The 53,948-nt window shown below is 44.9% G+C and carries 40 protein-coding genes, 1 tRNA gene and 1 other RNA gene; 19 read left to right on the top strand and 23 right to left on the bottom strand.

Features of this window, described 5'->3' with window-relative positions:
- Nucleotides 1–302: 302 nt before the first annotated feature.
- The gene (locus RT084_RS10280) at nucleotides 303–1,691 is read left to right on the top strand and encodes a deoxyguanosinetriphosphate triphosphohydrolase (RefSeq protein WP_312385725.1); all 1,389 of its coding nucleotides are present in this window, start codon (nucleotides 303–305) and stop codon (nucleotides 1,689–1,691) included.
- Nucleotides 1,692–1,799: 108 nt separating this feature from the next.
- Nucleotides 1,800–2,423 (top strand): TetR family transcriptional regulator, encoded by a 624-nt coding sequence (locus RT084_RS10275; protein WP_159770785.1) that lies wholly within the window; start codon nucleotides 1,800–1,802, stop codon nucleotides 2,421–2,423.
- A 109-nt stretch (nucleotides 2,424–2,532) separates the two neighbouring features.
- Here RT084_RS10275 and RT084_RS10270 read toward each other — a convergent pair whose 3' ends face one another.
- Nucleotides 2,533–7,299, bottom strand: a complete 4,767-nt coding sequence (locus RT084_RS10270) for a translocation/assembly module TamB domain-containing protein (protein WP_312385726.1) — start codon at nucleotides 7,297–7,299, stop codon at nucleotides 2,533–2,535.
- A gap of 160 nt (nucleotides 7,300–7,459) precedes the next feature.
- Entirely contained in the window at nucleotides 7,460–10,774 is a 3,315-nt protein-coding gene (locus RT084_RS10265) for an autotransporter assembly complex protein TamA (protein ID WP_313099801.1), read from the bottom strand.
- Between the two features lie 129 nt (nucleotides 10,775–10,903).
- Between RT084_RS10265 and RT084_RS10260 the strand changes: the two genes are divergently transcribed.
- Nucleotides 10,904–12,226 (top strand): MFS transporter, encoded by a 1,323-nt coding sequence (locus RT084_RS10260; protein ID WP_312385729.1) that lies wholly within the window; start codon nucleotides 10,904–10,906, stop codon nucleotides 12,224–12,226.
- 262 nt (nucleotides 12,227–12,488) lie between these two features.
- On the top strand, nucleotides 12,489–13,301 hold the full coding sequence (locus tag RT084_RS10255) for a M23 family metallopeptidase (RefSeq protein ID WP_076774145.1): 813 nt from the start codon (nucleotides 12,489–12,491) through the stop codon (nucleotides 13,299–13,301).
- Nucleotides 13,302–13,424: 123 nt separating this feature from the next.
- On the opposite strand, the gene pdxA is transcribed toward RT084_RS10255, so the two are convergent.
- Nucleotides 13,425–14,477, bottom strand: a complete 1,053-nt coding sequence (pdxA, locus tag RT084_RS10250) for a 4-hydroxythreonine-4-phosphate dehydrogenase PdxA (protein ID WP_312385731.1) — start codon at nucleotides 14,475–14,477, stop codon at nucleotides 13,425–13,427.
- Nucleotides 14,478–14,787: 310 nt separating this feature from the next.
- Here pdxA and RT084_RS10245 point away from each other — a divergent pair, with 310 nt between their 5' ends.
- A complete protein-coding gene (locus RT084_RS10245) occupies nucleotides 14,788–15,189 on the top strand; it encodes a hypothetical protein (RefSeq protein ID WP_060995430.1) in 402 nt (133 codons plus the stop codon).
- A 78-nt stretch (nucleotides 15,190–15,267) separates the two neighbouring features.
- On the opposite strand, the gene RT084_RS10240 is transcribed toward RT084_RS10245, so the two are convergent.
- Nucleotides 15,268–15,343 (bottom strand) — tRNA-Arg (locus RT084_RS10240).
- A 148-nt stretch (nucleotides 15,344–15,491) separates the two neighbouring features.
- On the opposite strand from RT084_RS10240, the gene dnaE reads away from it, so the two are divergent.
- The 4 genes from dnaE (at nucleotide 15,492) to cysE (ending at nucleotide 21,476) form a co-directional block, all read left to right on the top strand.
- Nucleotides 15,492–19,052: a DNA polymerase III subunit alpha gene (gene dnaE / locus RT084_RS10235; RefSeq protein WP_312385734.1), complete on the top strand. Its 3,561-nt coding sequence runs from the start codon at nucleotides 15,492–15,494 to the stop codon at nucleotides 19,050–19,052.
- Between the two features lie 172 nt (nucleotides 19,053–19,224).
- Nucleotides 19,225–19,569 carry an Hpt domain-containing protein gene (locus RT084_RS10230; protein WP_312523423.1) on the top strand — a complete coding sequence of 115 codons (345 nt, stop codon included), beginning with the start codon at nucleotides 19,225–19,227 and terminating at the stop codon, nucleotides 19,567–19,569.
- 24 nt (nucleotides 19,570–19,593) lie between these two features.
- On the top strand, nucleotides 19,594–20,430 hold the full coding sequence (locus tag RT084_RS10225) for an RNA methyltransferase (protein ID WP_312385737.1): 837 nt from the start codon (nucleotides 19,594–19,596) through the stop codon (nucleotides 20,428–20,430).
- Nucleotides 20,431–20,549: 119 nt separating this feature from the next.
- The gene (gene cysE / locus RT084_RS10220) at nucleotides 20,550–21,476 is read left to right on the top strand and encodes a serine O-acetyltransferase (protein WP_409418435.1); all 927 of its coding nucleotides are present in this window, start codon (nucleotides 20,550–20,552) and stop codon (nucleotides 21,474–21,476) included.
- 60 nt (nucleotides 21,477–21,536) lie between these two features.
- Here the strand turns inward: cysE and RT084_RS10215 are convergent, their stop codons facing one another.
- Both RT084_RS10215 and gpmI read right to left on the bottom strand, forming a co-directional pair.
- Nucleotides 21,537–23,054, bottom strand: a complete 1,518-nt coding sequence (locus tag RT084_RS10215; protein ID WP_312385739.1) for a S41 family peptidase — start codon at nucleotides 23,052–23,054, stop codon at nucleotides 21,537–21,539.
- Between the two features lie 23 nt (nucleotides 23,055–23,077).
- Entirely contained in the window at nucleotides 23,078–24,700 is a 1,623-nt protein-coding gene (gpmI, locus tag RT084_RS10210; RefSeq protein WP_312385740.1) for a 2,3-bisphosphoglycerate-independent phosphoglycerate mutase, read from the bottom strand.
- A gap of 303 nt (nucleotides 24,701–25,003) precedes the next feature.
- Here gpmI and ssrS point away from each other — a divergent pair.
- Nucleotides 25,004–25,202, top strand: a non-coding RNA gene (gene ssrS / locus RT084_RS10205) — 6S RNA.
- A gap of 60 nt (nucleotides 25,203–25,262) precedes the next feature.
- Here the strand turns inward: ssrS and RT084_RS10200 are convergent.
- The 8 genes from RT084_RS10200 to hemW form a co-directional block, all read right to left on the bottom strand.
- Nucleotides 25,263–26,561, bottom strand: coding sequence for an NCS2 family permease (locus RT084_RS10200; RefSeq protein WP_060995436.1), 1,299 nt, complete (start codon nucleotides 26,559–26,561; stop codon nucleotides 25,263–25,265).
- Between the two features lie 205 nt (nucleotides 26,562–26,766).
- Nucleotides 26,767–27,990 (bottom strand): type II secretion system minor pseudopilin GspK, encoded by a 1,224-nt coding sequence (gene gspK, locus RT084_RS10195; RefSeq protein WP_313099790.1) that lies wholly within the window; start codon nucleotides 27,988–27,990, stop codon nucleotides 26,767–26,769.
- Between the two features lie 26 nt (nucleotides 27,991–28,016).
- Nucleotides 28,017–28,829 carry a type II secretion system minor pseudopilin GspJ gene (gspJ, locus tag RT084_RS10190; protein WP_312385746.1) on the bottom strand — a complete coding sequence of 271 codons (813 nt, stop codon included), beginning with the start codon at nucleotides 28,827–28,829 and terminating at the stop codon, nucleotides 28,017–28,019.
- The gene (gene gspI, locus RT084_RS10185) at nucleotides 28,826–29,248 is read right to left on the bottom strand and encodes a type II secretion system minor pseudopilin GspI (protein WP_312385747.1); all 423 of its coding nucleotides are present in this window, start codon (nucleotides 29,246–29,248) and stop codon (nucleotides 28,826–28,828) included. The genes gspJ and gspI overlap by 4 nt, the downstream gene beginning before the upstream one ends.
- Nucleotides 29,245–29,907, bottom strand: coding sequence for a prepilin-type N-terminal cleavage/methylation domain-containing protein (locus tag RT084_RS10180; RefSeq protein WP_312385749.1), 663 nt, complete (start codon nucleotides 29,905–29,907; stop codon nucleotides 29,245–29,247). The genes gspI and RT084_RS10180 overlap by 4 nt, the downstream gene beginning before the upstream one ends.
- A 97-nt stretch (nucleotides 29,908–30,004) precedes the next feature.
- Nucleotides 30,005–30,706 (bottom strand): TetR/AcrR family transcriptional regulator, encoded by a 702-nt coding sequence (locus RT084_RS10175; RefSeq protein ID WP_224054094.1) that lies wholly within the window; start codon nucleotides 30,704–30,706, stop codon nucleotides 30,005–30,007.
- A 363-nt stretch (nucleotides 30,707–31,069) separates the two neighbouring features.
- A complete protein-coding gene (locus RT084_RS10170) occupies nucleotides 31,070–31,855 on the bottom strand; it encodes a TatD family hydrolase (protein WP_313099785.1) in 786 nt (261 codons plus the stop codon).
- A 78-nt stretch (nucleotides 31,856–31,933) separates the two neighbouring features.
- Entirely contained in the window at nucleotides 31,934–33,082 is a 1,149-nt protein-coding gene (gene hemW / locus RT084_RS10165) for a radical SAM family heme chaperone HemW (protein ID WP_312385753.1), read from the bottom strand.
- A 198-nt stretch (nucleotides 33,083–33,280) separates the two neighbouring features.
- On the opposite strand from hemW, the gene RT084_RS10160 reads away from it, so the two are divergent.
- Nucleotides 33,281–34,366, top strand: coding sequence for a hypothetical protein (locus RT084_RS10160; protein ID WP_313099781.1), 1,086 nt, complete (start codon nucleotides 33,281–33,283; stop codon nucleotides 34,364–34,366).
- A 209-nt stretch (nucleotides 34,367–34,575) separates the two neighbouring features.
- Complete coding sequence (locus tag RT084_RS10155) at nucleotides 34,576–35,946, top strand: MATE family efflux transporter (RefSeq protein WP_313099778.1); 1,371 nt, start codon at nucleotides 34,576–34,578, stop codon at nucleotides 35,944–35,946.
- A 252-nt stretch (nucleotides 35,947–36,198) separates the two neighbouring features.
- Here RT084_RS10155 and cysK read toward each other — a convergent pair whose 3' ends face one another.
- Together cysK and RT084_RS10145 are read right to left on the bottom strand one after the other, a co-directional pair.
- A complete protein-coding gene (cysK, locus tag RT084_RS10150) occupies nucleotides 36,199–37,215 on the bottom strand; it encodes a cysteine synthase A (protein WP_313099776.1) in 1,017 nt (338 codons plus the stop codon).
- A 212-nt stretch (nucleotides 37,216–37,427) separates the two neighbouring features.
- Entirely contained in the window at nucleotides 37,428–38,327 is a 900-nt protein-coding gene (locus tag RT084_RS10145) for a LysR family transcriptional regulator (RefSeq protein WP_313078174.1), read from the bottom strand.
- A 174-nt stretch (nucleotides 38,328–38,501) separates the two neighbouring features.
- Between RT084_RS10145 and RT084_RS10140 the strand changes: the two genes are divergently transcribed.
- The 7 genes from RT084_RS10140 to purB all read left to right on the top strand — a co-directional run bounded on the left by RT084_RS10140 (nucleotide 38,502) and on the right by purB (nucleotide 44,540).
- Nucleotides 38,502–38,963, top strand: a complete 462-nt coding sequence (locus tag RT084_RS10140; protein ID WP_312383999.1) for a CidA/LrgA family protein — start codon at nucleotides 38,502–38,504, stop codon at nucleotides 38,961–38,963.
- 28 nt (nucleotides 38,964–38,991) lie between these two features.
- Nucleotides 38,992–39,681, top strand: a complete 690-nt coding sequence (locus tag RT084_RS10135; protein ID WP_312384001.1) for an LrgB family protein — start codon at nucleotides 38,992–38,994, stop codon at nucleotides 39,679–39,681.
- 147 nt (nucleotides 39,682–39,828) lie between these two features.
- Nucleotides 39,829–40,650, top strand: coding sequence for a 2,3,4,5-tetrahydropyridine-2,6-dicarboxylate N-succinyltransferase (gene dapD / locus RT084_RS10130; protein WP_065252815.1), 822 nt, complete (start codon nucleotides 39,829–39,831; stop codon nucleotides 40,648–40,650).
- Nucleotides 40,651–40,768: 118 nt separating this feature from the next.
- The gene (locus tag RT084_RS10125) at nucleotides 40,769–41,164 is read left to right on the top strand and encodes a carboxymuconolactone decarboxylase family protein (protein WP_313099772.1); all 396 of its coding nucleotides are present in this window, start codon (nucleotides 40,769–40,771) and stop codon (nucleotides 41,162–41,164) included.
- A 72-nt stretch (nucleotides 41,165–41,236) separates the two neighbouring features.
- The gene (gene queE, locus RT084_RS10120; protein ID WP_313099770.1) at nucleotides 41,237–41,959 is read left to right on the top strand and encodes a 7-carboxy-7-deazaguanine synthase QueE; all 723 of its coding nucleotides are present in this window, start codon (nucleotides 41,237–41,239) and stop codon (nucleotides 41,957–41,959) included.
- A 59-nt stretch (nucleotides 41,960–42,018) separates the two neighbouring features.
- The gene (locus RT084_RS10115; protein ID WP_312384008.1) at nucleotides 42,019–43,077 is read left to right on the top strand and encodes a multidrug resistance efflux transporter family protein; all 1,059 of its coding nucleotides are present in this window, start codon (nucleotides 42,019–42,021) and stop codon (nucleotides 43,075–43,077) included.
- An 80-nt stretch (nucleotides 43,078–43,157) separates the two neighbouring features.
- Nucleotides 43,158–44,540, top strand: coding sequence for an adenylosuccinate lyase (gene purB / locus RT084_RS10110; protein WP_312384010.1), 1,383 nt, complete (start codon nucleotides 43,158–43,160; stop codon nucleotides 44,538–44,540).
- A 133-nt stretch (nucleotides 44,541–44,673) separates the two neighbouring features.
- Here the strand turns inward: purB and nfsA are convergent, their stop codons facing one another.
- The 7 genes from nfsA to RT084_RS10075 all read right to left on the bottom strand — a co-directional run.
- A complete protein-coding gene (gene nfsA, locus RT084_RS10105; RefSeq protein WP_312384012.1) occupies nucleotides 44,674–45,450 on the bottom strand; it encodes an oxygen-insensitive NADPH nitroreductase in 777 nt (258 codons plus the stop codon).
- A 70-nt stretch (nucleotides 45,451–45,520) separates the two neighbouring features.
- Nucleotides 45,521–46,384, bottom strand: coding sequence for an HpcH/HpaI aldolase/citrate lyase family protein (locus tag RT084_RS10100; RefSeq protein ID WP_312384014.1), 864 nt, complete (start codon nucleotides 46,382–46,384; stop codon nucleotides 45,521–45,523).
- 108 nt (nucleotides 46,385–46,492) lie between these two features.
- The gene (locus RT084_RS10095) at nucleotides 46,493–47,848 is read right to left on the bottom strand and encodes a solute carrier family 23 protein (protein WP_312115044.1); all 1,356 of its coding nucleotides are present in this window, start codon (nucleotides 47,846–47,848) and stop codon (nucleotides 46,493–46,495) included.
- 39 nt (nucleotides 47,849–47,887) lie between these two features.
- Entirely contained in the window at nucleotides 47,888–48,658 is a 771-nt protein-coding gene (locus RT084_RS10090) for a nitroreductase family protein (protein WP_312384016.1), read from the bottom strand.
- Nucleotides 48,659–48,679: 21 nt separating this feature from the next.
- Complete coding sequence (locus RT084_RS10085) at nucleotides 48,680–49,957, bottom strand: YbfB/YjiJ family MFS transporter (RefSeq protein WP_312384017.1); 1,278 nt, start codon at nucleotides 49,955–49,957, stop codon at nucleotides 48,680–48,682.
- Between the two features lie 55 nt (nucleotides 49,958–50,012).
- Nucleotides 50,013–52,712, bottom strand: coding sequence for an aminopeptidase N (pepN, locus tag RT084_RS10080; protein WP_409519598.1), 2,700 nt, complete (start codon nucleotides 52,710–52,712; stop codon nucleotides 50,013–50,015).
- A gap of 74 nt (nucleotides 52,713–52,786) precedes the next feature.
- Nucleotides 52,787–53,948, bottom strand: a 1,162-nt coding sequence (locus RT084_RS10075) for a hypothetical protein (RefSeq protein WP_313099761.1), incomplete at its 5' end; no start/stop codon positions are given.

Here is a 53,948-nt window from a genome sequence, read left to right as displayed (position 1 = left end):
AAGTCGCTCACTGCTCGTCATTGGGCAGTGCTTTAATTATTGGGTTTGGTATTACATTTATCTTATATTGATTACATTCTACAATGTATTTGTTACTAAATTATAACAATAATAAAAAATTACACAATTGTTTTATCAGAAAAATTCCTATTTGGTCATTTTTTGCGATAAATGGTATAGTGTCATCAAACTTTTGAAAAAATATTCATCCAAACTGGTTAATAATCAATTATCTAGCTAGAATCAATTAGCTAGTTAGTTAATCCCATTCACCCCATTTTTCTGTAAGACTGAAAATAATAATGAAAAAAAATACACACAAGCAATGGCAAGCGCTGTTATCTGCCAAACCTATCTATCATAGCAATCAGTTTACCCAATCCAAGATGTCAAGGACGGCATTTCATAAGGACTATGACAGGCTGGTTTTTTCGCAATCTTTTCGCCAATTGAATCAAAAAACCCAAGTGCATCCGTTAACCCATGAGATGGGTATTCATACCCGCTTAACCCATTCGCTTGAAGTATCTTGTATTGGGCGCTCACTAGGGATGATGAGCGCGGAGAAACTCGGTAATGACTTGCCAAGCGGCTTTACGATTTCGGACATGGGAGTCATTGTGCAGGCAGCTTGTTTGGCACATGACATCGGTAATCCCCCGTTTGGGCATGCGGGTGAACAGGCGATTCGAGATTGGTTTTTTCAGCCTGCCCAGCGCCAGTATCTAAGGCGGCTTACCCCACGCCAGCGAATAGATTTATTAGCGTATGAAGGCAATGCGCAAGGCTTTCGACTGCTGACCCGTAACGAGCATCATCCTGATGCAGGTGGCATGCGCTTGACAGCGGCAACGCTGGGCGCTTTTATGAAATACCCTTATCTTTCCACCCCTATCAACCCAGTCAGTGACAGTGACGCACTGCCCTCGCCCTTAACGCTCAAGAAATTTGGCTGCTTTGAAAGTGAAGCGCCGTTTTTGCATGATTTGGCAGAGCAGCTGCAATTACCCAAAACCCAAAGGGGTTATGCGCGGCATCCATTGGCTTATTTGCTAGAAGCCGCCGATGATATCTGTTATGCGCTGATTGATTTGGAAGATGGGATTTTACTGGGTATGTTAGAGTATCATGAAGTTGAGCCACTACTGCTCAAACTCGTCGGTAAACGGCTTGGCGTACCGCCTGAAGTCATGACCAATGCGCCTATCAGCCAAAAATTAGCCGCGCTACGGGGTCGAGCAATGCGGCGATTGGTAGACAAAGTCACTGATGCCTTTGTTGCCAACCAAGCTGCTTTATTGGCAGGTGAGCTGACGGGCAGCTTATTTGACTACTGCCCGAATAATGTACGCAGTAGTATCAGTGAAGCCAAAAGCCTAGCCCATACCCGTATTTTTCAACATCCAAGCAAAGTACGCGTTGAAATCATGTCAAACCGCTGTTTACATACGCTACTTGATGCGTTTATGCCGCTCGCGTTGACGGGTAATTCAGCAGACAGTATTGCTCAGTTTGAGCAATTACGACTGCTTAATCTATTAAATGCCCATTTAAGCAATGTTAGTCGGCAATTAGGGGATGATGTTTATCAAAATATATTGTGTATTTTAGACATGCTGACTGGCATGAATGATCATGAAGCCTATCGGCTCGCGCAAGCATTAAAGGGCAATTGGTCGGTGAATATTTAAACCTCATCGCTGAGCTTCAATCATCAATCGTCAATCGTCAACGATTGTATATTTGGCGTTTTCGGCTTAGAATATTTTTCCTTATTTAACCCGCTGATTGGATACCTAATGACTAGCCGTGACTTGCAAAAACGCCAAACCCGTCAAGCCTTTTTTCAATCGGTGCTTCAGTTATCGAGGTCAGGGCATGCGTTTTCGTCGATTTCACTTCGCCAGATTAGCCGCGAAGTGGGCGTGGTGCCAACGGCTTTTTATCGCCATTTTCAGGATATCGATGAGCTTGGCACCTGCTTAGTCAATGAAGAACTCGGTCACACGCTGCAAAGTCTGCGCGATCATTTGCAGCTGGGTCGCACCCGAACGCATGAAGGGCAAATTGCCTCAAGCGTGCGTTTCTTTTTAGAAAGTGTGGAGCACGCGTCATTGCACTGGCACTTTATTGTCTCTGAGCGCTATGGTGGCAACCAAGCTGTGCAAAATGCACTTGATGAGCAAATCAGCTTGTTTGCGCAAATCATGACCGATGATTTGGCGATGCAACCTGCCTTTGGACATTTAAATCAAGAAGTACGCTTGTTGATTGCAGATATGGGCGTGAATATGTATTTTTCTTGGGTGTATCAATGGCTCAAATTTGACCCCACCGAGGTACAAGGTAAACAAGATTATCTCAATCGCTGTATCAAACAGGCGCAAGTGCTGTTTTATGGTGTGCGTAATTGGTGTCCTTAACCAAAACTTAAGCTAAAAAACAGTAAAACCAACAAACCGTGAAACCAACAAACAGTGAAACCAAAAAAGGCTGAGCATTAACTCAGCCTTTTTACTGTTTATCAACCCATTAATAGCGCCAGTTATAAATCAAATCGACAGAGTTATTGATGGCAGATTTAGACTCAATATACAAGCGTCTTGTTAATTGATAACGCATACTGAGCTCAGGCTGCGAGGTGAACACGCCTACCCCATAACGTATAAACAAGTCTGGGGTGATATACCCCGTTAGACTGACCAAGGTGTCATTGCCCGAGCCATTGGCATCTAACGTTAAACGCTGCAACCCAAACGCCCGACCAATTTGGTTGGTAAATTGGCGCGTCCCGCTTAAGCCATAACTTAACCCTGCTGCGGCAATGGTATTGTCGACGCGGTTTCTAAAGTCTTGTTCGTTGGTATTTTGACCTGAATTGTTATTTAGACTACCTGTCACCCACGCATTCATCGCCTGCTGTTCACTGAGTCCGCCATTATTAAACACGGTAATATTTGGCGCACTGGTGCTGCCTTTGACTTTGACACCCACTTGTACGCCTTGCACGTCTTTTACTGCCTCTACGTTTAGCAGTGGTTTCATCACTTCACCATTGAACCGAACTTGCGCAAAGTTTAGAGTCAAGCTTTGCCCAAATACTTCGACTTTTGAGCGGCGTGATACTTGTACCACCCCTTCTGCTTTCATGGTGCCTTGACCGCGCTGGGTAATATGCAGCGCACCCGCCAATGGTAACCGCGCCCCAAAACCTTGGAAGCTTACGCGATCGCCGAGATCCACACCCACATCCGCGTTGATGCTCCAGGGTTGAGTGACTTTTAGCACATCATCAATCTGACCCATCAAGCGTCTATCAATCACGTTAACATCTGGGGATTTGCTCACCACATTGCCTGTGGCCTCAGGGGGGCGAATGGTGGCGCGAGGCACATCAATCACGCCGACGATATTCACGTAGCGCTGGCTAGGTTTGACAATCACATCAAAAATTGGATTAATAATGGCAGAAATCGCAGGCGGCTGGCTCACTTGCAAGTCTTTGCCTTGCAGCTTCAGCTTGGCTTGCAACTCACGTGTCCAATCAACTGTACCGGTAATGGTGCCTTGACCATCGCCTGCACTGGCAAAAGACCCATCAATAGAGGCTTGATTGCCTGCCACGTGCGATAACACATTAATCTTATCAAAGCGCATCGGCACGCCTGTGATGCTAAGACCGGCATCTTGTAACTCAATATCGCCCACAAATTTGGGCTGCATTAATGAACCACTGATTTTACCTGCCACCAGACCGTTACCTGTCAAGCGTTCAAACGATGGGAAGAAAGGTTTAAATACCGCCAAGTCAATATCTTGGAAAACAACGGTGCCTGAAATCGGTTTTGACTGTATATAGGGATTGACGGTGGCGTCCAAATAACCATTGCCCGCGCCATTGGCGGTTTTGATATCTGCACGAAGTTTCAGCCCTTCTGCGGTTGAACGGGCGATGACACTGATACGCTCATAGGCAATGGTCGTTGGATTTTCTTCAGGGGTTTGTGCGGCGGTACCAAATACCCCGTTATCGGTAAAGAAGCTGGCATTGATACTGGGTCGTTGGTTCTTCTGCCAATGAACGAGTGCGGTGCCGTTGAGTTTACCTGACCAAGCGATATCACGCGGCATCACCACAGAGAAAATTTGGCTATCAATTTGTTGCACGCTGACATCGACATTGCCTTGCCCATTACTGACCACAAGGTTGTTTTTTAGACATAGACTGCCGTTTTGCCCAACCATTTGCCAGCAGTGTGCCGCCATTTGTACATTCAGGTTTTGCCAGCCAAATAGCATTTGTGCGGGTTGTAGCTGTTGCAACTTGGCATATTTGGTACCAATTTGCCCATTACCGAGCATACCCGACCACTGTTTTTTGGCAAGATCGATACGACCTTTGAGCGTCGCTTGTACTTGTCCTTTGGTGCTATCTGCTTTGACATCCAAGGTGTGATTGTCTTGAGTACCGTTAAAATACAGTTGCAAAGAGCGCAGCGGTTGATTGGCAATATTGATACCCGTTGCAGTCAATTGCAACTGACTGGGTGATTTGGCAAGATTGACCAATTTGCCGGTGACTTTGGCATCGAGTACCACAAAGTTTGGCAGTGAAATGTTACGCCCGACTAAATCCACATAGATGTTAGGCAGGGCTTGGTTGTTACCTTGGGTTAAGACAATACCGCCTTTAACGATACCTTTTAGCTGCGGCATTAGCTGATTGAGTGTGCTGATATCGACACTGGTCACTAGTTGATTTTGGTTGCCATTGGCGGTGATGCGATTGCTGCCCCATTGTACCAGCAGATTATTGGCTTGCAGACTTTCAACAAGACGGCGGATTTGTCCGTATTTTTGATTATTGGCGCTATTTTCAATGACTTGGCGCAGCGTGCTGAGGTCTTTTGGCAAATTCAGTTTTGCGGTCAATTGACCCGTTGCCATCAAAGGTTGATTTTTTAGTCTGCCTTTGAGATTCATATTGGCGATATGAATATACTGAGCGCCTGCCCGCCAATAGCCATCGGTATTGATGGTGCCGGTGATTTGGCTTGGCAGACTTGGCACAAAATAGCTGGCATCAAAATTTTTCATGTCAGCACTGATATGCCAGCCGATACCATTGGTCATATCAAAGCTACCGTTGGCGTTGATGTAGCCTTCTTTACCTTGATGACTAAATTGATTAATTTTGAGCTGTTGTGGCGTGCCTGCAATATCAAATTTAAATGAGCCTGCGGGTACGTTTGGCGCGTTGAGGCTACCATCAAATTTGGCGGCGATATAAGATAACTTATTGCCCAGTAGATCGGCACGTACTTTGCCTGCGCCTTTTAACGCTAAGTGTTTTTTGCTATTGTTGGCGCCCACTAAATCCCCTGTCATGTCAATTTGGTTGATAGTGACATCATGACGGGTCACAACTGCTCGATTGGCTTGGCGGAGCTGTTGCAGGGTACCGCTGGCAACCACATTGCCTGTCAAGTCTTGCAGCGGGATGCTATTTAAAATGCTGTGGGCATTTAAATGATTGGTTTTGGCATTGATTTGCCAAGCTAACGGCTGATTGCCACTGGCAAGTTTAATTTTACCATTGCCTGCCAAATTACCTGCCACGCCTTGATACAGCAATTGAGTGATGTCAACCAGCTGACCTGTTTTATTGACATCGACTTGGTAATTACCGCTTGGGGCTTGATTGAGCTTTAGTATATTGGCATTGACTTGCGCTTGTACACTGCTGGGTCGCTTGCCGTCTGCCGGCTGAAAAATCACCTGCGCTTTGCCATTGGGACTGTTAAGCTCGCCAATGCTCGGTAAATTGTGACGTATCAGCCGTTGCCAATTGGCATCGATAGTATAAGGTTTATGGTTGCCTTTGGCTTGTCGGATATCGGCATTGATAATTTCACCGTCATCTTGGCGCAGATTTGCCCGTACTTGCATCGGCAATTTATCGGTTGCCACATCATAGACGATGCCTAATTTGCCTGTTAAGGTCTCTGGCGCATAGGGGGCGATGTCTTTTGGCAACAACTGACGAATCTTAAAGCCATTCCCCGTATTCATGAGGGCAATACGGGTGCGGTCATGCCAATCAATCGTGCCTTGACTCGTCAATGTCCCTTGCGCGACTTTAGCCGTGAGATATTCGATACTGAGTTTTTGATTGGCAATCACGCCGCGACCTTGATAATGGCCATCGGGGATATCTTTGGCAGTCAAATCAGCATTGATACGCAGCTGGATATTATTGGTCACCCCGCTCGCAGTCGCTAAGCCATTTTTTAGATGGATGTTTTGACTGGTGGCATAGGGCAATAACACATCTTTCCATTCAAGTTTGGCATTAAATGGCGCGTTTTTATCCATCGGCTGCGCCGTTAAATGCCCAGTAACATCCGATTTATTGTATTTACTCTTTATATCCGCGGTCAAAAATTTCAAACTGCCTGTGGCATGGGTATCGAGCGCATCGACATACACTTTTGACAATGAATTGACGATGACCAGTCCTGTCACATCCAGCGGATAATCATGCTGCAGGTCAATTTTGCCTTTGATTTTATCAACGCTTAATAAATTGTTATACGCCAATTTGCCTTCGCCAACCGTGATTTGGGTATCATACCAAGTAAAATTTTGGACATGCGCTTGTTTAAAATCGATGGGGTCGCGGGTCACTTGCTGATAGCGCACTAAATTTGCTTTTACGTCATCTAAGGTTAAGTTAACAGGCAGTGCGATGCGTGGGTAATCAAAGGGTTTATTGGAAGGGGGTTTTTTGTAGGTGATGACCATGCGATTGATGTTGGCTTCACGCAGATGCACTTGTTTATTGATAAGGGCGCGCCAGCCAATTTTGACATAGGCTTTATCAACGGTGACTTCGACATAATTTTTTGGCGGTTTATCAGGAATTTTAAGATCGTAAACCCAAATGCCATCGCGAAGATTGCCTTTACCATATTTTAGGCTGATACCTGTTTCTTGAACGATGGCATTGATAAGTAACCGTGTACCCCATGGGGTGCCGACGGCATAATAAGCCCCTAACAATATTACAATCAAAATAACGACTAACACCATCACAATTTTGGTGACAAAACCCTGCCGATACCAGTGTCGAAGCCAACCCGCCTCTTCTTTTGCAGGGTCTAAATCTTCACCGTCTGGACTTTTAGTTTCTAGATTTTCAGTGTCTATTTTACCGTCTAGGTCATTATCTACCAATGATTTATCGTCAGGCTTGGTGCCATCTTCGGGCAATGAGTCGTTGTTATTATCGTCTTTCATTAATATCGCAAATCAATCGTTGGCTAACTACAAAAACACAGGTTCTATGCGCTGTATATGGGCGGTATATTGGATAAACCTTCCATACTAGCAAAGTTTTATCCAAAAATCTTAACTAAAAACCTTGCATAAAATAATGCCGTGATTTTTAGCCAAATTATTATAACGGTGAGCCGATAAAGAAGTGTAAACGGACATCGTTGTTATCCCCTGTCAGACCTTTTGCCACATCGAGCCGTACCAAGCCTATCGGTGATTGCCAGCGGATACCTGTACCGATACTGACCGCCGTTGCGTTATCATATTCGCCAGTTGTATCATACGCATTACCAAAGTCAGTAAACACAGCGCCACGAAAGCTCGGTCTAAACTCATAGTTATACTCTGCCGACCCTACCGCTAAGGCATCACCGCCGACTAAGAAATTTTCGCCGCCATAGGTCGGTGCTAAACTATCGGTGTTGTAGCCGCGGATACTAGAATCACCGCCTGCAAAAAAGCGTGAACGATAAGGCACATCATAAAAATCACCGCTATATAGATAACCCAAATCCAGTCGCCCAATCACTTGTTGTTTGTTATCTTTGCCAAAAGTATACATCCCAGTACCACCCGCACGTAGAATGGCCATATTGGTGTCACTCAGTGCCCCTTTAGCACCGACTTCAAGCGAATAACGTTGGCTATAACCCCACATTGGCGTCAGCATATTGTCTGCTACCGTTTTATTAATTGCATAACCCGCTAACAAGGCTTGTTGGGTATAATCCGATGCGTAGTTGTTAAAAGGATAAGGCAAGCTATCGGTGCTATATTTTTCAGGATCGACTGTGAGTTTATCGCCGCGGTAGCGCAGCGAATAGGTGCGATTCCAACCACTATCATGATAAATATTGCGGGCAATACTGGCATAGACCGTGTCCGCCTCAAAGGTGTTGACTAGGTCATCAACTTCTTTGTGTTGATAGCCGACTGTGCCTGTTAGTTTATCGTTGAGGGGATGCTTATAGGGTAAACTGGCAGTAAATTCCACCGCTTGATCGACTTTGGATAATGCTACTGATGCCCCAGTCTGCAGACCACTTCGGTTAACCAAGTTGTTTTGGTATTTACCGATCAAGCGCACGCCTACGTCCGTTTCATAACCCAAACCCACCTGTGCCTCATGCGGCTTGGTGGCATTGAGTACCACATAGGTTGGGATTTGCTTTGTTTCATACACTTGTTGTGGCGTGAGCTTTGGTATGACTTGGTCTTCTCGTGGTTTGATGGGTAAGTCTTTGTCTTTATCCAGTTTTTTTGCCGTTTTACTGACCGCATTGGCAATGACCACCAGCGGATTTTTACTTTTATTTTCAGCCTCGGGTGATAATTCCATATCTTCGGGTGCGGCCAATAAATTTTTGGCTTTTCGGCTGATGGCATTGAGACGTTGTTCGGTCGAGTCATCGACTTCAAATTGAATCGGCGCGATGTCATTGGGGTCTTGCACCTGATTGACGGTTTTTTGCGTCGTGCTATCGACAGTACCTGCGGATTGAAGTTCGGATGACTGACTTTGAGCTGAGTTGCTTTGAGTTGAATTGCTTTGAGATGCGAGACTTTGATCGGTTGAATTGGCGGGTGAAATACCGGCGGCTGTATCAGAAGTGTCCGCGGTATTGTCCGCTGTGGTATTGCTGCTGTTGGCATTGCTGAGCGTCGCCGAGCCCGATTGTTCAAATGCGATATCGCTTGCTGCTTCGTCTGATGGCATGACGACATCCACATCCACCCCATTAAAATAACGGGTGGCAGTCAAATTGTTGGTAAATTCGCTGACAAAGGGTTGATAGTAGGCATCGCCTTTTTGGTACGTCATTAAGGCTTTGATCAGCTTTGGCTTTAAAGGCAGTTTATCTGGGTCATCGGTCAAATTGCCTTGCTTATCAATGCTATATATCTTCACATCATCAAAGTGATAGCGAGTCTTTGTGTCATAAATTAGGTCAACATCCGCGGTATTGTCCGGCAAAATAATATCCACCGAGCTATTGAGCCATTTGGCATCGAAGTAACCATTGGTTTGCGCGACGCCTTCAATCGTGGCCTTTGCGGCTTTATAGATACCATGACTGAACACATCCCCTTCTTTGGGCGGGATTTCTTTTTCTATCACGGGATACACCGGCAGCGCGTTATCGCCTTCCCCACCTTCACCACGGATATCAATGATGCGATTTTGCACGATGACGGGCTTGCCAACCTCTAAGCTGACTTGGATATTGTCTTTGCCTAAATGCCTAAAGGCGATTTTAGTGTCATAAAAACCCACCGCCTCTGCCGCATCTTTGGCAATTTGGCGTAATTTGTTCACACTGGCATTAAAATCCGACACCGATTCGACGGTCACTTTTTCCAACGCCGCTTTGATATTACGCGCAGGCTCGAGTTTGGCATCTGCATTGGCAAAGCTGATATCAATATAGTTGAGCCCTTCGCCGCGACCTATTAGTTTGTTTTTCAAACGCGCCACGATGCCTTGCGGCTCTGCTGTCACGGTTGAGTTGGCTTGTGGGGTGGTCAATGCCGTTGTTTGCTGTTGATAGGCGGGCAAGTAATCATTGGGATTGATGGTGTCGGTGGATTTGATATTGCCGGCATCATTGGCGACGCCTTGATTAGTCAGATTCTGATTCGCAATATTTTGGTTAGCGGTATTTTGATTAGATAAATTGGTTTGCTCGCTCACCTTTTGATTAATCGCGTCGAAATTCTGTTTTTCGGTGGTTAGCTGCTCAGTGACTTGCGCTTGGGCATGCGATTGGGATTGAGTATTCACACTTGCAGGCTTGCTATTGTTGATTTGATTGGCAACCGATTGCGGTGTGGCTTGATCTAATGCTTTACTGTAGCCGACACTAGGTTGGTTTTGTTTCAACGTCGCCACAGGTTGGTTAAAATTATTAAAGTCTGCCAAAGTCTGATTATCGAGTTGTTGACCAATTTTATCTTCAACGCGCTGCTGATTGAGTTGATACAGATAAGGCTGAGCGGTATTGGCATCGGTAGTGATGCTATCTTGCGCAGTTGCCGCAGGCGTGGCATTTTGCGTTGCCGTGGTACCCTTGCTGTCATTGGCGGTGGTCTGCGCTGCGCTGCTAGTGGTTAGCGTGCTATTCGTCGCTGAGCTATTAGCTAAAGTATTAACTGTGCTGTGAGCTGAAGTATTAGCTAAACTATTAACAGTAGCTGACATTATTGGCGTTTGTGCCCCCCAAGCAGGCACTACACCCACACTAACCAAGGTAATTGCCAAACGTATGGGGGTCAAGCGAAACAGCGAATGATTTGATACGCTAGAATGGGCGGGGCTCTGGCAAGGATTTGACGGACAAGGATTGGACGATAGTGGAGAGCTGGCATAAAAAAAACTAAACGGGTTATCGGCCAATGCGGTTGACTGACCAGAGGGTAGCAAATTTATTGGTTTCATGATAAAAATCAAATCCTTGAGCGAGCACTAGGCGATTTTAGCATAAACATTTTACTAACCAAACATTTTCGCAACCCTTTGTAAAATATTTGTTAAGATAGTCATCATCAGACATTTCTAGGATTGCTCATGAGTACCCAATTTGCGCTTTTTAAATACAAACGGTTTAGTGCCATGTTTGCCACCCAGTTTTTAGGGGCGTTCAATGACAATGTATTTAAGCAAGGTTTGATTTTAGTACTGACCTTTATGGCAGCGGCAAAATTGGGGATGCGTGTCAGTTTGCTCAACAATCTGGCGGCGATGCTGTTTGTATTGCCGTTTTTTTTGTTTTCCGCCTTGGCGGGTCAAATCGCTGATAAATATGAAAAATCTTGGCTGACAAGGCTGATTAAAATCCTTGAAATCGTGATTATGGTAGTTGCCGCATTTGGGTTTGTGTTTGAGATTTATCCGCTCTTATTTGTTGCGTTATTTTTGATGGGTACCCATTCGACGTTTTTTGGTCCTATCAAATATGCTTATCTACCCCAAGCCATGACCACCGATGAGTTGGTGGGTGCAAATGGGCTGTTTCAAATGGGCACGTCACTGGCTATTTTGACAGGGATGATGCTGGCTGGCGTATTGATGAAATTAGAAAGTCCGCTATTTTGGATATCTGGGGTGACGGTTTTTGTGGCGGTTATGGGCTACTTGGCTTCTCGGTTTATTCCCGTCATGACTGCGCCACAGCCTGATTTGACCATCGACTGGAATATCTTTCGTACTAGCTGGCAAACCATTGCCAATTTATATCGTTTGCCGATTATGTGGTTTACCATTTTGGGTAATAGTTGGTTTTGGTTTTATGGTGCCACGTTTTTGACCCAAGTACCTGAATTTAGCAAGTCTATTTTGCTAGGCGATGAAAGCGTCGTGATATTTTTATTGACGCTGTTTTCTGTCGGTACGGCGCTCGGCTCACTGTTATGTAAAACGTTGACTAAAAACCAAGTGAGTTTAAAGCTGTTGCCCTTTGGGATTGCAGGATTGACGATTTTTGCGATTGACTTGTATTTCACGCTTTCAGCGATGCATTTGCCGACACTCGCCAACAACGCGCACTATAGTATCGGTATGATTTTTGCCACGCAGGGTGCTATTCGTGTGTTTGTCGATTTGTTTTTATTGGGTTTCTCAGGCGGTATTTATATTGTACCTTTATACGCTTATATGCAAGCTTATTCACCGGAAACAAGCCGTGCTCGCATTATCGGTGCCAACAATATTTTAAATGCGGTATTTATGGTGGGTTCGGCGATTTTTTCGATTGTTTGTTTGACGCTAGTTAACGTGAGCCTGCCGATGCTATTTGCGATTGTCGGTGTGATAAATTTGATCATGGGCATTTGGCTATTTTTAAAACTAAAAAAATATAGCCCTGCCAAGCCCTTTATGATTCATGAATAACACTCTATCGCCCTATTTAATCGCCCCGTTAAATAGTCAGTATAAATAGCTAGCAATGCTAGGCAATGGATGAATGGCAAGCAATGGATAAATAAGGGGTTTTGCGCTATTTTTTCATTTGAGTCCAAAATGTTGCTATTTGTTATCGTTTGGCAAAGAAACGTTGTTGTTAACTCCAGTTACTTTGTAAGTGGTTAAAAGTTAGTTACTATACCCTGACTTGTTGTAATTTTTTTTGTATCACTTGCTAGGAATGACTGTTATGTTTGCCACTTATAAAACACTCTGCACGCCCAAACTGGTAAAACTCAGTGCGATAGCCTGTACGGCGGTGTTGATGACCGCTTGTGCTTCACAGAAGATCGCGACCGTGGATAAGCGCCCTGTGTATGTACGGGGTGTCCCCAACTATTATATAGTTAGAAACGGCGATACTTTAAGCAAAATCGCCACCACTTATGGACTAGATTATCGTCGGGTTGGCGCGCTCAATGGGCTCGATAGCAACTATACCATTTATCCAGGGCAACGCTTGATTTTAACCTCAGCAAGTAGTCCCACTTCTTATCGCCCAACGACCATTCGCCCTGTGACGGTCAATCAATCATCCCGCCCGTCTAACCCGACTTATTACCCACCTAGACAAGCCAATAACTTATCAACCCCGTTACCGATGCCAAACCAAGTCATCGTGCCAACCAGCAGCTTGTCACAAGGTTGGTTACGTCCTACGAATGGCAATCTATTGCGGCCGTTTAACCAGCAAACAGGTACGTTAGGTATGTGGTTTGGCGGACAAGCAGGGGCAAATGTTGTCGCCAGCCAGCCAGGTACGGTGCTGTATGTCGGTAGTGATTTGCCAGAATATGGCAAATTGATATTGATTCAGCACAACAGCGACTACATTAGTGCCTATGCGCATTTGGGAAATTTTGCTGTACAAGAGCGCCAAACGGTGCAAGCAGGTCAAACCATCGGTACCGTTGGGACGGACAATAATTTGAATCAACCTGCCGTAGAGTTCCAAATCCGATATCGGGGTACGCCAGTGAACCCTGCCAGTTATTTAAAATAATTAAATAGCTGCTTAAAATAGTTAAAAATCTATTTAAAATATCGCAATAAAAAAGCCAATCCATGACGATTGGCTTTTTTTGTGAGCCTAATTATCGGTGAGGATAATTATCGGTGAGGATGATTAGTGGGCAATCGCGGTCGCCATGTTATTGGCATAGTCAATCGCACGATACAGACTATCGGCACTCGCTTTGCCTGTCCCTGCCAAATCCAGTGCTGTGCCATGATCGACTGAGGTACGAATATAAGGCAACCCTAAAGTGATATTCACGGTTTCGCCAAACCCATGTGATTTGAGCGGCGCCAGTCCCTGATCGTGATACATGGCGATAATGGCATCGGCAGTGGCGATATGCTTTTGGGTAAACAAGGTATCGGCTGGCATCGCCAAACTAATATCGACACCTTGGTCGCGATAGTGCTGTAACACCGGATTGATGATGTCAATTTCTTCTCTGCCTAGATAGCCTCTTTCCCCGGCATGAGGATTGAGTCCACAGACCAATATTTTTGGGTGAGTGAGACCAAATTTTTGCTGACAATCATGGATGACAATATCAACGGTTTTTGCCACTTCTTCGTGGGAAATCGCATCGGCGACCGCACGCAGGGGCAAATGGGTGGTGACTAAAGCCACTTTCATCAGGCTATTGGCGAGCATCATCACCACTTTATCCAGCCCCGACTGCTGCATAAAAAATTCGGTATGCCCCATAAAGTCTGGCAACACAGTCATAATCACCGATTTTTGCAGTGGCGCGGTGACAATTGCAGCGACTTGTTTGCTGATGGCGAGCTTATGCGCCAGTTGCAACTGTGCGATGACCATTCCCGCGTTATGAGGATTTAACTGCCCTGCTACCACAGGTTGTGCTGTCGGCACATCCACCACCAAAATAGTATCATGCGCTGAGGGTTGCGCAATTTGCGGTAAATCTTTTAACTCATGTAACTCATGCGTCGCTAATTGTTGAATCATCAATCCGTCTTTTACAGCGCCTTTTTGTTTGAGCTCACTATACCTTTCTTGCAGCGCGTTGATATCTGCCAACACAATGACAGCGCGATTGGGCAGATTTAATTGCTGTCTGTCAGCAAGCATCAGTATGATATCCATGCCAATACCCGCAGGTTCGCCCGAAGTAATCACTAAGGGAAGACTTTGAATGGTCATTTTTATACCTTTTGATAAACACTGATAAAGCTATCAGTTAATATTTTTGAATTCATTATCACATGTGGCGCATTGTTAACTTGATTAAATAGTTTCATGCTCATGAGTTGAACTAAAACCCTGATTACGCGGATGATGGTTAGCGATTACCAATGATTTGATTAAATGAAATCTAATTATTTGCGTAATGTTAAGTAACTATTGTATACCCAATGAGTTTGCTATTATTAACTTAATTTAAATCAGTGTATAATAGCACTACACTTTACTGTCAATCCTGTATTTTACTGTTGTTATCAATGGAGTCCTTATGGCTACCTACGAACATATTAACCAAAAAGTTGAAAAAATGTGTCAGCAATCTGAAGATTTTTCAGTTCGCGTACCACAAGTCATGCAGCGCCGTATCTATATGATAGCGAAACAAAACCCCCTCAACAATGCCAAAGAAATGAAAGAAATGGAGCGTATGGTGACTGAAAAACCCATCGCATTTTTTGAATCTTGGACGCAAATGGCTTGGCAAGCGCTCGTTGCGCAGCAAAATATTGGGCAATTAATGTTTTCAAATTGTATGAAATTAAGCTTGGGTCAACCGATTTCATTGCAAAACTTCTTTTATGCTGTTAACCAAGAAGCGCTGCATGTATTAGAAAAAGGGATGCACCCTATCTATAGCCGCGTGGCCGCTAATGCCAAACGTTTAAGCTAAGTTTTACTTTTTTCAACCACACCCAATAATTTTTTATTGGGTTTTTTTATTTTTATGGGTTTTTTATGTCAAAAAAACTGGTACGCCCAGCGGGACTTGAACCCACGTCGGTCGCTTAGGAGGCAACTGCTCTATCCAGTTAAGCTATAGGCGTAAAGGGCTACTATTTTATCATATTAAATGGTAAATGCTTAGCGTCCACTGATACTTTTTAGGCACTTTGTTGCTGATTTTGTAGGTTCGCAGTTTTGCAATTCATAGTATAATAGTGGGCTAAAGATAAACCGCGATAAAGGCAATCCATGGCATTTGTACACTTTGGTATTCACACCGAATTTTCTATCACTGACTCGATTGTACGCATCAAAGCGCTGGTCAAAGCTGCCAAAGCCGATAACCAACTGGCGCTTGCCATTAGCGATTTATCAAACCTGTATGCCACGGTCAAATTTTATAAAGCTTGCTTGGATGCCGGTATCAAGCCGATTATCGGCTCTGAAGTCTGGCTTGAAAATGATAGTACGACGGTAACGCTACTTGCCAGCAACCAAGTCGGCTACAAGAATTTGACCAACATCGTGTCAAAAGGCTTTGTCGATGGTCAAGTAATGGGCAAACCGATTATTCAGCATGACTGGATTTTTGAGCGCAGTGAAGGGGTGATTGTGCTGTTCACCGAAAAATCAGACGTCGGTCAAGCCATGTTATCAGGTCACCCAGAAAAAGCCGATAGCCTACTACAACACTGGCAAACCACATTTGCCGATCGTGTCTATTTTGCCATTAAACGCACCCAGCGTGCCAACGAAGACCGTTTTATCGAGCAAGCCATTCGCATGTCAAATGCCTTTGATGTGCCTATCATCGCCCATAATGACGTGCGTTTTTTAACAGAAGATGATTTTGAAGCGCATGAAGCACGGGTGTGTATCGCCAATTCGCAAGTGCTTGCCGACCCCAATCGCCCACGTGATTATTCCTCTGAGCAGTATTTAAAAACCCAAGATGAGATGATTGCCCTGTTTAGCGACATGCCAGAGGTGATTGACAACACCTTGGATTTGGCAAAACGCTGTAACGTCATTATTCCTATGGGTCATCACGATTTACCCGAATTCCCCATTCCTGAAGGCGACACCATTGAAACTTTCTTTCGGCGCACTGCCCAAGAAGGTCTAGAAAAACGCCTTGAAAAACTCTACCCCATCGAAAAGCGCGACGACAGCTGGACCGAAAAACGCAAGCCGTATGAGGCGCGTTTGGAGTTTGAACTCACGACGATTTTGAATATGGGTTTCCCCGGTTATTTCTTAATCGTCATGGACTTTATCCGCTGGTCAAAAGCCAATGATGTGCCTGTAGGTCCTGGTCGTGGCTCAGGCGCGGGGTCTTTAGTGGCGTATTCGCTCAATATCACCGACTTAGATCCGCTAGAATACGACCTACTGTTTGAACGGTTTTTGAACCCTGAGCGGGTATCCATGCCAGACTTTGACGTCGATTTTTGTATCGAAGGTCGCGACCGCGTCATTGATTATGTGGCGCAAAAATACGGACGAGAAGCGGTATCCCAAATCATCACCTTTGGTACGATGGCGGCAAAAGCGGTGGTGCGTGATGTCGCGCGCGTTCAAGGTAAATCGTATGGTCTGGCTGATAAAATCTCCAAACTCATCCCTAAAACCCCTGGTATTTCGCTGGCTGAAGCGGTTGAAGCCGAACCGCAACTCAAAGATTTGCTTAACAATCCTGACAACATGGATTATGAAGATGCCAATGAGATTTGGGAAATGGCGGTACGGCTGGAAGGGATTACCCGGGGTGTTGGTAAACATGCAGGGGGCGTACTTATTGCGCCGACCAAAATCACCGATTATAGCGCCATCTATTGTGATGAAGAGGGTCATCCCGTCAGTCAGTTTGATAAAGACGATGTAGAAGCAGTTGGCTTGGTAAAATTTGACTTTTTGGGTCTGCGCAATTTAACGGTGATTAATGCGGCGGTTAAAAATATCAATGCACGCCGCGCTAAAGAGCAACAGCCGCCGCTTGATCTTGAGACTTTACCCTTAGATGATAAGCCCACCTACTCCCTGCTACAAGATGCCCATACCACCGCTGTGTTCCAGCTTGAAAGTACCGGCATGAAAAAATATTTGGCCAAGCTTAAACCGACCAATATTGAAGACGTTATCGCCATGTGTGCGCTGTACCGTCCAGGTCCACTAGATGCCGGGATGGTCGATATGTACATTGACCGTAAACACGGCCGCGAAGAGGTCATCTATGACCATGACCGACTTGAGCCGATACTGGAAAATACCTATGGAGTGATTGTCTATCAAGAACAGGTAATGCAAATCTCGCAAGCGATGGCAGGCTATAGTCTAGGCGGTGCCGATATGCTACGCCGTGCGATGGGTAAGAAAAAACCCGAAGAAATGGCAAAACAGCGCAGTATTTTTGTGGAAGGGGCTATTGGTCAGGGCATCGATGATAAACTTGCAGGCGGCGTGTTTGATTTGATGGAAAAATTTGCCGGCTACGGGTTTAACAAATCACACTCAGCGGCATACGGCGTGTTAGCCTATCAAACTGCCTATTTAAAACACTACTACCCTGCCGAATTTATGGCGGCAGTCATCACCTCGGATATGAATAATACCGATGGCGTGGTGTTTTTTATCAATGATTGCCGCGAAAATTTTGGTTTAAAAGTAGAAAATCCCAGTGTTAACCACTCCAATTGGGCGTTTGTGCCGATTAACCCGACGACCATTGTATATGGGTTAGGCGGTATCAAAGGTGTCGGTGAAGGTGCCGTAGAGTCTATCGTGGAAGCGCGAAACGCGGGCGGTGAGTTTACCGATTTGTATGATTTTTGCCGCCGTGTTGACACGCGAAAAGTCAATAAACGCACCCTTGAAGCATTGGTTAAAGCAGGCTGTTTTGATAGTTTTGCGCCAAAATTACGACCTGATTTGCCTGCGGATGAAGCTTATCACATCCGTGGCGCGTTACTTGCCGAATTGCCAAAAGCGGTACAAGCAGCCGAGCAACAGCGTAGCAATGACAGCCTAGGGATGATTGATTTATTTAGCGATATACAAGAAGTCACTGCGCCGCCCCCATTGCCCCGTGAGCCTGTCTGGACAGATGCTGAACGCTTAAAAGGCGAAAAAGACACGCTAGGACTTTATCTGACCGGTCACCCGATTGATAGTTATCGCGATGAGTTAAAACGCTATACGCCAAAGACATTGGGTGATTTGAGCGAAACCAGCTATGGCGAAACCGTATTTTTTGCAGGCTTGATACTTGATGTCGCAAACTTTGGTAATCGCTCAGTGATTACCTTAGATGACGGTACAGGTCGTATCGAAGTGAGTTGTTATGCCGAGCGCTTTGCACGCGTGAAAGATAAGCTTAAAGTGGAAACCGTGGTAATTATCGACGGCTCTATTCGTGAACGCGATGGCACGTTTTATGCCAGCCTACAAGAGGTAATGACCTTAACCGATGCGCGCAAACGCTGGCTCAAAAAAATCAGCATCAAAATTGCAGGTCATGATATGGCGTTGTTTGAACAGATACAGCAATTGTTAGCGACCGCCAATCACTCAACAATTCACTATTTATCGCATCAGTTTAATCACCCAGCCGACAATGCCCAATTTGCGGACAGTCAGCCCGCCAATGCATCGGGTCAATTAGGGGTACCGATTAACCTATGTGTGTATAACGACTATGCGATCGCCCATCTTAATATGCCAACGCATTGGCAAATTGTGCCGACAGAAGAGAATTTTGGCAAACTCAAAAGCTTGGTCAATGAAGAAGATTTGCATTTACATTTTAGTTAGCGTCTGATTTTGGTGAATTTAGCCGATAAACCCATCATGCGATAAACGTTTGTATCCCTTAAACTGACTTTCATCAAAGTTTTGATAAAATTCAATGAGATATGGGCTAAAATAAGCCAATCAAATTTAATCAATGATGTTTTATTCAATGCCCCATCAACAGGAAACTCTCATGACTCAGCCCTCCCATATCAACTTGCCCCAGTTTGAAGAATTAAGAGCGTTACTTGACGAAGATTTTGTCGATTTGATGCATACTTATATGCAAGATAGCTTACAACGTTTATCGGAAATGGAGACAGCTTATGCCACCTTAGACAACCGTTTGGGGTATAATGCAGCGCACGGCTTAAAAGGCGCTAGCTCTAACCTTGGCGCTACCGAGCTGACCGAACTTTGTTATAAATTGCAAGAAATCTGCCGCACGGGTCATATCCACCAACATGAACAATTGATTGAAGAAATCAAAGCGGAATGCCATGCAGTGAATGACCAAATACAATCGCTTATTGCGTAACGACTGACTAAAATTTGACAACCCATGGTAACGACTGACACTAACGCTTCTCCGCAACCCTTCTCAACCCTTGCGGCATTTTTAGCCGGTATTCGCATTGTGATGGTGAATACCACCTTGCCTGCCAATATTGGCTCTGCCGCCCGTGCCATGCACACCATGGGACTAACGCAGCTCACGGTAGTGGCGCCCAAACTACCGATTGACGAAGATGCCTATGCCCATGCCGCAGGTGCCAAAGCAATTTTAGACGCTGTGACCATTTGTGACACCCTTGAGCAAGCCCTGCAAGATTGCCACTGGGTAATTGCTACCAGTAGTCGCCAACGCCATATTCCAAGACCCGTGTTATCGCCCCGACAAGCGGCTGAATTGATGGTCACTAATTTTCAAAACCTTGACGATTTAATGACAGACTCTCCGCATCGCAATTGGCAACTTGCCATTGTGTTTGGCCGTGAAGATCGGGGTTTAACAAATGAAGAGCTGCAACTGGCCGACTACCATATTCAAATTCCTGCCAATGCTGAGTATGGGGTGTTAAATGTGGCGGCTGCGGTTCAAGTGATTGCCAGCGTTTTTTACGAAACCGCCGAATTGGCATTGACGGCAAAAACAGCGGCTGAAAAATCCATTGATTTGACTTTTCGCCAGCAGTGGGATGAGCCGCCTATCTCAAATGAGCAGCGTTTACAGCTAGAAAATAGGCTGTTGGCATTGCTGGAGAATTTAGATATATACAATCCTGCCCAATCTAAAGTGATGCCTCAGCGTATTAATCGACTTCTTAGTAGATTACAGCTTGATATCAAAGAATATCAGTTACTGCAAGCCACCATCGCAAAATTACTTAAATCCTAAGCTTGTTTAAAATTTTCAAGCAATTGATGAGTTCGTGATATCATAATCACTTAAAATTTTTAAAATCGGTAGTCAGTATGTTGTCCGTCATCCAAAATTTATCCAAAAAAACCCAGACCATCAAAGCAGAATTACAAGAGGACATCCAAGCGGTGTTTGACCGTGACCCTGCGGCACGTAACACCCTTGAAGTGCTGTTGACTTATCCTGGCGTCCATGCGCTTTTGATTCACCGCGTCGCTCACAGTATGTGGCAACACAATAACAAAGGCTTGGCACGGTTTGTATCCTTTGGCAATCGATTTTTGACCGGGATTGAGATTCACCCTGCAGCAAAAATTGGGCGTCGATTTTTTATTGACCATGGCATGGGCGTGGTCATTGGTGAAACTGCTGAAATCGGTGATGACGTCACCTTGTATCACGGCGTCACGCTCGGTGGGGTATCATTAAATGAAGGCAAACGCCACCCCACGCTGGAAGATGGCGTGGTTGTCGGTGCAGGCGCAAAAGTATTAGGCGGATTTACCGTGGGTAAATATGCCAAAATCGGCTCCAATGCTGTGGTTGTCAAAGAAGTGCCTGCCGGTGCGACCATGGTAGGCGGTGCCGCGCGTTTGATTCATGATAAAGCCAAAGCCGAGCAAATGGGGCTTGATAGCTTGGCAAATAATGGGGTAACCCCAGCTGACGATTATATCGAAAAAACCGTCATCGAAAAAACAACCGATGCTGAGCAGATAAAATCGGTTGAACAAACCTCTATCAATACCTTTGCTACCAATGAGGATGATTGCAATAAAATTAAGTTAGAGCAAGCGGGCGTTTTTCATCAATATGGGATTGACCCCAACACCCAAGACCCTGTGGCAATGACTTTTATCAAAATGCTCGAGCACATTCGCCAGTCTGAAGCGCGCCTTGATGAATTGCAAAGTGCGATGTGCAAATTGGATCCAAATTTCTGCAAAAAACACTATACCAAACTTGATGTGCGTGATTTGGATGCCGTCGATCCGCAATTTTTTATGGAAGATGAATTGTAAAATAAATTCCACCCGATGATAAATATGACAGATTATTGGGTGACGGCTTAGGTGATGAGCTTAAAAAGACTGAGGCGTTGGCGTAGGTTTAAGTAAAAATTGGTTGCTTCGTTTGGTGGTTTGCAAATCCGCTAATACCTGATCTTGCCAACTCGTTTCTGCACCCGTCAAAGTCACATCCGGTTTGACGCCTACGCCATCAATTTTGTCGCCTTTACTTGAGTAATAATGCGCGACCGTTAGCTTTACCGCTTCGTTATCATTGATGGGTACAATGCTTTGGATAGAGCCTTTACCATAACTGGTTTCGCCATACACCTTAGCTCGTTGGTTGTTTTGTAGCGTACTGGCTAATACTTCAGCCGCCGAAGCAGAATAACGATTTTGCAACACCACCAACGGTAAATCGGCAAACTGGGCTTTGCCGTGGGTGCGCATCACCTCTTGTATGCCCTGGCGATTTTTAATCTGCACCACCACTTTATCGTTCATAAATAAGCTTGCGATATCATTGGCAGCTGACAACACGCCACCTGGGTTATTGCGCAAATCGAGTACCAGCACGTTAAACGGCTGATTTAATTTGGTGAGCGCCATTAAAAATTGCTGCTGAGTATTGTTTTGAAACACAGGGATTTGCACCACCGCAACACCATTAATGATGTTGGCACTCATGGCTTGTTGTTGTACCAAGGTTCTTTGCACCACCACCAGATGTTTACGACGACCTTTATCCGAGACTAACAAGCGAGCCGTTGTCCCTGCGATGCCTGTCAGCAGCTGATCGACATCTTGTGGGGTTCGCGTGCTGTCCAGCTTATTATCATTGATTTGATGCAAATAATTGCCGCGCTGAATACCCGCTTTTGCAGCAGGCGAGTTGGGCAGCACATCATCAAACACCCAGCTATCTACATCGGCATGAAAACTCACACTCACACCAATACTACCAATATCGCCTTCGGTAAATAACCTTAAGTTTTCAAACGCGTTTGCATCCAGATATTCAGAATAAGGATCGAGACCAGCTAAAGTGCCTGCCATCGCATTGGCAAACAGGGATTCATCATCGACATTCGTCACATAGTTTTGACGGATGATATCAATCATTTTGACAAATTTTTCGACTGTGACGGGTGATACCGCCTCCAACGCCACTTGCTGGATTTGCCCAGAAGCTGGCGCGATGGGCTGAGTGTCTAGGTTTGGCTGAGTAGCTGGATTAGTCACCATAGGCGTGGTTGACGTAATATCCACTTCCCCGCCATCGTCAGCGCCGTCATCCGTCGAATTATCATAATCAGCGCCATCTGGTACAGCATTAGGTGCATTCACCGCACTAACGGGCACGGCAGTAGGATTAGTACTCGCAATCGCCTGAGTGATTGCAGGTTTTAATGCCGTTTTATTGGTTTTTGCCGCAACTGAGGTAGCAGATTTGACCGGTGGTTTGACAGGCGCACTGACAGTCGGTCGGTTAGCAGCATAACCCAATGACCCTATCCCCCACAATGCCAGCGCTATAATGTGTCTTTTGAAAGTAGGGTTGGATAGTGATTTCAGACGCTGCGTTACCATACGATAGTTGTACCCATTAACTGTTAGTTTGCTACAATTAAGCTTTCACCTGTCATTTCGGCAGGTTTGGCAAGGTGCATTAAGTCCAATAGGGTTGGCGCCACATCCGATAGCTTACCACCCGTGCGAATGTGCACGGTATCAGGCGCTTGCTCATTGACATAAATAAATGGCACTAGCTCTGTGGTGTGCTGGGTGTGTACCTGTCCGCTATCATAATCCTGCATTTGCTCAACATTACCATGATCAGCGGTAATCAGCAAATGCCCATGATTGGCCATCACACAATCGGCAATGGTTTTCACACAGTTATCCAACGTTTCGACGGCTTTGACAGCGGCATCGAACACACCTGTATGCCCTACCATATCGCCATTGGCATAATTCACAATCAGTACATCATACGAACCGGAATTGATGGCATGGGTCAATTTTTCAGTGACTTCTGGCGCACTCATTTCAGGTTGTAAATCATAAGTAGCAACCGAAGGCGAGTTGACCAAAATACGCTGCTCCCCTTCAAATTCTGCTTCGCGCCCACCACTAAAAAAGAAAGTCACGTGGGCGTATTTTTCGGTTTCAGCAATGCGCAGTTGGGTTTTGCCTTGCGATTGCAAATACTCGCCTAAGGTGTTGGTTAGCGATGTCGGTTCAAAGGCGATACTGGTCACGCCATTGTTTTGTAACTCATCGGAGTATTTGGTCAGCATCACAAATTTTGACAGCGTTGGCAATTTTTCACGCGTAAAGCCATCGAAATCAGATGATACCAATGCTTGGGTGATTTCACGGGCACGGTCGGCACGAAAATTCATAAAAATCACACTGTCATTGTCTTGGATAGTACCAAAATCAGCGTTTTGGTTAGCATAACGCACCCAAGTCGGTTTGACGAACTCGTCACTTTCACCTGCGCCATACGCTGCGCTAATCGCTTCAGTACCTGATTGCACCACCCGTTCTGCTTTGGCTTGGGTCAGCAAATCATACGCTTGCTGTACCCGATCCCAACGTTTATCCCGATCCATCGCAAAGTAGCGACCAATAAGACTGACCAAATAAGCCGTGCCCTCATATTTTTCATTAAGTGTGGCAAGCGCTTGTTCTAATTGTGCAACATAATTGTCCGCACTTTTAGGCGGCGTATCACGACCGTCCAAAAATGTATGGATAAAGACCTGCTTTGCACCCTGCTGCAATGCCAGCTCCACCATCGCGACAATATGATCTTGATGCGAATGAACTCCCCCATCGGATAACAATCCCATGATATGCACATTGGCTTGTCGGTTATTGGCAAGCTGCACCGCTTCGGTTAATGCAGGGTTGCTAAAAAATTGCTGTTCGCGGATTTCTTTGTGAATACGGGTAGAGTCTTGGTACAAAATACGACCTGCCCCCAAATTCATATGCCCGACTTCAGAGTTACCAAACTGCCCTGCGGGTAAACCCACGTCTTCACCTGATCCTGAAATCAAGCCATGGGGATAATGCTGATACAAATAATCAAGGTTTGGGGTATGCGCTGCGGCAATCGCATTATCACGCTGATCTTCGCGATGCCCAAAACCATCTAAAATCATCAACACATGGGGGATTTTTTTAACCGTCGATTGATGGGTAACCGAGTTAGATGCTTGATTCATTGTTGCCTCTAGAAAAGCTAAAATAAGGAAAATACAAAACTAGTATTAAAAAAATTTTGAAAATTATAGCATAGCTCGCTCCATCTCTTTAACCCTGATTTTGCGTCATTCTGTTAACTGCAAAGCCTGTTAACTGCTAAGCCTGTTAACTGTCAACTGCTAAGCAATATGATGAGAACAAAAAACCTTGTGATGTGTGTTGACGATTTGAATGGTATTTTGACAGTCAAGTTTGATTAATTTAATCAATCATTGAATTAACGAGCGAGCTTTTGCATCATCCTAGGTAATCTGTTACAATGAGTGCATCTGGGGTATTCGCCAGTTTATGGTTTTACCTGAGCTGATAATTTATATAAGGGTATGCGTTCTTTTCACTTGTTGTGCAAGCCTGCATCCAGCTACGCTGCGATGATTCAGGAAGCCTTAAGAGTGGTTGCCATACCCACCCTGAACGTTACAGTTCATGGGTTCACATAGACAGCGGTACTCTGGACCAAAATTTAATAAAAAAACCATCTAACCCAATTCGGCTAGATGGTTTTTTTTGCTCAGCCATTGATTAACTTAAAAAAATCAATTTTGCCAATAAAATCACCGTTAACACCCAAACCGCAGGGCTAACTTCTTTATAACGTCCACTCACCAATTTGGCAATGGTATAGGTGATAAAACCTAACGCAATCCCATCCGCGATTGAGAAAGTAAGCGGCGTCAATAGCAGCACTACCGCGACAGGTGATGCTTCGGTCAAGTCATCCCAATCAATCTCACGCAGCGTAAATAACATCAATACCGCGACATAAAAAATCGCCCCTGCCGTCGCATACGCAGGAATCATCCCAGCCAATGGCGCAAAAAATAACGCCAATAAAAATAACACACCCACCACAATAGCGGTCAAACCGGTGCGTCCACCTGCTGCCACGCCGGCTGTGCTCTCTACATAACTCGTTACCGATGAAGTCCCTAGCAATGACCCTGCCACAGCCGCCGTTGAGTCAGCAAACAAAGCTTTACCTAGATTCGGGATTTGACCATCGGTAGACATTAACCCAGCTTTTTTAGTCACGCCAATTAATGTGCCTGATGTATCAAATAACACCACAAATAAAAAGGCAAAAATCACGCTAACCATACTCACATCAAGCGCACCTGCAATGTCTAATTGCATAAAGGTCGGTGCAATCGACGGCGGCATTGACACAATCCCTGAGTAATGGGTTTCCCCTGCCAACAAGCTAATCACCGTCACAATCAAAATTGACAACATCACTGCCGCAGGGACTTTACGCTGCACAAATACGACAATCAGAAAAAAGCTTAAAATCGCCATCGCAGGACCAAAATCAGTGAGTTTGCCCATGGTCACAAATGTGGCAGGACTCGCTACAATGATGCCTGAGCTTTTAAGCGCAATAAACGCTAAAAACGCCCCAATCCCTGCCACGATACCTTGTTTAAGGGTATAGGGAATGGCGTTGATAATCCATTCGCGCAGTTTAAAGGCACTAATCAGCACAAAGAGCAAGCCTGAAATAAACACCGCGCCCAATGCCACTTGCCAGCTTTTACCCATCCCCAAGACGACGGTAAAGGTAAAAAACGCATTTAGACCCATGCCAGGTGCCAATGCCACGGGCAAACGCGCAATCAATCCCATCAAAAAACAGCCCAGCGCTGAGGCTAGACACGTCGCCACAAATACCGCCCCTTTATCCATCCCGGCTTTTGCCAGCATGTCGGGATTGACAAAGATAATATAAGCCATGGTCAAAAAGGTTGTCAGACCTGCCAGAATTTCAGTTTTTATCGTTGTATTGCGGCCATCTATGCCAAAATAGCGCTCGATTACATTCATCTATATTCACCCAATTTAATCACCTAAGTTGCGTCTGTATCCGTTGTGTAGACAACGCTTTTGTGCCCGTTTTCTGCCCCATTGTCATTCAACAGCGCCCAAGCAAACCCCCTATTTTACCCTAGAATACGTCAGCAACAAATAACTGATTAAAATAAAGACAAAATAACTGAGAGTTTTAAAGCCAATTTATTGCGCTGCTGCGTTATTGGGCAAAGGGTAAAAATTGGCGGTTGTAAGTGATGAGTTGCGGCGGCGTATTATTTTGCGTGCCATTTTGCGTATTGACTGGTGCTGGCATGGGTGTCGCTGACACACTAGAAGCAGCTGCTGGGTCATTGTGAGTTTCAGGTAAAATCTTAGCGATTTGGCTATGCAAAAAAAGCTGCTTGTCGTCACTTTTGACGCTGACAACGACGCGAAAACTTTGACTTTGGGTGGCTAACAGCTTGGCGATGCGTGCTTTGTTACGCTCGTCAATCTGGGCAAAACTTGGCACTGCCCACAGTTGACTCAAGTTTTGCACCGGTAGATTATTTTCTCGGGCATTCGCCCAATTGATGATTGCCATATCGTCGATTTGGTGGGTAGCCGCCACATTTGAAGCTGCGCTAGTGTCTTGCCCAGATTGTGGGGAGCCATCGCTGTCCGAATGGTTTGAGCCTTGCGGCTGGTTGCCATTGGCTTCGGTAGGTGAATTCACCAGTATGCTTAATAGTTCGGGCTTCACTGTGTTGATATTCATGGGCAGATAATATGGCACTGCGGTCAGATACGGGGCTAATTTTTGCAATGCTTCGCTATCCATACCGCGCACATATTGCAATTCATTGATTGAGATAAAAGGCTGGTTAGCGATACCCATCGCCATTTTTTTGCCCGTACTTTGATAATACGCTGCTTCTGCGCCACCGTCGGCAAGAGTGTCACTGTCTGGGTCTTGCCAATCGAGCACCGCCATCGCAATATTGGGCGATAAGCCATTGGCTTGTAACAGCGCTTGAAAAAAAGCCAGTGCCGTATCATCCACTTTGCCATCATGATACAGGTTGTTAATATTAAAACGGCTGGCGTCATCGTCGATTTTAATACTGACTTTGGCTTGATTCATGGTTTGCTCTGCCAGCGGTTTTGCCCAAGCCTCTGTTAAACTATCGACTTGGTTGACTTGGCTGTCTTGCGCAATCAAATTGGTCGCCATAGCTTCCCCTGCCAAAGCATATTCTTTAAGCTGCCCTTGACCTTTGGTCAGCTCAAATTCTCGAATCATCACTTTTTGATTGGCAAGCATACTGCCTGCCACGATGGTAATCGCCACCACCAACAACAAAATAGTCAATAGCGCCATCCCTTGTTGCCCATGCCGATATGGGTGGCTTGCTATGGCAACATTTGCAAAAATTTTAGACGGAGAGCGGTTTGTTGGCATGGTGTATTTGCTAAAATTTGATTGAATTATGGGTTGGGCGCGTTTGGCGGAGTACTGGGTAATGCAAATCGCCAAGTAATCGGCTCGCCTTGGTAACTAAAATTAAGCTCGATGCCGCGTGGTAACTGCTGATAAGGCGTCAAGTCTATACTGTTTTGCAAATTGCCATTTTGATCTGTTGTGTTATCAGGCGTGTTAGGAATCGGGTTGGTTGAAGCATTGGCCGTTTGATTGGTGTTTTTTTGCGCTTGTATTTGCTGAACTTTTTGCAGCGTGGCTTCATCTGGAAACACACTCACCGCATCAGGCGTCAATGCTCGCCAACTGGCATCCTTGATACCTGTCAATAATACACTGGTTGCAGGGGTTTCGTTGTTGTCGTCTAACTGGTAAAAACGCCGTTTTGTCAGTGTTTCCCCCGCCACCGAATACTGTATTTTTGCTAGCATAGGTGACGGCTGATAACGCGGATCGGGCGCGGCAAAACGGATAAAACTTATTTGTGACGCATTTAATACAAAAGTTGGCGTCATAGCGGCACTATTGACCGATGCCGTATTATTGTCAGTCGCTGATAGGATTGGCACCGCCACATAATTGCTGGTTTGCGCCAAATCTTGCGACAACTGTAAATAAGCATAATCAAGCTGTGATAATGATTTTTGATGTTGGTAGCCGCGCTCACGACTTTTAGTCAGACTATCCATAATCTGCCATCCCGCCAATGCCAGCATGGCAAAAATCACCAACGCAATCATCAGCTCGATTAAGGTAAAGCCTTGCTGGGATGTTTTATGCGCTGCTGTTGCAGCAGAGCAATCAATAAAAAAACGGCTCACGGCGTTGTCCCCATATCCTTTACCAGCACCGCATCAATATCCACCACGTCTTTTTTTGCGCTGCCATCGACAATAGGTGCCACGCGAATATGAATGGGTTGGACAAAGCCTTGGCTGGTTTGTGTGGTTTTCGGTGAGATAACCACTTGCCATTGACGGCCTTGCGAGGTGATTTGCCGCGTATCGGACGCGGTGAGCCAAGTTTTTTGTAGTCGTAATTCTGCCAGCGTGTTTTGTGCCACATAATAGCCAAAGGTGCGCGTTTTCATGTTATCGACAGACTGCACATAACTGCGACTGGCTTGGCTGGCTGATATCGCAACCACCGCCAAAATCGCTAATGCCACCATAACTTCAAGCAAGGTAAATCCTTGCTGATGCTGTCTGATAGCCAGTCTATTTAAGGTGGCAATAGTCATTTTGCCACCTCTATTGCCCCAGCTTGGTTGACGATGATGGGATTGCCAACCGCAAAGGTTTGTTTGTCGGCATTGGTTTTTTGGATGCTGATTTGCACGGGTGTCGCCTCACCTGTCCCAAACCATACCACAGGCGGTGCTTCGCTGCCGCTTAACCAGTTGGCGGTGGGTTGGGTATTTTGGGCGGCGGTGGTGTTAAATGGGTTATCGAGTGGGCGGATTTTGACGGCAAGGTTGTCTGGCACATCTAGCGGTGGAATTTGTTTTTCTATCACCCATTGGGGTGGCGCAGGTTGCGAGGTTGTTGCGGCATTGGCATTGCCAACAGCACTTTGAGAATTAGTAAAAGCGTTTTCTAATTTAACCACCACTAGCTGATTCGGCGTGTCATTTTGCGGCAGTTTGATTGCCAACCCATAGGGCTGCATGCGTTCTGTTGATAACAGACGTACATAATCAAGATTACTGGTCAGACGCTCATAAAAAGCTGCGTTTCTACGATTTTCACTACCCCCTACCGATAAGCTCATCATCGCAGCAAAAATAGATAAAATGACGATGACCACCATGATTTCGATTAAGGTAAAACCTTGTTGCCCACCCATCGCACTGGGTGCGGGAGTGAAAGTTTTACAAGACCGACCAAACAGCAATCGCATCGTCATGCACTCAGACAAAATAGGGATAGTTTATAAAGCTTAACCGGGGGTGATGATAGTTAACTAGTATTCTTTGACATCTAGTATTTGACATTTATTATTTGACATTGCGTGGCGTTAGGCTTGACTCAGTCTGTGAAGTTGCCGTATCAGTAGAATTGCTAGGTAGGTTCGCCCCAGTAGGCGCATCGACTGATTGTACCGCAGCAGGGTATTGCTTGGGAATGTCTAAAATATGCTGAACTAGCGCAAAACGTAGCGTATCGCGGCGACCGAGATAGCGTTGATAAAAACTAGAATTCAGCAGTCCTGCACCGCCTTGACCCATCGCCCAAATGGTTGACAGATAGTCTCGGGTACTCATGGTGCTGTGTAGCGATTGCAGGTATTCAGCCGTGGTATTGATTAATCGCTTCATGCGTTCACGGCGAATTTCATACAACTGCGAAAAAAGCTTATTAAGCCCTACGGCAGAATTGGCTAAGCGTTCTTCGATTTGGTTGAGTAATATGGCTTTTTGCGGATTGATGAGTTGAAACAGGGTAAGACGTGCCACGCCTGCGGCAGGACAATCCCCGACTTCGCTCAGCGCAAGTAGTTGTTGCTCATGACGGATAATGATGCGTAAAAACAATTCATCTTTGCTGGTAAAATGCTTGTAAAGCGTACCTTTGGCTAAGTCTAGCTGCTCCGCTAAACTATCTAAGGTGATATCACCTTCCCCAGACTCTAATAGCAACTGCTCGGCAACTGCCAATATGACTTCTTCACGATTTTTGAATTGTTGTTGACGACTCATTGATTACTCCATCAGTCTGTTCTAGTAGCCCCTATTGTTGACGAGACCCGTTACATCAACCCATCTACGCACAACTGTTAAATGATAAAAAAATGCTTGCTTAGTAACTTTGCTTAGTAACTTCGCTTAATAACCTCGCATAGTAACTTTGCATAGTAACCCAGCTTAATAACCTCGCATAGTAACCCAGCTTAATAACCTCGCTTAGTAACCTAGCTTAGCAACCTCGCTTAGTAACTTTGCTTAGTAACATAGGAGCAAGGTTGTTATGTATGATACATGACTGATGAGTCATTGCCAAATGTTTTATCACATAAATTTTATTACCTACTTAACAAAGTATAAAGATTTCGTTAACTATTTTTAAGCGTATTGATGTAATAATGCATCAAAATTTTGATGGGTTAAATGGGCGAACTCATCCACTGGCATGTCATAATGCTTGGCGAGAAAATCCGCCACATAGGGCACAAAAGCAGGCTCGTTAGATTTGCCGCGTTTGGGCACTGGCGCAAGATAAGGGCTATCTGTTTCAATCAAAATGCGATCTTTAGGCAGTTTTTTCGCCACGGCTTGTAATTCAGTGGCGTTTTTAAAGGTCACAATCCCTGATAAAGAAATATAAAAACCCAAGTCCAAGGCTTTTTTGGCGGTCTCATAATCTTCTGTAAAGCAATGAATAATGCCATGCTCGGCTTTTTCTGCTTTTAATAAATCCAATGTATCGTGTTTGGCCTCACGGGTATGAACGACAATGGGTTTTTTTAGGTGCTGACTGGCATGGATATGGCGGGCAAAGCTGGCTTTTTGTTCTATGCTATTTTCTGTTGACCAATAATAATCTAGCCCCGTCTCGCCAATCGCCCAAACATGCGGCTGATTTGCCATTTCAACGAGTGTCTCAACCGTTGCACTTTTTAGCATGGCAATGTCTTCGCAGGGATGCACGCCCACACTCATCCCAAGCGTCAGCCCGTCAATTTTTGTATTAATAATCTCATAAATAGCATCGTATTCATCCAGCTCACACATAATCGCCATAATCCGCTGCACATTGGCATCCTTGGCGGCTTGTAAGGCTTGACGGATATCACCTTGATATTTTTCTAAATCCAAACGGTTTAGATGCGCATGGGTATCGGTAAACATATCACTCTCTTTTTTTAATTGATTGACGCTTAAATAAGGCTGCGGCGCATAAATTCAATCAAATGCACCGTCAAAGCGTTAATCGTCGGGTAAAAATTCTTGCAGCACTTGGTTTAAAAATAAAAACCCTTGCGCTGTGCAGTGGATATGGTCACCGCTTAACTCAACCAACCCCCGATTGTGTAGTTTTATCAATTGTGGCTCAATGACTGACCATGCCAAGCCTGTTCTCTGTGTCCAAAACTGTTTGGGCACGCCATTTTTTAGCCGCAGCCCATTCATCATAAATTCAAACGGTAAATCAGCAGGCTCAATGGCTTGCCAACCTATCGCTGACTGATTAATCCTATAATCTTTTGGTAAACGGGATTTGCTAAACCGGTAAATGCCATCAGGCCGCGTGACTTTACCATGCGCGCCTGCCCCAATTGCTAGATAATCACCAAACTGCCAATAGTTGAGATTATGCTGACTGGGCTGAAAATCTGCCTGTCTTGACCATGCCGACACTTCGTATTGCACAAACCCATTGGCTTGCAAAAGCTGAGCCCCTTGCTCAAAAATATCCACCAATATCTCGTCATCAGGCAAAATCGGCGTATTGCGATAAAACACGGTATTGGGCTCAATGGTGAGCTGATACCACGAAATATGCGAAACGCCCAAATCAATCGCTTGCTGCAAATCGCTCAGGGCGTCTGCCAATGTCTGGTTGGGCAAGCCATGCATTAAGTCGACATTTAACTTTTTAAACCCTGCTTGCTGGGCATTGGCAATGGCTAAAAGCGCTTGCTGCGGGTTATGAATCCGCCCCAAGGCAGCAAGTTTTTGGGTTTGAAAACTTTGTACGCCAAGCGACAATCGATTGATACCCACCGCTAAATACTCATGAAATGGCGCATGCTCCACGGTGGCAGGATTGGCTTCCATGGTGATTTCACAATCGTCAGTCAGTGTTAACTGAGCATTGATACCCGCAAAAAGCTGCCGATATTGCGCAATCGGCAGCAGCGATGGCGTGCCTCCCCCAATAAAAATGGTGGAAATCTTGCGCCCTTGTACAAAGCTTAGTTGGGTTTTTAAATCGTCTAATAAGGCATCGACATAGCCTACAAAATCAATCGGTGTACGGCTTTCATGTGAGTTAAAATCACAATACGGACATTTTTTAACACACCAAGGAATATGGATATAAAGCGACAAAGGGATAAGGTTTGGATTTGGCATTAATCAGTAACTAATTCATTCGATTGATAATTTGACACGCTATAGCCAACAATTTTTTGATGATAATCGCTACTATTTGGCTATACTTTAAAAAATAACAATGGTAGCATAGCCCCAAACTTTTATTTTGATTTTATTTAATAATTTATCGCTATTTTTTATTGCTATTTCATCTATTATCAAGGAAGGATTGTCATCATGTCATATAGCCAAGTGCCTTATAAAAAAGCGTCTTGTAAAAAAGCGCCATGTAAAAAGGTGCCTGATAAAAAAGCGTCTTATAAAATAGGCATGCTAACTGCATTCACCATCGCCCTATCTGCGTGTGGCGGCTCAGGTAGTGAGACTGTCGACAATGCCTTAAACGACGCCAATGAGAGTTATAAAAACATTGCAACGGATGTCCGCGATGCCTACAAAAAAGTCGAGGATAAATTAACCAATAAAGAAAAAAGCATGGCAGAGATTTTACAAAGTATCTTTTTGCCCGAAGACAGCTTAGATAATTTTTTGGATAAAATCACCCCAGAAGGCGGTAAAGGGGGGTTGTATGTTGGCTATTTTGTAGAAGACAACGACAACGAGCCCAATGATAGCGACCTAGGTGTGGTGTATTTTGATATTGGCAATGATTATGCCGCCTCGGTATATGGTCAAATGAGCTATCAACAAAAAACTTGCCAAGACCCAAACACCTTAACCACAGAAAAAATTTCTATTAAAACTGACGAAGCGATCGGTGGTGTACTGTCTGGCACACTCGACCCAGCAGCAAAATTTGATAATACGGTCCTTAAATTTTTACAGTTTGACGAATTAAAAACCTCTGTGGCGGGCATGCCATTTAATGGCGATTATGATAGCAAGCGCGATTATTGGGATGGTCAATATAGTTATCAGGTCGGTGTCGATTTTGGCAAACAATTATCTGACAATAAAGACGGCTGTGATGTCAACTATACCTTAGGCGGCGATGGCGATTTTAAAGTATTGCCACTCACCGCTACTATCGGCAATTTAGGCGTTAACCTCACGGGGACAGGTAGTACCCTAAACCTCAATTGGACTGCGCCTGCCAACACCGCTCGCACCCTTGTCACCCAAATAAACCTGGATAAAGCCACTGACCGCGGTATGGGTTTTGTACGTACTAACCAATTAACCTACGGCACTACTTTCACCCCCTTTGTGGATGCCACCAAAGCCAATTATGCGTTTGTGGTACAGACCTTTGATGCCACCAATAAACTGACAGGCTATCAAGCCATGATTAAAGCGCTTTAAAAGCTATTATTGTAAAAAAGCCTTTATCAAATATTGCCACAATTTGATAAAAGCTTTTTTATGTTGACGCTATCACAATCAAACGCTAACTTTTTTGACCTGTTAATTTGCTGACCTGTTAAACAATAAATTAAACAATAAAAAATCATGCCACAAAATCTGTTAAACTGCCGCCTTTATTGAATTTTCAACGAATATTTGGTCATTACATGCTGTCAGCTATTGCTCGTCAAGACTTAAAACAATTATTTGTCTTGACCTTACCTATTTTAATCACCCAGATTTGCCAGTCAGGGCTCGCCTTAGTCGATACCTTACTTGCTGGGCAAGTCTCTGCGCTAGATTTATCAGGCGTGGCAATCGGCGCGGGTATTTGGATGCCCACGTTTTTGCTGGCGGTTGGTATTTTGCTTGCCACCACGCCATTGATTGGAGAAGCGATTGGTCAGCAGCAACTACAAAAAGTGCTGTTTATCACCCAACAATCGCTGTGGCTGGCGCTTATCATCGGTATTATAGGTTTTGTGGCGGTCAATCAGCTGCATTATTTGTTTGATTGGATGAAGGTACCAAAGGATATTCAGCACATCGCGCAAAAATTCTTGTTTGGTATCTCTTTTGGGTTTCCTGCAGTCTGTCTATATACCTCGCTGCGCTGCTACACTGAAAGCTTAAAACATCCCACCGTGGTTATGGTGATTAGCCTGATTGGTTTGATTTTAAATGTGCCGCTCAGCTATGCGTTTATTCATGGCGTCACCCTCGGTGAAACTGTGCTGATTCCTGCTATGGGCGGCGCAGGCTGTGGTTTTGCCTCTGGGATTGCGTTATGGATAAATTTATTGATGTTGGTAAGCTATTTGACTTTGAGCCCCCAGTCAGATTTTGCCAACCAGCGCTTTTTTGCCAATTTTGCCGGCATGGATTTTGCTCAGTTGCGTCAGCAATTATCGATTGGTATTCCCATTGGCATGTCGATTTTTTTTGAAGTGAGCGCGTTTAGTCTAGCTTCCATTATCATCAGCCCGCTGGGTGAAATCGCGGTGGCAAGCCATCAGGTAGCGTTGACGATTTCATCGCAGTTATTTATGTTTCCGTTTTCAGTGGCGATGGCGCTCACCATCATGGTGTCAAACCGCTATGGCGCCAAAGATTACCGAGAGCTTAAACGTATCAAGCTCATCGGCATTGCCGTAGCCACGTCATTTGCGGTGATTAGCATGTTGTTAACTGCCATTTTTCGGCAAACCCTGCCAACTTTCTTTAGTGAAAATCCCCAAGTGATTCAGCAAGCCGCGCTGTTGTTATGGTTTGCCACCGTGTATCAGTTGTTTGATGCCTGGCAGGTCAATTTTGCGGGAATTTTGCGCGGTATGCAAGATACCACAGTGCCGATGTTCATCACCTTGTTTTGCTATTGGGTGGTGGCGATTCCGCTGGGTACCTATTTGGTGCGCCATACCGATATGGGCGCTAAAGGATTTTGGATCGCGCTGGTTGCAGCGCTGGGATTGGCGTCACTGCTGTTAGGGACGCGTTTATTACGTCAGCAAAAACGCTTAAAAATGGCTTGGCTATAGAATAACCTAGAAAGAAAATAATCTAAAAATAAAATGGCTTGGCAATAAAAACGACTTGAAAAAATGAGTGGCAATGACTATAAAATTTGCTTAGGCTATTTATTGTGAGTTATTCGTTATGGGTCATGGGTTGATGACAATATTTGGGTTATTCAACCGATGATTTTATAGATATTTTAAATTAAAAAATAAAGTAAAAATAAATTAAAAAAGGGCGAACTAACGCCCTTTTTTATCGTTCATGAAAGTTTGTTAATTAAAGTTTTCGCCAGTGAAGATGCCATCAAATAGCACACTGGTTAAATAACGCTCACCACTGTCTGGCAGAATAACCACAATGGTTTTGCCTTGCATCTCAGGGCGGTTTGCTAGTTGATACGTCGCCTGCAGCGCTGCACCGCAAGAGATACCACATAAAATACCTTCTTGGGTCATTGCCCGTCTTGCCCATGCAATCGCATCATCGCCAGTTACCGTGATGACTTCATCAAGCAAATCAAGCGCAAGATTTTTTGGGATAAAGTTGGCGCCAATCCCTTGGATTTTATGCGGACCTGGGGTAATGGGTTTACCTTCACGCGTCTGGGTAATAATCGGTGATTCTGCAGGCTCAACCGCGACGGTATAAAGCGGCTGATGTTTGATTTGTTTAAAATAACGCGCGATACCCGAAATCGTCCCGCCTGTACCCACGCCTGCCACTAGCGCATCGACCTTACCCCCTGTGGCATTAAAAATCTCAGGTGCGGTGGTTTTGACATGGGTGTCTGGGTTGGCAGGGTTATCAAACTGTTGGGGCAAAAAGTATTCGCCAGGATGGTTGTCATGGATTTCTTGCGCAGCTTCCACCGCGCCTTTCATACCTAGCGAAGGCTCAGTAAGCACCAAGTGTGCGCCCAACGCAGCCAGCACTTTACGGCGCTCCATACTCATCGAAGCTGGCATGGTCAGCGTGATTTTATACCCTTTGGCTGCTGCCACAAACGCCAGCGCAATCCCCGTGTTACCGCTCGTCGGCTCGATGATTTGCATACCTGGCTTTAATAACCCTGCTTGCTCAGCGGCTTGCACCATGCCCGCACCGATTCGGCATTTGACTGAAAACGCGGGGTTACGGCTTTCGATTTTGGCAAGCACGGTCACCCCCTGTGGCATGATATGATTAAGACGTACCAGCGGCGTGTTACCAATCGCATCAGCATTGTTGGCATATACCGCTGTGCCAAGGTTGGCGGGTGCGGAGTAGTGATCATCAGGTTGTTGTAGCATAGGTATTCCCTTTTTTTTGAGGTATTGTTGAATGATTTTACGGCAGTGATTTTGCGGTGTCTAACATCATTTGGTAAATTCTATATATCAAAAAGCGTTAACACCCGGGTCTATAATACAAGGCTGTAACACAAAGCTGTAACACAGTGCTATCAAAAGGTTTATCAAATGTTGATAGCCTGTCGATTAAACTCTCCTATTAAACTTTCCCATTAAACTTTATTATTAGCTTGGCGCTGTACTATGTTTAGCCAAGCTTGCATGGCTGGGGTCAGTGGTCGGTGTTTTCGCCATGCCATCACCATTTGCCAAGTCAAATTAGGCTGGACAAGCGGCAGGCAAACCAGCTGTTTGTCATCGAGTTTATCGGTATAATATTTGGGCAGTAGCGTCACCCCCATGTTTTTTTTCAACAATGTCGTCAATAGTTGCCATTGGTTGGTGTGGCAAATAATATTGGGCTCAAAGCCGAGTTTTTGGCACTCTTCGACAATCATTGAGGTGAATGACGAATGAGACGCAAACAACATCAACGACGCATTTTTTAAAGATTTTAAAGTCACTTGTTTGATGGTATTGCCCATATGCTGCCGGTGTGCCACCATCATAATGGGATAATCGCACACTGGGATACAATCAAAGCTATCTTCAATCGGTTGCATCAAGGTACACACATCAAGCGTATCATCGAGCAAGGCTTGTTTTAACGACTCTGCGCCATCTTCTAGCAACGACAGCTCAATATGGCGATGGGTTTGATAAAACTCAAAAATCGCATCGCTCAACAACTCACCCCCGAGTGGTGACAACCCTAGCCGCAGCTGCCCGCGATCCATGTGCTGATATTGTGTCACCGTCTGCTCGAGGTAGCCGACTTGTTGTAACACCGTCTGCGCCTGCTCATATACCAATGCACCAATTTCGGTGAGCGCAATATCCCGCTTGCGGCTCATCAGTTGCTTATCAAAGAGCGCCACGCCTAGCGTATCTTCCAAATTGGAAATGGCTTTGGTCACTGTGGGCTGCGTCAAACTCAAGGTATCGGCAGCATGAGAAAATCCGCCGGTCTTCACCACAGTGATAAAGCATTGAAGTTGTTTTAAGGTCATCATATTTGTGCACTGCCCAAAATAGCTTTATAAAATAGCTTTATATTGTTATAGCTTCGTTTTGTAGCTCTATAGATTTTACGCATAATTTTAAAAATATTATTCATATTTTTTGTTAATGGTTTTTTTATACTAGATATCTCAATTGTTGATGACTTGTTTACCATGAAACGCGCTATGAATCTTTCGACTTTTCAGCAGCTATTACGTCATAAACTGTTACCCCAAAAAATAGACCCTATGTTACAAAAGCCACTGGTCAAAATTTTACTGCAAATCACCTTCATTGGTGTGGTATGGGGCTCAGCTGACATCCTAAAAAAATTATTCAGCCTCCCTATGTCATCTGGCATTGTGGGGCTGTTTTTGATGCTGGGATTGCTATTAACTGGGGTAATTAAACCCAACTGGGTCAATATCGGCGCGAAGTTTATCTTGGGTGAGTTGGTGCTGTTATTTATTCCGCTGATGATGTCGATTACCCAATATCAGCAGTTATTTTTTGCTAAAGGTTGGCAGCTGATGATTACCATTGTCGTGAGTACGGCACTGGTGATGCTGAGCTCTGCCATCACTTTTATGCTAGGCAATCGTGTTAAGCGCGCGTTGTATCGCCGCACGCACCATGCCCATCATTAATCATTAATCATACCAATCGTAATTTACTATGAATATTATCTCTATCGGCTGTTTAATCTGGACTATCTTGGCGTATGTTTTAGCAAAGCGGGTCTATGCCCGTTTCCCAAAATTTTGGCTCAATCCTGCCATCACAGTGGCGACGGTAACGATTATTTTGATGATTGTGCTTGGGATTTCTTACCAAACCTATTTTGCCGATACCGCTTGGATTGTTGAGTTGTTAGGCCCTGCCACCGTGGCATTTGCCATACCGATTTATCAGTATCGTCAATTGATTTACCGCTATGCTGCCGTGCTTGCGGTGTCGATTGTGGTGGGCATGTTGGTGGGTATTGCTAGCATCATGGTGTTTGCTCGCGTGTTTAAATTTGATGCCACACTCACCTACAGTTTGATGGCACGGTCAATTTCTACCCCATTTGCGATTGATTTGGCGCAGCAGATTCATGGTTCAGCGGCGCTCGTGTCGCTATTTACTTTAATTACTGGGGTGGTCGGCATGGTGATTGGCGATATGGTACTGGCATGGTCAAAAATCCGTTTCCATCTTGCCCACGGCGTGGCATTGGGTAATGCGTCACATGGTTTTGGTACTGCAAGAGCCAGTCAGCGCCACGAAAGCGAAGGCGTGATTGCCAGTCTGACGATGGTATTGGCAGGGTTATTTATGGTATTTTTTGGTCCTGCGCTGATTCATTTAATGACGGCTATTTAACACATGCCTTTCAATACGCACCTTGATTTTACAACACCTCAAAGCTGTCTAGTCATGAAAACTTGCCAAAATGACGTATTAATATTTGCCAAACAAAATAAAATTAGCGACAATGACCTACCTTTTTTTGGATTGTAGGAAAAAATTATGTCATTACAACAGATTATTGAAGATGCGTTTGAAAACCGTGCCAACTTCAACCCCAATGACGCCACCGACGATGTGCGTGCCGCCGTCAATGATGTGCTCGCCCAGCTCGATGCGGGTACCTTGCGTGTGGCAGAAAAAAAAGACGGTGAATGGATCGTCAACCAATGGGTCAAAAAAGCAGTATTATTATCCTTTCGTCTGAACGACAACCGCATCATGAATGGCGGTCGTGACCTGCAGTTCTTTGATAAAGTCGAAACCAAATTTTCAGATTGGGGCGATGAACAATTTGCCAAAGCAGGCGTGCGCGTGGTGCCGCCTGCCGTCGCGCGTAAAGGCTCATACATTGCCAAAGGCGCTATCTTGATGCCATCCTACGTCAATATCGGCGCCTATGTCGATGAAGGCACGATGGTCGATACGTGGGCGACGGTGGGGTCATGCGCCCAAATCGGTAAAAACGTGCATCTATCAGGCGGTGTCGGCATTGGCGGCGTCCTTGAGCCGCTACAAGCCAACCCAACCATCATTGAAGACAACTGCTTTATCGGTGCGCGCTCAGAAATCGTTGAAGGTGTGATTGTTGAGGAAGGCTCGGTGATTTCGATGGGCGTGTATATCGGTCAATCAACCAAAATCCTAGACCGGGAAACAGGCGAAATCAGTTACGGCCGTATTCCTGCAGGGTCAGTTGTGGTATCAGGTAGCCTACCAAGCAAAGACGGCTCGCATAGCTTGTACTGTGCGGTAATCGTGAAAAAAGTAGACGCACAAACGCGTAGCAAAACATCTATTAATGATTTGCTCAGAATGGACTAGATTTTTAGTCAAGATAACAGTAAATTATTTAAAGCAAATCAGCCATGGTTTGCTTTTTTTATAGCCTTCATCAAATTTTATAGCGCTCATCTTTATAGCCTTTATTAAAGGAAACAGTATGTCATCACAACAAAACACCCTGTATGACAACGGCATTGCAGTACGCAAACAAGTCATGGGCGAAGCGCATGTGGAACGTGCCATGTCACAAGTCACCGAATTTACTGCCCCACTGCAAGACTGGATTAATGAACACGCGTGGGGCTCGACGTGGCAACGTGACGGCAAAGGAATAGACCGCAAAACCCGCTCACTGGTGACCATTGCCTTTTTAATCGCGCAAAAATCCCCAACAGAACTAAAAGGGCATATTCGTGGAGCGATTAATAACGGCGCAAGCGTAGCAGAAATTCAAGAAGTGCTACTGCATAGTCTACCTTACTGCGGTGCACCAGCGGCACAAGAAGCCTATCGTGCTGCGGTGGACGTGTTAACCGAAATGAAATTGCTTTAACCGCTGAACACAAAGATTTATTGGCATAAATTTGATAAAATAAACACTAATTTTTATTAGTTAATCACATTTATGCCAAATTCAACGCTACCCATCCGCAATACCGCCATTCCCACCACTGACCCCGAAGCAGGACTTAAAATCACTGAAATTTTTTACTCGCTGCAAGGTGAAGCCTTGACTGCAGGATTACCGACGATTTTTATTCGCTTGACGGGCTGCCCGCTGCGCTGCGTGTATTGTGATACCGAATATGCCTTTGTCGGCGGCGAGCGCATGAGTTTGGCAGGGATTTTGGCAGTGTGTCAGAGTTTTCCGTGCCAGCGTATTTGTTTGACAGGTGGCGAACCTTTAGCCCAGCCCAATGCAATCGCGTTGATGAACTTGCTATTGGCGCATGGCTACGAGATTTCGCTTGAAACGTCGGGCGCGCTGTCCGTGGCAGAGGTGCCAACGGCGGTATCTAAAGTCATGGATATCAAAACCCCAAGCTCTCAAGAAGCCGATAAAAATCTGTGGCAAAACCTTCCCTACTTAACTGCCCATGACCAAATCAAATTTGTCATTATGAATCGCGACGATTATGACTGGTCAAAACAAATCCTCGCAGACTACCAACTGGATAAAAAAGTCGCAACGGTATGGTTTTCTCCGATGTTTAATGTGGAAGAACGTCAAGCCAATGTACCTACCCTTGCCGCTGAATTGGCAGAATGGATACTTGCCGACGCGCTGCCGGTGCGTTTTCAACTGCAACTGCATAAAATCATTTGGGCAGATGCCAAAGGCAAATAGCCGCTGTCAACTAGCCACTGCCAAATCGTTAGAACACAACTTAGGGAAATATCAAGCCAATGGGAAAAATGATTGTTTGGGGGCTGATTGCGTCGGCTTTTTTTAGCACGTCGTTTGTACTGTATCAATTGATGAGTGTACAAGGCGGACATTGGTTTTGGTCAGCAAGTTTTCGCTGTTTTTTTATGTGGCTGTTGTTATCGGTTTTTATTTTGCTGCAAAACAAACTCAATCCGTCCAAGCTACTAGAACTATGTAAACTATTTGCCAGTCATTGGCAGTTTTGGTGTGTGACGGGCGGGATTGGACTTGGCACGTATGGACTGTTGGCATTTGCGGCAGATTATGCGGAAGGATGGGTGATAGCCGCAACCTATTTATTCACTGTCGTAGCAAGCTTGGTGGTGCTGAGTTTTTTTGGGCAATCATTTCAAAAAAAAGTCATTGTCTATTCGGTGATTGTATTTATCGGTGTGGTACTTGCCAATGTCGGTGAAGGGTTAAGGCATAGCACGAGCCAAGGCACTGATTGGCATGCTTTGTTGCTATTTGGTGCGCTACCTGCCTTTATTGCCAGTTTTTGTTTTCCGTTAGGTAATCAATTAATTTGGCAAGCAGGACAACCCAAAAGGGATTCTACCCATCATACTCATGAAATGAGCAAGGCAACGAGCAATGAAACGCGCAAATTGGCAACGAGCAAGCTAACGAGCGAATTGGCAAAGAGCAAATTGCTACAAAAAGTGCCGCAAGTGACTTCCCCGCTGCTATCAAATCCCCTGCATAAAGTCTGGCTGATGTCGCTAGGGTCATTGCCAATGTGGTTGGTATTAGGCATCATGGTACAACCGCCCGCGCCCAGTGTCTCACAAATGACCATTAGTTTTTTGGTTGCCTTGATGGCAGGTGTGCTCGGTACGACCACTTTTTTACATGCCCGTAGTCTTGCCAAACAGCCACAACAACTGGCCGCCGTCGATGCCACACAAGGCAGTGAAATTATTTTTGCGTTGTTAGGCGGCATGTTGCTGCTGCACACGCCGATGCCGTCAGGCTTAAGTTTTGTGGGGATTGCGTTGGTGATTATTGGGCTTGTGCTGTTTGCCAAGCAACGCTAGCGGTAGTCCACGTTGTGATAGTTTGCTATAATGCAGGCACTTTTATTTTAACCCTTTATTTAACCGATTAGGATTATTTGATGAATACTTTGACCGCTCTTTCACCTATTGATGGTCGCTATGCCAGTAAAGTGGATAGTTTACGTCCTTACCTGTCAGAATTTGGCTTGATTCATGCCCGTGTGACGGTGGAAGTGCGCTGGTTGCAGACCCTTGCCAATCATGCAGATATTCATGAAATTCAGCCTTTTTCGGCAGCGACCAATGAGCGCTTGGACGCGATTGTAGCCAATTTTAGCGAAGCAGACGCGATGCGTATCAAAGACATCGAACGCACCACCAACCATGATGTCAAAGCCGTTGAATACTTTTTAAAAGAAAAAATTGCCGACATCGATGCGCTAAAAGACGCGGGTGAATTTATCCATTTTGCCTGTACCTCTGAAGACATCAATAACTTATCACACGCGTTGATGTTAAAATCGGGTCGCGACGTACTGGCGCAATCGATGCAAAAAATCATTGATGAGATTGCAGCGCTCGCAGAAATCCATGCCGACCAACCCATGCTGTCACGCACGCATGGGCAAACCGCAAGCCCAACGACTTTGGGTAAAGAAATGGCAAATGTGGCATACCGTCTGCATCGCCAACTCAAGCAATTTAATAACGTAGAATTGCTAGGTAAAATCAATGGTGCAGTGGGCAACTACAACGCGCACCTGTCAGCTTATCCACAAATTGACTGGGCAAAAAATGCCGAACACTTTGTTACCAGTCTTGGGTTGACCTTTAATCCCTATACCACCCAAATTGAGCCACATGACTATATCGCCGAATTGTTTGACGCGCTGCGCCGTTACAATACCATTTTGATTGATTTTAACCGCGATGTATGGACGTATATCTCCTTGGGTTATTTCAAACAAAAGCTCAAAGATGGCGAAGTGGGCTCATCCACCATGCCACACAAAGTCAACCCAATTGACTTTGAAAACTCAGAAGGTAATCTAGGTATTGCCAATGCCATGCTCGCGCATTTGGGTGAAAAATTGCCGATTTCTCGTATGCAGCGCGACTTGACCGACTCGACAGTCCTTCGCAATATGGGGGTGGGTTTTGCTCAAAGTCTGATTGCCTTTGACGCCTGCTTAAAAGGTATTGGCAAATTAGAGCTTAACGCCAATCGTCTCAATGAAGACCTAGAACTTGCACAAGAAGTGTTGGCGGAGCCAATCCAAACCGTGATGCGTCGCTACAATGTTGAAAAACCCTATGAGAAACTAAAAGCCTTGACCCGCGGTCAAGCCATGACACGTGAGATGATGGTCAACTTTGTCAATGGCGATGAACTGACAGCGGTGCCAGAAGATGAGCGTCAACGCTTGGCTGATTTGACCCCTGCCACTTATACAGGTAATGCAGCTGAGCAAGCCAAAAACTTGAAAAATTTATTAAAATAAGACTTTTTCGCTCATCAAAAATCAAAAAGGACGCTTAGGCGTCCTTTTTTATCAGAATTTTTTTACAGAATTTTTTTTACAGAATTTTTTTTACATAAATTTTTTTAGATAAATTTGTTGATTGAGCTTTGGGTTATTTTTTGGCATAGCCTTGTTGATTCAGATAAGGCAGCACCTCGGGACGGACGGGTTTATCCAAATAACTTTCAATGGTGTGCACCCAATCTGACCCTGCTTGACCACGCGTCGTATAATAATCGGCAACGGTTTGGTTATACTGGTCTAATGCGGATTTGTCAGCGGGTTGATATTGGTTGGTGGAAACCACCAATGCCTTTGGCAAACGTGGACGCATGGCAGGATTTTGGTCAGGATAACCCAATGCCATGCCAAATAGCGGCACCACGCCTTGTGGCAGTTTGAGTATGTCGCCCATCCGTCTGATATCATTGCGGATACTGCCCAAATACACACCACCCAATCCCATGCTCTCAGCCGCTAGTAGCAGATTTTGCGCCATAATGGCTGCATCAACCGCCCCAACAATGGTGACTTCAGTCCAATCAATTTGCGCATTGGGTACAAGGGTTTGGTGGCGGTGGTTGTCCATACAAAAAATTAGCAGCTCGGCACACTGCTCCACATAGGGATGACCGTATTTTTCTCCGTCTTTGGCTTGCTGGGCATCGGCGCAAATACGGCGTATGTCATAGCGCTGCGTTGCATCTGTCACCCGAATGATGCTTGCTGACTGCAAAAATCCCGATGATGAGCCTGCCATCCCCGCTTCGATAAGCTGCTCAAACGTCGCTGCATCTATTGGCTGATTGGTGAATTTGCGAATTGAACGATGATTGAGTATCGTCTCTAGGGTGGGTTTACTGTCGCTATGCTCACTATGTGTTGTCATAATTTACCTTGTTATGATTTGCCTTGTTATGGTTTGTGTTGTTATAAGTTGGGTTAGGGTTTGATTAGCCTTAGGGTTGGTATTTTTCAATCAGCTTTTGGGCTTGCACAATCACCGGAGTATCGACCATTTGTCCATCCATGGCAAATGCCGCAAGCCCTGTCTGTGCATAATGGTCAGCCACTTTTTTGGCAAAGGCAAGCTGTGCTTGGCTGGGTCTAGCCAGTGCATTGACAATGGCGACTTGGTTTGGATGAATACACAGCATCCCTGAAAAACCCAAATCGCGCCACCCATTTACCCGCTGGGTTAAACCGTCATCGTCATTAAAAGGCGGGTATACGCATTCAATCGGTGGGGTGAGCGCATTGATGGCACTATGCAAGCTTAGCTGATAACGGATTTGGTTGGCAACCATCTGCCCTGCCTCGCTGTCTGCGCGCACGCCCAATTTTTCACAGATATCCAAAAAGCCAAAACTGAGCGCAGTCAATCCTGCCGCAGCGGCGATGTCGGGTATATTTGCCATGCCTTTGGGTGTCTCAATCAAGGCAATCATGGGTTTGGCGAGCGCATGACGGACACGGTCAATCTCTATGGCGTGCTCGACTTTGGGTAGCACTACCCCAATCACGTTGTTCATTGCAGATGCTGGCAAAGATTTGAGCAAATCAATATCGCCTGCTTGGTGGTTGCTACTTGCGGCATTGATACGCACCCAAACAGGCTGGGCATCAGCGCCGCTTAGATAATTGACCACATTGTCACGCGACTCCATTTTGACACTATCACTGACCGCATCTTCCAAGTCAATTATCACCGTATCTGCGCCACGGGCAAAGGCTTTTTCCACCCGCTCAATATTGATGGCGGGTACAAACAAATAACTGGTTGCGCTCAATCCCTTGGGTTTTGCTACATTGTTTTCGCTCATGCGACATCCTTTTTCGTCCATTTTTGGTGACATATTCTTTTTGGCAAACAACTTATCAAACAGCTTATCCAGCAACAACGCCCTACCCAAAGTAGCGCGTTTTTTAAGTTATTTTAAAACCGTCAATTTGGCTTTTTCACTGCGGCTAAACAGTAAATTTAACACGATGGCGACCACTGTCGCAGTACCGATACCACCCAAATTAAATTGTCCAATATGTAAGCTAAAATCCCCAGCACCCATAATGACGGTCACCGCAGCAATGATTAAATTAGCATTTTTGCTAAAATCGATGTGATTATCCAGCCAAATTTTGACCCCTGCTACCGTGATAAGCCCAAAAACCACGATGGAGGCACCGCCCAATAACGGCGCTGGGATAGTATGGATAAGCGCGCCAAATTTTGGTGATAGCCCCAGTAGCACAGCAATCAAGCCTGCCACCACAAAAACCGTGGTCGAATATACTTTGGTCACTGCCATCACGCCGATATTTTCCGCATAGGTTGTCACGCCTGTACCGCCCATGCTCGATGACATCGCCGTACATAGACCATCGGCGAAAAAAGCCCGTCCCATATAGGGCGATACCGCTTGTCCTGTCATGGCTTCTACCGCTTTGATATGGCCTAAATTTTCGGCGATTAAAATAAAGGCAACCGGGGCAATCAAAATTATTGCGTTGATATCAAACGTCGGATGATAAAAATTGGGTAATCCCACCCAAGCTGCTTGGGCAACTGGGGTAAAATCAATCGGCTTGCCATACCCAAGCACATTGGTGAGCACAAAATATGCCATATATGCCAATACCAAACCAATCAGTAGCAACAAACGACGTAGCATACCGCGGCTAAACACAGCGACCGCACTGATACACAGCACCGTCATCAACGCAACCCAACTATCAAACTGGTTCCCCGACACGCCTTTGATAGTCACTGGCGCCAAATTTAGCCCGATAATCATCACAATCGCACCGGTTACCACAGGCGGCATGAGTTTCTCAATCCAGCCAACCCCTGTTTTCATCACCAGTAATCCGACCATGCCATAAAAAATACCACAGACAAAAATACCACCAAGCGCCACGGATAAATTACCGTTAAAGCCTGAACCTGTATAAGCCGTCGCGGTAATCACGGGCGCGATAAACGCAAAACTTGACCCTAAATAACTGGGTACTCGCCCACCCGTCAAAAAGAAAAACAGCACCGTACTGAGCCCCGCCATCAAAATCGCAAGGTTGGCATCAAATCCCATCAATAGCGGCGCAAGCACAGTTGCCCCAAACATCGCAAACGCATGTTGCAGCCCAAGTAACAGACTTTTATCAGCAGGTAAATACTCGTGGATACGCACAGGATGATGATCTAAATGCCCATCGTAAGGCTGCCATTTTGGGAACCAGCCGCTATCATTGCCGGTATTTTGATGGGTTGGTTGTCTTTGCGAATTTGCCATAATTTTGCTCTCATCTGTCAACTGCGCGAATTTTACACGTTATTTTTGTTTTGTCAAAAAACCCTGCGCTTTGAGCCAATCTTCTGCAGCAGCGACATACGGTTGACTGTAGTAATCGGCAAATTTTTGACGGTATGGCTTACGCTCACGCGCTTCATTAAACGCCAAAATGGTTTGCTCATAATCGGCGAGCGTTTGTGGTAACGCGTCAACTTGATACTGATTGTCAAAATACACTGCAGATTTTGGTAAACGCGGTTTTAGGCGCATTTCTACGCTAGGTTTACCGATACATAAGCCAAAAATTGGATAGGTATATTTTGGTAGCTGAAGCAGTTCGATTAAGTCATTGGCAATCATACGCAAACCGCCAATCGGACAGGTGGCATAACCCAAACTCTCTGCCGCTACCGTGGCATTTTGTGCTGCTAATGCCGTATCGGTAGCGAGCGTAATCAATGTATCACTATCCTTAAACCCCTCAAAGCTGCCATCATACGCTTCACTGCTCAAATAAGAGCGATAACCATCCATCACAAATACCAAAAACACGCTACATTGGGCAATCTGTGGGTTGCGCGGTTGCAAATCGACGATTTTTTGACGTAACGCCTTATCACTGATGTTGATAATGCTGTAGTGCTGTCCGTTTTGCCAACTGGGCGCTTGCTGGGCGCATTTGATAATGTCATTTAATTGCGAATCTGGCACAGTGGCGCTACTGTCAAATTCTCGATACACCCGATGATTTTGTAAAAGTTCAATGGTTTGATTGCTCACAGTTTGATTACTCGTAGCTTGGTTATTCATGGTTGCCCCGTTAGAAGTGATTTAAACATGATTTGATGATTGTTGATGTTGATACGGTCGCCAAAGTAGCGCCACCCCAATAAGCAAAACAATAGCTGAGACGGGTAACAACGCAAGCCAAATATTTTTGCCTGTTGCAACTAGCGCGGTTAAGGGTCCGATAAGCTGCCCAAATGCAAAACTTGCGGTCATCAGCGCACTTAAGTTGTATTTAGGGTAGTGCGTGACTTGGCTTGCTGCCACTTGCAGCCCTGCCATCGTCACCACCATAAAAGTGCCGCCCACCATCAGCGCTGACAACATCAAACCTGCCAACGACTGCCAAAGCGCAGGCAATAACGTACCAACCGCCATGATGATTTGTGACACTCGCCAAACACCGAGCAAAGAAAAGTTGTTATAACGGCGTTGTAACCCCTGCGATAACACCACCGACAAAGCCGCCGCCAACCCAAAAAATGGCCAAATCAGCAAATAACTTTGCCCTGATAACCATTGCTTGGCGATTTGTGGCAAAAAAGTCGCAGGTAAAATATAGCCAAACCCAAACAAACCGTAGGCGGTTAATACATTCGCTAATTTTAGCTTGGCCGGTGTTATGCTAGCGGTAGGATTGGTATTTGTGGCTTTGGTATGGCTGGCTTTGGTAGTGTGGGCTTTGGCAACGGCTATTGAGGCAGCAGCTGTTGAGGCAAACTGCGAGTTGATTTTCGCCAGCAAAAAGGTGACAACCAAGGTGGCGAGCAGCGCAATCACGCCTAGATACTGCCATAATCGACTCGATAATGGACTGAATGATGACTGGGCCGCGATAGTCGCCGTCGCTGATTGAAAAATAAAATAGCTACAAATCAATCCTGTGAGGGTGATACCGATACCGACACCCGTATAAATCAAGCCGCTAGTGACTACCTGTCTTGATTTTAACCAATTGATTGCAAACGCACTGATAGATACCAGCACCCAAGCGCTTGCCACACCCGCCAAAAAACGTAACACCAGTAACCAGCCAAAGCTGCTTAGCGAAGCCAGCCAAGTGGTGAGTGTCACCAAGCTGAGACCTAATATGACAAAAAGCGGATGTCGCTTACTTTTAAGCAGTGACAGCGCCCCGACCAAATAGCCAATATAGTTGCTACTTGATAACCACGCCGTTTGCGCAAGATGCACCGTGCCTTCTTGTATCATCAAAGGCAAAATCGGTGTAAAAGCAAATCGCCCGATTCCCATCGCCACCGCAAGCGCGGTACTCGCTAGGATAAAGCAAAATATAATCTGTTGTCGGTCAGATTGTGACATTTTGCGTTACCCCTTGATCTTATTGACACGGCTTGTCAGCGTTTAAGCTTGCATTTTAAATATTATTGAGCATACTTTGCAAAGTTTCCTTCACATTTTTGGACGACATATTAGCTTGGCTTAATATCAAAGCCTGGTGAACCATTGACTTTTTGTCTGCTACCAAGGCATTCCAATTTGATAAACCTTGAATCAAACGTGACGCCAACAGTGGGTTACGTTTATCCAAATCTTGCATCATGCTCAAATATTGCTCAACGCCCTGCTGTGTCCAAATTTTGGTAGGCTGTGCAAGCAATCCGCCGAGCACCGCCCGCACACGGTTTGGGGTATTGATATCAAAGTCTTGATGTGACGTTAACGCAAAAATATCGGCAACGCTCGCCTGACTGTCATTGGCTTGGACACCAAACCATAAATCCATCACCAATGCATCATGGTGAAAGCGTTGGTAAAAATCGGCAAGCCATTCGGCTTTTTGGGGCAAACCATGCGCCACCGCCGCATTTAACGCGCCTAAACGCTCAGTCATACAAGACGCTTGTTGGTATTGGGTAATCGCCCAGTGTTTGGCATCACTCACGCCCGCCAATAACGCCATATCCAGCACCACATTTCGCCACGCCCGCACGCCCATGGCTTCGGCTGTATCTTCATACGTGGTAATCGGCAGTTTGGCATACGCACTTTGCCAAATGTCTTTAAGCTCTACCGCCACGGCTTTTTTAACCGCTTGATGACGGGCACGAACTTGGCTAGGGTCATAGTCGGTCTGAATCGCACTGCCCAGCTCTCGCTCGCTTGGCATATCTAGTAACCGCGCCGCTAGCATGGGATCGGTTTCTGATAGCGCTGGCAGACTTGCTTTTAATGCCGTGATATAGGCATCGGTATCGGCATTTTGCAATAAAATACGATTGACCAACAACTGTGCCGCTTGCCAACGGTTAAAGCCATTAGTCTCATACTGCATCAAAAACGCCAAATCATCATTGCTATACTCAAAATTAAGCTGAACAGGCGCGGAAAAATCACGAAGCAATGACACCACAGGGTCAAAATCCGCTGTGGTAAACAAACCGTCAAAGTTAAACGTTTGACTGTCATCGCGCAGTAACACCAAATCTTCTTTTACCAGTTGTCCAGTGGCACGGTTAAAAATCGCCATTTTGATAGGAATCGGCAAAGGTTTTGGTGCAGGATAGCCTGCCACTGGGCGCGTGTGTTGGCTTAGCGTCAAGATAAGCTTGTCAGCTGTTTTTTCAAAATGCCCTGATAACGTCGGCGTACCTGGCTGGGTATACCAATCAATAAATTTTTCAATACTTGGATCTGCAACGCTCAGTGCAGATAACAAGTCTTCAACCGTCACCGCTTGCCCATCGTAACGGCGGAAATATTCATCCGTGCCTTGACGGAATTTTTCTTTGCCAAGCGTATTGGCAATCATGCGCACGATTTCTGCGCCTTTCTCGTACACTGTGGCGGTGTAGAAATTATTAATCTCGACAAAATGGTCAGGGCGTGGTGGATGCGCCAATGGGCTGGCATCTTCAGGAAACTGCGCCGCTCGCAATGTTGCCACATCATCAATCCGCTGTACCGCAGGGGAATGCAGACTTTCGGAAAAAGACTGGTCACGAAATACGGTAAAGCCTTCTTTTAGGCACAGCTGAAACCAGTCACGGCAGGTGATACGGTTGCCCGTCCAGTTATGGAAGTATTCATGGGCAATTACCGCTTTGACATTAAAGTTGCGGCGATCGGTGGTGGTCTCTGGGCTAGATAGGACGCAAGCGGTGTTAAAGATATTTAATCCTTTGTTTTCCATCGCGCCCATATTAAACTGGCTAACCGCCACAATCATATAGCGGTCAAGATCATACGCCCGTCCGTAATTGTCTTCATCCCATTTCATTGAGTCTTTTAACGCTTGCATGCCGACATGGCACTGCTCGATGTTTTCATGCTTGGCGTATAACTCAAGCAGCACCTCACGCCCTTCACTGGTGACATACTGATCGGTCAATACGTCCAAATCTGCAATCACGCAAGCGAATAGATAACTCGGTTTTTTGGTGGGGTCTTGCCACACCGCAAAATGACGGTCGCCCGCAAGCTCGCCTTGGTCGATTAAATTACCATTGGCAAGCAGCGTTGGGTAAGCTTTATCGGCTTCAATGCGTGTGGTGAAGGTGGCAAGCACATCGGGACGGTCTGGATAAAAGGTAATTTTACGAAACCCTTCTGGCTCACACTGGGTACAGAACATTTTGTCCGCCCCTTCCCCTGCTTGGTATAAACCTTCAAGACTGGTATTGGTTTGCGGCACGATGGTGACGACGGTGGTAATCTGACAAGTGTCTGGCGCGTTAACAATCGTTAGGCTTTCTTGGTCTAGTTGGTAGTCGCTTTTGCTTAAGGTTTTGCCGTTTAAGCTAATTGATTCAATTTGTAATTCTCGTCCAAAGAGCACCAAATCGCCTGCCGTGTTTCTTGTCATGTCAAGATTGGCGGTCACGGTTGCATGCTTTTTATCAGCGCCATCAAACAACTCAATTTTTAAGTCAATGTGATTGACGCTAAAGACAGGCGGCGTGTAGTCTTTTAGGTAGATTTTTTGCGGTTGGTGACTATTTAATTGGTGGCTATTCAAACTGGGGTCTGGTGTGGGTATATTGGTGGGTACATCAGGCATTTCGGTGTTTAATAGCTGGGGGTTTTCGGTTTGGTTGGTTTCGGTAACGTTGGTCATTTTTGCTCTCTATTAAAAAATATAAAAAAAGGAAATTCAAACTTAATTCTTATTATAAGTAGTTTGTTATTTAATCATTTTTCAATCATTCGTTGAAATAATTCATCTATGTTAAATTCATCTTTTTGGTTATTATCCTCTTTTGTGTATTCTATATCTTCTAAACTTTCATTTTCCCATTCCCAATCAGATAAACGTTCTTCAAGGGTTTTAATATCTTCATCAAAATTTAAGCCATAAAGCTCAATTTCATTGATTTCACGCAAAAAGGATATATCGTCTTCTATACTATCTCTTGACGAATTCTCAACTAAACAATTAATCTCATCACTTACTAATTCTGAAACTTTATAGAGATTAGTTATTTCTTCAAATAACTCTCCATTCAAGCATTTCAACTTGTGCATTGCTACTAATATGCCTAAATCATACTTACTAGCTAAAATTTTTTTAAACAATTCAATAAAGTCTTCATCTTCTATTTGAAATTTAGAATGATTCCCCCAACAGGTAAATATTCCATTAATATCGCTTTCCGTAAATGTATTCTTTTTTTGAATGTAAGCATTTAATCTAGGTTGAATTGCTAACAAAACTTCATTCAAGGCATCATTTGATATTGGTATTAAAGTTAATCTTTCACATACATGGGCAATATCTTTTGAAAGAAAAAATGGTATTTCTTCATTTTCTAAACTTCTAATAATATAGCCAACAATCTTTGGTTCAAAAAATTTTTTTATACTCGTATTCTTGTATTTATTGGCAAAAAGAAATTGTTCAATATATTTTGCCTTTTCTAATACATTGATTAAATACTGACTGTCTTTTATAAAATAATTGATTAGAAAATCCCCAATTGAAGGATTATGCAAAATAATATGATTTTCTAAATTATCTTTTGAATAGAGCAATGTTGTAGTAATAAAGCACTTCTCTAGAGTTTCAATTGACCTGTCAAAATCAAGCATACTTGTTGATTTAAATTCATCAAAAAAAACCTCTTTTACTATTCTTAATGGTGTGGGATTAATAAAATTTAGTGAAAAAATTATAGTGAGAATTATTCTATCATTCTCACTAAGATGGTTTTTGAATGATTCTTCCCAAATATTGAAGGGGTTATCAAATAGTGAAATAATCCTGTCATTAAAATCATCTTCATCTTCTATACTTTGATAATTATACCAAACCCAATAATTAAAGCACTGCCCAATGACGAGCAGTGAGCGACTT

Origin of the sequence: Moraxella sp. CTOTU48717 (genome assembly GCF_032057165.1) — a bacterium.
Classification (GTDB): Bacteria; Pseudomonadota; Gammaproteobacteria; order Pseudomonadales; family Moraxellaceae; genus Faucicola; species Faucicola tetraodonis.
This window is presented reverse-complemented; position numbering and strand designations above follow the sequence as displayed.

What these genes read in the sequence shown, in the direction of transcription:
- RT084_RS10180 (WP_312385749.1), bottom strand. Translation starts at nt 29,907, where the DNA reads ATGCGATTGCTGTTTGGTCGGTCTTGTAAAACTTTCACTCCCGCACCC.
- RT084_RS10255 (WP_076774145.1), top strand. Translation starts at nt 12,489, where the DNA reads ATGTTTGCCACTTATAAAACACTCTGCACGCCCAAACTGGTAAAACTC.
- RT084_RS10260 (WP_312385729.1), top strand. Translation starts at nt 10,904, where the DNA reads ATGAGTACCCAATTTGCGCTTTTTAAATACAAACGGTTTAGTGCCATG.
- RT084_RS10275 (WP_159770785.1), top strand. Translation starts at nt 1,800, where the DNA reads ATGACTAGCCGTGACTTGCAAAAACGCCAAACCCGTCAAGCCTTTTTT.
- RT084_RS10145 (WP_313078174.1), bottom strand. Translation starts at nt 38,327, where the DNA reads ATGATGACCTTAAAACAACTTCAATGCTTTATCACTGTGGTGAAGACC.
- RT084_RS10170 (WP_313099785.1), bottom strand. Translation starts at nt 31,855, where the DNA reads ATGTTTACCGATACCCATGCGCATCTAAACCGTTTGGATTTAGAAAAA.
- gpmI (WP_312385740.1), bottom strand. Translation starts at nt 24,700, where the DNA reads ATGAATCAAGCATCTAACTCGGTTACCCATCAATCGACGGTTAAAAAA.
- RT084_RS10095 (WP_312115044.1), bottom strand. Translation starts at nt 47,848, where the DNA reads ATGGCAAATTCGCAAAGACAACCAACCCATCAAAATACCGGCAATGAT.
- RT084_RS10215 (WP_312385739.1), bottom strand. Translation starts at nt 23,054, where the DNA reads ATGGTAACGCAGCGTCTGAAATCACTATCCAACCCTACTTTCAAAAGA.
- RT084_RS10200 (WP_060995436.1), bottom strand. Translation starts at nt 26,561, where the DNA reads ATGAATGTAATCGAGCGCTATTTTGGCATAGATGGCCGCAATACAACG.
- RT084_RS10090 (WP_312384016.1), bottom strand. Translation starts at nt 48,658, where the DNA reads ATGAATAACCAAGCTACGAGTAATCAAACTGTGAGCAATCAAACCATT.
- nfsA (WP_312384012.1), bottom strand. Translation starts at nt 45,450, where the DNA reads ATGACAACACATAGTGAGCATAGCGACAGTAAACCCACCCTAGAGACG.
- queE (WP_313099770.1), top strand. Translation starts at nt 41,237, where the DNA reads ATGCCAAATTCAACGCTACCCATCCGCAATACCGCCATTCCCACCACT.
- RT084_RS10100 (WP_312384014.1), bottom strand. Translation starts at nt 46,384, where the DNA reads ATGAGCGAAAACAATGTAGCAAAACCCAAGGGATTGAGCGCAACCAGT.
- purB (WP_312384010.1), top strand. Translation starts at nt 43,158, where the DNA reads ATGAATACTTTGACCGCTCTTTCACCTATTGATGGTCGCTATGCCAGT.
- RT084_RS10270 (WP_312385726.1), bottom strand. Translation starts at nt 7,299, where the DNA reads ATGAAAGACGATAATAACAACGACTCATTGCCCGAAGATGGCACCAAG.
- RT084_RS10175 (WP_224054094.1), bottom strand. Translation starts at nt 30,706, where the DNA reads ATGAGTCGTCAACAACAATTCAAAAATCGTGAAGAAGTCATATTGGCA.
- pdxA (WP_312385731.1), bottom strand. Translation starts at nt 14,477, where the DNA reads ATGACCATTCAAAGTCTTCCCTTAGTGATTACTTCGGGCGAACCTGCG.
- RT084_RS10280 (WP_312385725.1), top strand. Translation starts at nt 303, where the DNA reads ATGAAAAAAAATACACACAAGCAATGGCAAGCGCTGTTATCTGCCAAA.
- RT084_RS10245 (WP_060995430.1), top strand. Translation starts at nt 14,788, where the DNA reads ATGGCTACCTACGAACATATTAACCAAAAAGTTGAAAAAATGTGTCAG.
- RT084_RS10085 (WP_312384017.1), bottom strand. Translation starts at nt 49,957, where the DNA reads ATGTCACAATCTGACCGACAACAGATTATATTTTGCTTTATCCTAGCG.
- gspI (WP_312385747.1), bottom strand. Translation starts at nt 29,248, where the DNA reads ATGACTATTGCCACCTTAAATAGACTGGCTATCAGACAGCATCAGCAA.
- dnaE (WP_312385734.1), top strand. Translation starts at nt 15,492, where the DNA reads ATGGCATTTGTACACTTTGGTATTCACACCGAATTTTCTATCACTGAC.
- RT084_RS10155 (WP_313099778.1), top strand. Translation starts at nt 34,576, where the DNA reads ATGCTGTCAGCTATTGCTCGTCAAGACTTAAAACAATTATTTGTCTTG.
- gspK (WP_313099790.1), bottom strand. Translation starts at nt 27,990, where the DNA reads ATGCCAACAAACCGCTCTCCGTCTAAAATTTTTGCAAATGTTGCCATA.
- RT084_RS10160 (WP_313099781.1), top strand. Translation starts at nt 33,281, where the DNA reads ATGTCATATAGCCAAGTGCCTTATAAAAAAGCGTCTTGTAAAAAAGCG.
- hemW (WP_312385753.1), bottom strand. Translation starts at nt 33,082, where the DNA reads ATGCCAAATCCAAACCTTATCCCTTTGTCGCTTTATATCCATATTCCT.
- RT084_RS10225 (WP_312385737.1), top strand. Translation starts at nt 19,594, where the DNA reads ATGGTAACGACTGACACTAACGCTTCTCCGCAACCCTTCTCAACCCTT.
- RT084_RS10140 (WP_312383999.1), top strand. Translation starts at nt 38,502, where the DNA reads ATGAATCTTTCGACTTTTCAGCAGCTATTACGTCATAAACTGTTACCC.
- RT084_RS10230 (WP_312523423.1), top strand. Translation starts at nt 19,225, where the DNA reads ATGACTCAGCCCTCCCATATCAACTTGCCCCAGTTTGAAGAATTAAGA.
- dapD (WP_065252815.1), top strand. Translation starts at nt 39,829, where the DNA reads ATGTCATTACAACAGATTATTGAAGATGCGTTTGAAAACCGTGCCAAC.
- cysK (WP_313099776.1), bottom strand. Translation starts at nt 37,215, where the DNA reads ATGCTACAACAACCTGATGATCACTACTCCGCACCCGCCAACCTTGGC.
- pepN (WP_409519598.1), bottom strand. Translation starts at nt 52,712, where the DNA reads ATGACCAACGTTACCGAAACCAACCAAACCGAAAACCCCCAGCTATTA.
- RT084_RS10125 (WP_313099772.1), top strand. Translation starts at nt 40,769, where the DNA reads ATGTCATCACAACAAAACACCCTGTATGACAACGGCATTGCAGTACGC.
- RT084_RS10135 (WP_312384001.1), top strand. Translation starts at nt 38,992, where the DNA reads ATGAATATTATCTCTATCGGCTGTTTAATCTGGACTATCTTGGCGTAT.
- RT084_RS10265 (WP_313099801.1), bottom strand. Translation starts at nt 10,774, where the DNA reads ATGAAACCAATAAATTTGCTACCCTCTGGTCAGTCAACCGCATTGGCC.
- RT084_RS10115 (WP_312384008.1), top strand. Translation starts at nt 42,019, where the DNA reads ATGGGAAAAATGATTGTTTGGGGGCTGATTGCGTCGGCTTTTTTTAGC.